Here is a 57,671-nt window from a genome sequence, read left to right on the forward strand (position 1 = left end):
GTTACCCATGTCTCCGGTATGAACCGTAACCTATGTGTCCAGAATGGACCCGAAATTGCTTGGCTGGGGCGCCAGGATTCGAACCTGGGAATGTCGGTACCAAAAACCGATGCCTTACCACTTGGCGACGCCCCAGCAGCCGGGCGGTGCCCGCTGCGCGCGGCCTTATAGGACGAGCCGGTGGAAAGCTCAATGCTTGGACCGCCAGCATCCAAGGTAATCTTGCCGCATGTCTGCGTCGGCGGATTGCCGCCGCGTTTTGGCGTAGTCCAAAGGGGAAGATCAAATCCGGCGGCCGGAATTGCGGGCTATTCGCCCCACACGGCCAGCTCGTTGCCGGCCGGGTCGGTGAAATGAAACCGCCTGCCGCCGGGGAAGGAAAAGATCGGCTTGACGATGCTGCCTCCGGCATTCTCAACCGCTTCAAGCGTCTCCTCCAGATTTTCGGAATAGAGCACGGGCAGCGGTTTGGCCGGCGCCTCGCCGGCATCGGCCTGGAAGCCGCCGTCGAGCCCTTCGGCAAAAGCGGAATAGGTCGGCCCGTAGTCGGTGAACGACCAGGAAAACGCCGCGCTGTAGAAAGACTTGACGCTGTCCAGCGTGCCGCCGGTGGCCGGCAGTTCCAGATAGTCGAGTTTTCCGTTGAGTTTCATCACTCTACTCCAGCTTTGTTCTTGATACGTTCTACATCGCGAGGCCGCCGACCGGCAAGTCCTTTTGACGCAGCTTTTGCTTAATCGATTGTAGTTGCCTGACTTGCTTTCACGACGCCTTGCCTTTCGCACTGCAGCATCCTATCGCTCGGATCGGTAGGGCGGGGAACCGGGCCTTTGTCCGGGTGTTGTCTATCTTCCAAGGACCTGGAGGGCGAGCATGACCAAGTGGGTTTACACCTTCGGCGACGGCGCCGCGGAAGGCCGTGCCGGAGACCGCAACCTTCTCGGCGGCAAGGGCGCCAACCTGGCCGAGATGTGCAGCCTCGGCCTGCCGGTGCCGCCGGGCTTCACCATCACCACCGATGTCTGCAACGCCTACTACGCCAACGGCCGCACCTATCCGGCAGCACTTGAAGCGGATGTCCTGTCCGCGCTCGAGCATATCGGCAGGCTCACCGGCCGCCGTTTCGGCGACCCGTCGAAGCTGCTTTTGGTCTCGGTCCGCTCCGGCGCTCGCGCCTCGATGCCCGGCATGATGGATACCGTCCTCAATCTCGGCCTCAACGACGAGACGGTCGAGGCGCTTGCCGCCGATTCCGGCGATGCCCGCTTTGCCTATGACAGCTACCGCCGCTTCATCCAGATGTATTCCGACGTCGTCATGGGTCTCGACCATGAGGTGTTCGAGGAAATCCTCGAGGACCAGAAGGCGAGCCTCGGCCATGAGCTCGACACCGGGCTTTCGGCCGGGGAATGGCAGGACGTGATCGGGCTCTACAAAGCCAAGGTCGAGGAGGAGCTTGGCGAGCCGTTCCCGCAGGACCCGCGCGAGCAGCTCTGGGGCGCCATCGGCGCGGTGTTTTCGAGCTGGATGAACAACCGCGCCATCACCTATCGGCGCCTGCACGATATCCCGGAAAGCTGGGGCACGGCGGTCAATGTCCAGGCCATGGTGTTCGGCAATATGGGCGACACCTCCGCCACCGGCGTCGCCTTCACCCGCAACCCTTCGACCGGCGAGAAGCAGCTCTACGGCGAATTCCTCGTCAACGCGCAGGGCGAGGACGTGGTGGCCGGCATCCGCACGCCGCAGAACATCACCGAGGCGGCGCGCATCGCCGCCGGCTCCGACAAGCCGTCGCTGCAGAAGCTGATGCCGGAGGCTTTCCAGGCTTTCGTCGACATTTCCGACCGGCTGGAAAAGCACTACCGCGACATGCAGGACCTCGAATTCACCATCGAGCGCGGCAAATTGTGGATGCTGCAGACCCGCTCCGGCAAGCGCACCGCCAAGGCGGCGCTGAAGATCGCGGTCGAGATGGCGAAGGACGGGCTGATCACCAAGGAGGAAGCGGTCGCCCGCATCGATCCCGCCTCGCTCGACCAGCTCCTGCACCCGACCATCGATCCGAAGGCCGCGCGCGATGTCATCGGCATGGGCCTGCCGGCTTCGCCGGGCGCCGCCACAGGCGAGATCGTGTTCTCGTCCGGCGATGCCGAGGACGCCAAGGCGCAAGGGCGCAAGGCGATCCTGGTGCGCATCGAGACCAGCCCCGAGGATATCCACGGCATGCATGCGGCGGAGGGCATCCTCACCACGCGCGGCGGCATGACCAGCCATGCGGCGGTGGTGGCGCGCGGCATGGGCAAGCCCTGCGTCTCGGGCGCCGGCTCGCTGCGGGTCGACTACAAAGCCGGCACGCTGATCTCGATGGGCCAGACCTTCCGCAAGGGCGACATCATCACCATCGACGGCGGCAACGGCCAGGTGCTGAAAGGTGCCGTCGCCATGCTGCAGCCCGAGCTTTCGGGCGACTTCGCCGCCATCATGGAATGGGCCGACGCCGCGCGCCGCATGAAGGTGCGCACCAATGCCGAAACGCCGCTCGACGCGCGCATGGCGCGCTCCTTCGGCGCCGAAGGCATCGGCCTTTGCCGCACCGAGCACATGTTCTTCGACGGCGACCGTATCGTCGCCATGCGCGAGATGATCCTGGCCGACACCGAGAAGGACAGGCGCGCAGCGCTCGCCAAGCTGTTGCCGATGCAGCGCTCGGATTTCCTCGAGCTGTTCGAGATCATGGCCGGGCTGCCGGTGACGATCCGCCTGCTCGATCCGCCGCTGCATGAATTCCTGCCCAAGACCGAGGCTGAGTTGGCCGAGGTCGCGGCTGCGATGAACGTGTCGGCAGACAAGCTCAGGCAGCGCACCGAGGCGCTGCACGAGTTCAACCCGATGCTCGGGCATCGCGGCTGCCGGCTTGCCGTCTCCTATCCGGAGATCGCCGAGATGCAGGCGCGCGCCATCTTCGAGGCGGCGGTCGAGGCAGGCCGCAAGGCCGGCGCCCTGGTGGTGCCCGAAATCATGGTGCCGCTGGTCGGCCTGGTGAAGGAGCTGCAATACGTCAAGGCGCGTATCGATGCGGTTGCGCAAAGCGTCATGCAGGAGACCGGCACCAAGATCGACTATCTGACAGGCACCATGATTGAGCTCCCGCGCGCGGCCATCCGCGCCCATGTCATTGCCGAGGCTGCCGAATTCTTCTCCTTCGGCACCAACGACCTGACCCAGACGACTTTCGGCATCTCGCGCGACGACGCGGCCTCCTTCCTCGAAACCTACCGGCAGAAGGGCATCATCGAGCAGGATCCGTTCGTGTCGCTCGACGTCGACGGCGTCGGCGAGCTGGTGCGCATCGCGGCGGAAAAGGGCAAGGCGACGCGGCCGCAGATCAAGCTCGGCATCTGCGGCGAACATGGCGGCGACCCGGCCTCGATCCGCTTTTGCGAGGAGGTCGGCCTCGACTATGTGTCGTGCTCGCCCTACCGCGTGCCGATCGCACGGCTGGCCGCCGCGCAGGCGGCCGTGCAGGCCGCGAAGGGCAAGGCAAAGCGCGCCTGACGGGCGCGCCGGCACCTTACGGTTTTGTATGGAAACTCACGTGAACGTGCGCGTGACGATTCCGAATCTCGACATCGTTGCCGAGCAGTTTCTGGTTCCGAGTTCCTCGGTGCGAGAAACAGATGCTGCAGATTTCGCCCACCGCTTTCCGATCGATCCTGATCCTGCAGGCCAAGTTCGTCGGCGACATCGTGCTTGCCTCCACATTGGCGAAAAACCTGCAGCTGGAATATCCAGAGGCCAGGATCGTCTTTCTCTGCGAGGCTCGCTTCGGCGGCTTCCTCACCGAGCACGGCATCGCGTCCGAAGTCGTTACCTTCCGCCGTGCCATGATGCGCGGCACGCCGCTGCAGCGCGGACGCGAATTGCTCCAGATGGTGCGCGAGTTGCGGCAACAGCGCTTCGACATGATCATCGACATAACCGACTCGAAGACCTCGCGGATCCTTTCGGGCCTGATCGATGCCCCGATCCGGCTGGGCTATCATCCGACCGAGCGGCCGATGCGCTGGTACGAGCGCCAGCCCGCCAATGTCAGGATGAAGCCCTTCGCCTTCGGCGAACGGCATTATCTCTACCGATATCTTTCTCCGCTCGAGGCGCTTGGGGTGAACCTGCGCGTCAGGGCGCCGGCCATTCGCCCGCTGCCCTTCGAAACGTCGCGGGCCCTCGCCTTGCTGGGCAAATATCGTCTGCGGCCCCACGGCTTCCTGGCGGTGCATGCCGGGGCAAGCTTCCCCGGGCGCCGCTGGCAGCCCGAGCGCTTTACCGCCGCGATCGACCGGATATCGGCCGAAACAGGCCTGGACGTCGTTCTGGTCGGCGGCCCCGAGGAGAGCGAGGCGAGGGACAGGATCATGGCGGCCGCGAAAACACCGGTCGTCAATCTGGTCGGCGCGCTCTCGCTCGAAACACTGCTGGCGCTGCTCAAGGAGGCCAGGCTGTTCGTCGGCAATGAGAGCGGCCCGATGCATATGGCGGCGGCGGCCGGCACGCCCGTCGTCGGGCTGTTCGGCCTGACCAGCCCGACCCAGTGGGGACCTGTCGGCGTACCCAGCATCTCGCTGCGGCCGTCCATGCCTTGCGATTGCGTCGGCGGCGACCTGTGCCGCCGGACCGATCCGAGCAAGGCATGTTGTGTCTGGCGCCTGGAAGTGGATGCCGTGGTCGAGGCGGTGCGGGAACTTCTGGCGCGGACCGTGGTGGCGCTGGATCACGCTGTCTAGAGAGGTTCACCGTTTCACGGAAACGCCGAACCGCTCCATCCCTTTGTTTTTACGCAATTCCGGACGGAAAACCGTTACACACTTTTCCTGGAATTGCTCAGCGCATGACGACATGCACGAGAACAACCGGTCCACGCAAATTGCCGCGCGGCTGCTTTTTCGGATGCGAACCGTCCCGATTTTCGCCTAGATGCGGGTCTTGTTGACGCTGTCTTGCGGTTGAACGGCAGGGCATGCCGGGCTTGGGAAGAATGACGGATTTGCTTCAAAAATCTCTTTACGCGCTCGCGCTGTCGCTCGTGGCGGTCTCGGCCGGCAATGCCGCCACGCTGGTCGAGCCGACATTGCATCTGAAACCGCAGGGCGGCGGCGGGCGCGTAGCGCTCACGCTGGACGCCTGCGGCGGGAAGACCGATGCGCGCATTCTTTCGGCGCTGGTCGAAAACAGGATTCCGGCGACCATCTTCGTCACCGGCATCTGGCTGAAGCGCAACGCCGCCGCTGTCGAGATCATGCGCGCGCATCCGGATCTGTTCGAGCTGGAAAATCACGGCGGCCGCCACATTCCGGCGGTCGACACGCCACGCAAGATCTACGGCATCAGCAGCGCCGGCAGTCCCGATGCCGTTCAGGCCGAGGTCGAATCCGGCGCCGCGGCGCTTGCGAGCGCCGGCGGCCCAGCGCCGAAATGGTTTCGTGGCGCCACTGCCGAGTACAGCCCGTCAGCGATCGCCATGATCCGCAAGCTGGGCTTCAAGATCGCCGGCTTTTCCGTCAACGGCGACGGCGGCTCGCTGCTCGGCGCCAAGCAAACCGCCCGGCGCATCGCCGCTGCCAAGGATGGCGACGTCATCATTGCTCACATCAACCAGCCGACCCATGCGGCGGGCGAGGGCGTCGTCCAGGGCCTGCTGGCCCTGAAGCAGAAGGGCATGACCTTCGTCCGCCTGGAAGATGCCGAGGACTTGGGTAACGACAGCACCACCGACTGATCGCTGCATTCGGGCGTCGGTTCGAAATTTCTCAGTCCGGCTTAGTCTCTACCGTCACCTTGTTCGTGTAGAACGCGCCGTGATCGCGGATCTCGGTCATTTCGTCGAAGGGCTGCTCATAGGCCCACATCGCGTCCTTGCCGCTTTCGCCGGCCGGCAGGACACTCCAATAGCTCGCATCGCCCTTGTAGGGACAATGCGTCGAATGCTCGGTCCTGGCGAGCTGGCTGAAATCGATGTCGTCGAAGGGGATGTAGAAAACCGCCGGGTAGGGCGGCTCCGAGAGCAACCGCGCCCGGTTCGACCTGGCAATGACTGTGTCGCCGGCGCGCACCGTGACGCTGCCGCGATAGGGTTCGACCGTGATCACCTTGTCTGGGTTGCGCTGAAAGCCGGGGGCGGGGTTGGCGAGCTTGTCCATGACGGTTCTCCTTCTCCGCCACAAGGTGTGTCGGGGAGGAGCCTCGCACAAGGTTGCACAGTTGCGCGAGGCCGCGTCAAAGTGGAATTTTCTTCCAACCGATGCTGACGGTCAGGCGGCGGTCTTGAAGGCATCCATGAGGCCGGCATAGGCGGCGGCGATGCCAGCGACCGGGTTGGTGCTTCTTGCCGCTGTCTCGACCTTCAGCGCGCCGCCCGAGGTCGGCAGCGTCAGCAGCAGGAACTGGCGGCTGCCGCCATCGCCGACGCATGCGGCGGCGACATGCTGGCCTTCGCCGTCGTTCTCGACGCACATCTTGAACAGCAACGTTCCGCCGACGGCCTCCAGTGCGCCGCCGACGACTTCGGCAAACTCGTCGTCGGAAACGGTTTTGGAGTCCGGCGTCAGATCGTCCAGACTTTCGGCAAGCGTGCTTTCGAGGACCTTATCGTCGAGCTGCGCGTCCATGCGAATTTCTCCATTCGCCAATCTCACCCAGCCCGTTAATGAAACTTAACGCCGACGATGGCCGGATTATGGCGGGTTTCACGGCTTGTTCGGTCCATCCACCGCCTTGGACTTATGGTGGCTGGACAATCCGCCGGATCATTCCACAATGCGTGAAACAATGACGCGAAAGCGCAAAAAGGGGAGGAGCCGAGATGCTCGGACTGATGCAGGAATGGCCGCTGCTCTGCCACAAGCTGATCGATCACGCCGAACGCCAGCACGGCGGGCGCGAGATCGTATCGCGTTCGATCGAAGGCCCGATCGTGCGCACGACCTTTGCCGACATCCGTCATCGGGCGCTCAAAGTGGCGCAGCGTCTGGAGCGGGACGGCTTCGGGCTCGGCGACCGCATCGCCACGCTTGCCTGGAACACGGCCCGCCACCTCGAGGCCTGGTACGGCATCATGGGCATCGGCGCGATTTACCACACGCTCAATCCGCGTCTCTTCCCCGAACAGATTGCCTGGATCATGAACGACGCCGGGGACAAGGCGATCTTCGTCGACCTGACCTTCGTGCCGCTGCTGGAAAAGATCGCCCACGGGGTCGGCTCGCTCAGACAGGTGATCGTGCTGACCGATCGGGCGCATATGCCGCAAACCTCGTTGCCGAATGCTGTTGCCTATGAGGAATGGCTTGCCGAGGCCGACGGCGCTTTCGCCTGGAAGAGCTTCGACGAGAACACCGCCGCCGGCATGTGCTACACTTCCGGCACGACAGGCGACCCGAAAGGCGTCGTCTACAGCCATCGCTCGAACGTCCTTCACGCCATGATCGCCGCCATGCCGGACGCCATGGGCTTATCGGCGCGGGACGTGATTCTCCCGGTGGTGCCGATGTTCCACGCCAATGCCTGGGGTCTTGGCCAGAGCGCGCCGATGATCGGCGCAAAGCTGGTGATGCCCGGCTGCAGGATGGACGGCTCGTCCATCTACGAACTGCTCGACACAGAAAAGGTCACCTTCAGCGCCGCCGTGCCGACGGTATGGATGATGCTGCTGCAATATCTTGAGGAGACCGGCAAGAAATTGCCTTATCTCAACAAAGTCGTCATCGGCGGGTCGTCCTGTCCGCGCGCCATCACTGCGAAATTCCAGGACAAATACGAGGTTCAGGTCGTGCATGCCTGGGGCATGACCGAAATGTCGCCGCTCGGCACCTTGTGCACTATGAAGCCGGAATATGAAGGGCTGACGGGCGATGCCCGGCTCGACATCCAGGGCAAGCAGGGCCATCCGCCTTTCGGCGTCGAAATGAAGGTGACCGACGACGAGGACAACGTGCTGCCCTGGGACGGCAAGACCTTCGGGCGCCTGAAAGTTCGCGGCCCGGCCGTCGCGCGCGCCTATTATGGCGGCGTCGGCTCCGAGCAGTTCGACGCCGACGGCTGGTTCGACACCGGCGATGTCGCCCATATCGACGCCAGCGGCTATATGCAGATCACCGACCGCGCCAAGGATGTCATCAAATCGGGCGGCGAGTGGATATCCACCATCGATCTCGAAAACCTTGCCGTCGGCCATCCCGATGTGGCGGAGGCGGCGGCAATAGGCGTGCCGCATTCCAAATGGGGCGAGCGGCCGCTGCTGGTGGTCGTGCGCAAGCCGGGCAAGGAACCGAGCAAGGGCGACATCCTCGCCTTCATGAGCGGCAAGGTCGCCAAATGGTGGATGCCCGACGACGTCGCCTTCGTCAGCGAAATTCCCCACACCGCGACGGGCAAGATCCAGAAGACCGCCTTGCGCCAGCAATTCAAGGAGTATCGGCTGCCGACAGACTGAGAAATGTTCAATCAGCGATTCCACCGAACGCCGAACTGCGCTAACTGTCGGCGCGGGTTGGGGTGATGCGGCAAACGATGGCTACAATTCCTGAGCGGCAGACGTCGAGGGCGGCCGCCTGGTCGCGGCGGATCGGGGCATTCTCGCTCGTCCTTCTGCTGACCGCGCTTGCGGGTTATCGGCTCGACCTTGTCGACACGCCGCCCTTCCTGTGGGTGCTGGCGATCGTCGCGCTGCTTGCGGCTCTCGCGCTGCTGCTCGCCGGGCTTGCACTGTCGAGGCTATGGAATTTCGGCGATCGCGGCGGCCGAGACCTCAGCGTCGGCGCACTGCTGGCGGTGCTGGTGCTTGCCCCTTTCGGCATCGCCGCCTACTGGGCCACCGTCTATCCGCCGCTGCGCGACATCTCGACCGACCTCGACGACCCGCCGGTGCTCGACACCAGCGACCGCACAAGCGACATGAACGCGCTGTCGCCGCCGACGCCCGGAGAGCAGAGCCTGCAGGCGCAGGCCTATCCGCTGGTCACCGGGCGCAGCTACAACCTGCCCTTCGAAACCGTGGTCGATGCGGTCGAAACCGTGCTCGACCGGCGGGACTGGCAACTGACCGCACCCTATCCCGACATCAGCGGGCAGAGCGAGGCGACGATCAACGCGGTCGCCCGGGGCTTCGTGCTCGGGCTGCCGGCAGATGTCGCCATCCGCGTCACCGACGACGGCGATTCAGTCATCGTCGACATGCGCTCGGCCTCGCGCTACGGGCGTTATGACTTGGGCGACAATGCCGCCCGCATCACCGATTTCCTCGGCGAGCTCGACCAGGAAGTCGCCGGCCAGGTCGGCGCGGCGCCGGCCGAGTGATCTAACCGGCAGGGCGAAAAACACCGTCGATCGCCGGATCGCCGTCGGTGGCGACGAGACCGCGCGCCACCAGGTCTTCGAGATGGGCAAGCACCGACAGGCCGGCAGCGCCGTGCAGCCGCGGGTCGGTGTCGCGATAGATCGCCGCGACCATGTCTTTGATCGTCCGGTCGCCGCTGCGGATGCGTTCCAGGATCGCCCGTTCGCGCATCTTGCGGTGCGTCTTCAGCCCTTGCATGAAGCTGCGCGGCGCGGTCACCGGCCCGCCATGGCCGGGCAGCAGCAGGCGGTCGCCGCGCTCAATCAGCCTGTCGAGCGATTTCATGTAGTCGGCCATCGCGCCATCGGGCGGTGCGATGATGGACGTCGCCCAGGCCATCACATGGTCGGCCGAAAACAGGATACCGGTCCCTTCGAGCGCAAAGGCCGCGTGGTTGGCGGTATGACCCGGCGTCAGCACGGTTCGTATCGCCCAGCCGTCGCCCTGGGTGAGGCTGCCGTCGGCCAGCGCGACATCGGGCACGAAGCCCAGGTCGGCGCTGGCATCGAGCGGGTTCACCTCGCCGATGCGCAGCGCCCGCGCCGGCCGGTGCGGGCCTTCGGCAAGCACGGGGGCGCCGGTGCGCTCCTTCAGCCGCGCCGCCAGGGGCGAATGGTCGCGGTGGGTATGGCTGACGAAGATGTGGCTGACCGGCCTGCCGCCGATCGCCGCGAGCAGTGTTTCGAGATGCTGATCGTCATCCGGCCCCGGATCGATCACCGCCAGCGTGTCGCGGCCGACGAGGTAGCCGTTGGTGCCGTGGAAGGTGAAAGGGCTTGGGTTTCGGGCGGTGATGCGCCGGACGCCCGGCGCGACCGTGACCGCCTGACCATAGGCAGGATCGAAGCGTGTGTCGAATTCAAGCGTCATGCCGGATCCTGCTGCTCGCGCGGCAAAACGATTGCCGCTTCCCCCGTAAGCCAATATAGGAAAATCAATGCATGTCGCCCAAAAGTGCGCAGCGGTTTTGGGACAACGGCATGCATCAAGACAAAATTTTATAGCGCGTCGCCTGAATTCGTTTCTCCGCGACGCGCTTTACAGCCAGCAAATCAGCCACAACGGGGAAGACCATGGCAACTGCAACCACGATGCGCCCGCTCGTTTCTCTCGCTCTGCCCGACCAGGGCGCGGCCCGGTTCGCGAGCCAGCTCTTTCTGGCGCTTGCCGGAACGCTGCTCCTCACCCTGTCGGCCAAGACGAAGGTGGTGCTCGGCCCCGTCGACATCTCGCTGCAGACGCTCGCCGTGCTGCTGATCGCCTCGGCCTTCGGCATGCGCCTCGCCGTCGCGACGCTCATTCTCTACCTCGCCGAAGGCGCTTTTGGCTTGCCGGTGTTCCAGGGCACGCCGGAAAAGGGCCTCGGCATCGCCTACATGCTGGGCTCTACCGGTGGCTACCTCGCCGGCTTCGTGGTGATGGCGGCGATCGCCGGCTGGGCGGCCGACCGTGGCTGGGATCGCCATCCCTTCAAGCTGTTTGGCGCGATGCTCGTCGCCGAGATCGTGATGATGGCGATGGGCTTCGCCTGGCTGGCGGCGCTGATCGGGCCGGAAAAGTCGTGGCAGTTCGGCGTCGTGCCGTTCATCGCCGGCGACCTGATCAAGGTGGCGCTGGCTGCCAGCCTCGTACCGGCCGTCTGGGCGCTGCTGCCGAAGCGGCCCTGAGATTTCAGCAAGCTGAATGCGGCCGGCGGAGCGATCGCTCCGCCGGCTTTTTTGTGCGACCACCCATGTTGCGCCGAGGCGACGGCGGAATGGGCGGCCGTTGCGTTGAGGTCAGAAGCCCGCCCCTTCAGCGCCGACGGCGGTCGAGGTGATGGTAAAGCTCGGCGTAAGATCTGCCCATCCGGTCGGCAGTGAAAAGACGAGCGTAGCGATCACGCGCGGCCCGGCCCCATTTCGCCACGTCGTCCGGCGAATCGATGAACCGGTTGATGGCTTCGGCAAGCCTTGCCGGGTCCGAAGGCGGAACGACCAGCCCGGTCTTGCCGGCTTCGTTGACGTAGCTTGTTCCCGTTCCGAGTTCGCACGAGATCATCGGCTTGCCGCACATAGCTGCCTCTACCAGCGAAAGCCCGTAGGCTTCAGACCTCTGGTTCGAGGGGAAAACGAAGCCGAGGCAGTTGTGGAGCAGCGCCATCTTGCGCTGCTCGGCGACCTCGCCGAGGAAGATGACATTGTCGCAGCGCAACCTCTTGGCCTGAAGCCTGAGCTGGCCTTCGATAGGCCCGGACCCGGCGATGACGATCTTGCAGCGAACCTGGCCGGCAGCCTGGATCAGCACGTCCAGCCCCTTGTAGTAGCGCAGGACACCCACGAACAGCACGAAGGGTTCTGCAACCGCTGACCGGCACCAGGCGTGGTCGGCTTCGCTCGGCGCGGGATATGCGCCTTCATCGATGCCGATGGGAATGACCTTCGCCTTGGCCTCGAAGGCCTTGAGCACCGGGCTCGATCTCAGATAGTCCGGCGATGTCGCCACGACCGTATCGACATCCTGGAAGAACCGCATCATCAGAGGCCTGTAGAAGGGCACGATCAGCCGCTGCTTGACGATATCGGAGTGGTAGGTGACGACGCTCGGTTTGCCGTGCCGGGCATGAAAATGCACGATGTCCATGAACGGCCAGGGAAAATGGTAGTGGATCAGGTCGGCTTTCCAGGCGAGCGCGCCGAATTGCCGAAAGGCCTCGCGTGAAAAACCGGTCGAGGCCAGCTCGAAATCCAGTCTGGCTTTCCGCGCCATGTGGCCGTCGATGCGTTGGCTGCTTTCTTCCGGCGTGCGGCTCAACGAAAGCACTTCGGTTTCAATGCCATGTCGCGCGGTGCTTTGAGCAATGGCGTGTATCGTCCGCTCCACCCCGCCGAAGGAATCTGGCCAGTACGTCTTGAAGAAGTGCAGGACTTTCAAACGCCGCTCTTTCGTCTTTGCCGGATGGCCTGTTCAAAGATTTGCAGCATGCCTTTGGCATGGTCTTCCCAGGTGAAGCGCTGGGCATTCCGGCGTGCCGCGGCAGCAAGCCTTTCGCGCAATTCGGCATCGGCGCAGAGCCGGTCGAACGCATGGGCGATCGCCGCCGGGTCCCTCGGGTCGACAAGGATCGCGCCGTCTCCGGCGACTTCCGGCATGGATGAGGTTTTCGACGTCAGCACAGCCTTGCCGAACGACTGTGCCTCGACGATTGGAAAGCCGAAACCCTCGTAGAGCGACGGCATGGCGAGAAACAGGCAGTTCGCATAGAGCGTGGCGAGCACGCCGTCGTCGACGAAGCCGGTGAACCTGACATTGGTTTCGAGCCCGCCGTCACGCACCTCGTCGGCCAGTCCCGTCTGCTTCCAGCCCCTGCCGCCGACGATGACCAGGTCGCAGCGCGACCGCGTCTCCGGAGGCAGCAGGCCGTAAGCCTTTATCAGGCTGCGAAGGTTCTTTCTGGGCTCCAGCGTGCCGACGAAGAGCGCGTAGGGCCGGGTGATGCCCAGGGCTTCCAGGCTCGAAAGACCGAGCGGGGCCGGCAGGGCCGTCGTGCCCGGCGCAACCGTCCTGACCGGCGCTTTCAGCCAGGGGAACTCGGCCGCCAGCGCCGCCGCCATGGCCGTCGAATCGGCCACCACGCGATCGGCGGCCTTCAATGCGGGCCTCATCATCAGGCGGTCGCCCATCCATGTGCGGGTTCGCATGGTCTGGGCCGCGTGCAGCCAGACGAGGTCATGGATGGTGACGACCCGTCCGATGCGATTGTCGAGCAGGAAGGGCAGGCGGTGCGATGGCCCCCAGAAAATGTCCAGCCCGTCGCGCCGCGCTTGGCTGGGAAGCACCGTCTGGCCCCAGACCATGCGCGACACCGCGCCATTGAATCCGCCGGTGCGGATAGAAACGCCGTCCGGCATATCGTAGCCCGCCCAGATCCTGCCTGGAGCATAGACAAACACCTTGGTGCCGAGCGCCGTCAGCGCCTTGATCGAATTGTGGACGAACCTGCCGATCCCATCGGTGGCTGATCCCAGATTCCTGCCATCGATTCCGACTTTCAATGGTTTCTCCGGAAATGAGCTGGATGACCGACCAGGAATGCCATAGGGGCTGAAAGATCGAATAGGCTGGCTTGCAGCGCTGGCGCATCACCGGCTCCAAGGCACCTAACCGCTTGGCTTTGCTCATGCAAGGCTACGGTGAATCAAATCAGCGGTTGGCCCGTCTGTGTACGGAACTAGTCTAGCGCCTGAACAGTTCAGACAATCCGTACTTGAAGGTCTCATAGGCAAATTTCTGGGCCGAAAGGTCCTTGGCATCTTTCTGCTGGGCTACCGCTGCGGCACGATCTTCGAGGATCGACATCACTCGGTCCGCAAATCCCTCGCAGTCGCCAACATTAACCAGGCCCAAGGATGCAGAAGCGTCCCCTAATTCCAAAGTAATGAGTGGGATATTCGTTGCGACCACTGGCACGTCCAAGTGTAGTGCCTCAGTTATCTGAGTTGGGAAGTTTCCCTCCATTTCAGATGTGAACAGCAGGCACAGGGAGTTCCTGTACAAATATCCAAGTTCTGCGTCCGTCAGTTCCGAAAGCGAAACCAGATACTCTTCTGCTCCGGCCGCCGATTTGCCCTTTAACTGCGTAGTCAAAAGGCCGACAAGTTGATCCTTACTTCCCGCCCCCTTCAGCCGCTCGTTGACGATCGCAACGGTCTTTGCGAAATCAGCCAGCCGTTTGGAGGGTCGGTCTCTTGTGGGATAAAACACATAGTACTTTGGCAACGCTCCTAGCCGACCAGGCGATACTGCACCTCGGGAGTTGTCATTCAGGAATGGCAAGGGGACGTGGACGATGTCTTCTGCTCGCGCGGCCAACGTGGTCTTAGGTAGATAAGACGCCGTGAACGCGGAGTTTGTCAGAATGCGGCGCGCCTTGGCGACCATCTTTCGGCCGATCACTGCGGATTGCCGCGTGGCGCCCATCTCCACCGATCCTTTGTAAAAATGGGGCATGTAGTCAGGAAGATACAGAACGACGTTCTTGTTTCTTAAGTGAGCAAGCTCGGGGAACATGTAGTAGTGCGAGATGAGAACATGATCGATGTTCGCATCTGCATTTATCAGATCAACGTATTTGGCGCGCGGTATGGTGCCGCTCGCAATTTTTGCATTCTCGAGCTGTTGTTCTGCCTTGCGCAAGGCCTTGAAAGCTGCGACCGCCGCTGTTGACGCCAGTGCGCGCGGCAACCTCTTGAAATTTCTTGTCCGAAAAAGCGTCTTGAGATGATCGATGTTGGCCGAGAACGGGCGCATCGACGCAATCCGGCGAAGGCGCCCGATCGCCTTCATGGCATCGCCACCGTCGAGAACTTCTTCTTCAACCACCATGATCCTCAGAAGCCCGGCGGCTGACTTGAGGAAGCCATGAATGCGACCGACGTCTTCCCTGCGGCTTGTGACGACGATCTTGAAGCCAAGGTCAGCCAGGGCGCGGATGATTTGGCGAATAACCCGCGCGATTCCCTCCGCACAATGGTATTCGCCATTATGCCGAACCACCAGCGGCCCAAAACCATGGAAGGCTACAAGAACGGTTTCGGCTGCTGGCGCCTCTATCTTTACTGTTGGTGTATAAATTAATTCAGGCGCTCGGTTCGCCCCCGCATCGCCAAGCGCTTTTGTTATGGCTTCGTCGAATATGGGCCACACATATTCCGGCTGATACAGTTTCCGGACCTCGGCCTGGCTTTCGATGAGTTCGTGCGAGAGGGCACGGTCACCCTTCCGCAACTGCTCCGACCGCTTCACCAAATCTTCAATGCTATTGGCTCTACCAGGTGCCATCGCGGGGAAATACCGGCAAAGCAAAGACCCCTTTTGAAACAGCACAGGACCGCCAAGCGTCATGAACTCTATCGGCGGCAGATAGCAAACGGTCGGCTCTTCATAATGGTAGGCAAAGCCGCGCATCTGAGCGAATAGTCTGAGGAAGTCGGAGCGCTCGGCTGTGCCTATCACCTGCTCGTCGTCGACGGGTACGTTCTGCGCGCCGAAAATCCTGTAACCCTTAGCGGGAAAATAGTGCTTCAAGTGGCGGTAATTGTTTGTGTAGTAAGGAATGTCTGCAGCCCTCGGGCAGAGCAATCCCAGTTCCGGCACCGACGCCTCGATATCCCACGTATCTCGTAGATCGACGACGTCCTGCGTGAGGCAGTAGGGAACGATCATCATGCGTGATCGCAGCCAATCGTCCTCTATATCGATCACCTTTTCCGAGTGCGGCAAGAACCAAAAGTCGTTCCGCTCTGTCACAAGCGGCAGAGCTCCCAAATTGGTCAGTTCATCCGACAGACTGTAGGGCTGGCCATACGTGCGATAGATGACGCGCCCATGATACGCTTTCAGGAAATGTGTCAGCCAGAGCGTGTTGATCGTGACGATGGCAGCATCGAAGTATGCATTCAGAACGTCCGCTACTTCCAGCGGAATCTCATCATAAAAGAAGTTGGTCCTTGCCAGGATATCCAGAGCCTCTTTCGGCAAACTGGAGTCTGGCGGGACCCAATCGTAGACGGCGGATTGGTCGTAGATATCGCTCAGATAAGGCGGATTGAACACCTCGTAACCGAGGGCCCTCAGGTGAGGAAGTTCGGTCTGCGAGAGCACTTTGTGCATGCCCAGCCAGAAAATTCGCTTCTTCTTGATCATCCGCTACCGACTCTCCGAGAGGTGTCTGGTATTGCAGTGCAATATCGATTGTCAAATGCGAGTTCTCTGCGCTCAGGAGCGATGCATGAACAGAAAAATACAGCACAATCCAGACATCGGGTTCGTCCACGGTGTCGCCCAAAATGGAGAAAGCCGCGGATTCCAGTTCAGCATCGTGCGAATCGCCTAACGGCGCGGATCGAAGCTCGCATCGGCTCGGTGATACGCCACGAGGTTGAAGCATAAATCGCAGCAAGCCGGGCTTCTAGCGCCTGCTTGACGCCTTGTTCCTCTGCTAGACGCAACTCCATCGCGGCTCTTTCGCTTTGCACACGGGACGCGAGGTCGGCTCTTGCGGTTTGCGCTTCGGCGAGGCTCGTTTCCAACCCGGCTCTGACGCCTTGCTCTTCGGCAAGGCGTATTTCCAACGCCGCTCTGGCACTTTGTTCGTCGGCGAGACGGGCTTCTAACGATGCTTTGGCACTGCTCTCCTCCAGAACCTTTTGGCGAAGCGCACTTATTTCGAGGTTAATATTGCGACAAAGCCAAGAAGTTGGACTGATTGCAAAGCCATCGAAATAATTCGGACCGATGTCAAATCTTGACTTTAGTTCTTGATGCGAAACACTTAGATAAAATCGGTTTAGGCCATCGAAATAGACAAATTCGTAACCAAGCGCGAGGATGTCTTGCTCCCAGATCTCATGGTTTTGTTCACGCGAATTTGGTTTCGTGCTCTCAATGACAACGATCCACGGCCGAGCTTCTGACGGAGGCCAGCTTTTTATTACCTGGAGTTCCATACCCTCGACATCGATTTTCATCCAGTGGATATCGCGATCGCCAAGGAGATCCAGAATTGCCGAAAGCGGTCGGGAGGAGACCGATACCTGCCTGACCTTAAATCCTTCGTTCTCGTGCTTTCTGGCGATTCCTTCATCGCCAGTACTCATGCCGGTGTTGGGGATTTCAAAGAAGGTGATTTCGCCCACTTCCCGGGCGATCGCCGTCTGGATCACCTCTTCGTCAGGCCGTGCCGCACGGAGCTTTTCGGCGTAATCGGCACTCGGCTCGACATGAAGGCCCCGCCAGCCTCGCTCATAAAAGGCACGGCTCACGGAATCGACTACCGGATCTTGTGCGCCGATGTCGATGTAGAACCCATGCTCGACATGCCTAAGCGCGCGCCAGAGAATAACGTCTTCAAAATTTTGGGCGTAAGACGTGATTGGCATCGCTTACAACCTCTTCGGGTTTATTCTTGTTTCAAATCATAAGCCGTCAATCGAAGTAGACCAGAAGGACTTTGTCGGCAGACCCGCCCATCCCCACGCGGTCGTGATCTATCCACAGAATGTGGCTGTGATTTTTCTGCAATAGGTCGCGCGAATAGTGGCATCTTTTGAACGTCTCCACGGTTTTTGCGCGTAGCTGATCATTGCGGTTGCAGCGTGTCCGTGCGTTGCTTGGGTCCCATTGAGCTTCTCCCTATTTGACGCGGACCGACGAAGCGCCGTTATCCCGATGAGTTCATTCTCTGTCCTAGGTGAGGTCGTTTGACGGCGAAATCCTCGACCGCAATATGCCGGTATGCCGTTGCTGGCAACCGCCAGCGCGACGATTGCAACGGATGAGCCTCGATCGGAGTCAGATCGGCGTCGTCGTGCAGCGGGACGAGATCACCTAAAAATGGCGTAGGCACTTTGTCGAGGAACTCGGCGACCTGGACAAGGTCGATAAGCTATAGAGTTAATCGTGGCGTCGTGCGATTCGGACCGCCCAGCTGCGGACAGTTCACCGTAGGGAGCCCTGCCGATCCATGATCATCGAACCGCCGCTGACAGTCCTCATCGCCAACATCTATCTGACGGGGCGTTCGGGAACCGAAGTCGTCACCCGGGAAGTCGCTTTTGCCCTCCGGCGCGCCGGGCATAGGCCGATCGTCTATGCCGCCGGATTGGGCCCGATCGCGCAAGAGATTCAGGCCCGTGGCATACCGGTCACCGACGACATCTCGACCATCGCCGCGGATGTCGACATTATCCACGGCAACCACAATCAGGTCACCGCCATTGCCGCGGCCCGCTTTCCGAATGCCCCGGCGCTCTATTTCGCGCATGATTTCACCGCCTGGCACAGCGCGCCGCCGTTTCTCGCCAATATCTGGAAATACGTTGCCGTCGACGACACGGTCGCCGAGCGGCTGCAGTTTGAAGCCGGTATTCCGGCAGACCGTATCGTCACGCTGCTCAATGCCATCGATACCGATCGTTTTGCGCTTGGGCCGCCGCTGCCAGAGCGTCCACGCCGGGCACTGGCTTTCGCCAAGAACGTGCAGCATCTCCATGCCGTGCGCACCGCCTGCGAGCGGCACGACATCACGCTGGACGTGGCGGGAGGCATCGTGGGCGACCTCGTGAACGAGCCCGAGCTTCTGCTGCCGCAATATGACCTTCTCTTCACATCCGCCCTCAGTGCCCTTGAAGCCATGGCATGCGGGCGCGCTGTCGTTGTTTGCGACGGCCGTGGCCTTGCCGGAATGGCTCGCTCCGACAATTGGGATGCGTGGCGGCGACGCAATTTCGGATTGGGGGTGTTGCAACGGCGCCTGTCACCGGACGCGATCTCGGCCGAGATCGATCGCTATGATGCCATCGACGCTGCGGAGGTAACGAGGAAGACGCGCCAGGAGGCGGAGATGGCGCGATGGTTGGACGCTTGCCTGTCGCTGTATGACGAAGCGATCAGGCAACATAGGGCCGCGCCCCCGATCGCGCGCGACCTGAATCTCTCGCTGGCGCGCCATATGCAGACCTGGCTGCCAAAACCTGAACCGATATGGCCCTGGATGACGGAGCGTGAGGAGCTTTTGGCGCGGTTGGCGCAGCCGATCGAACCTATCCCGATCGAGCTAAAGTCAGTGAAGCTGGACGAGCCGGTGTCGTTGGCGCAGGCTGACGATCCGGAAAGCTTCGTGCGCCTGACGGGGTTCTCCGCGATCGAGCAGTGGGGAGTCTGGACCGTCGGCGATCTGGCAACCGTCGAATGCACTTTGCCTGTCGAGGCTGCGCCCACTTCACTCAGGCTGAGCGTGGTACCATTTCTTTACCGGCGTCGCTCGAAAGTCGCCGTGGAGCTTTTCGTGAACGGGATGAAAGCCGAACGACGGCTTTTCCGGCCGACTGTCCGCGGGGCGCCGCTTTTTGTGCCACAAGACTGGCTGATGACGCTGCCGGGCGAAGTTGTGCCTGGCTCGAGCCTCACTATCGGTTTTCGGATCGAGAACCCCGCGAGCCCTGTGCAGCTAGGCCTGTCGAGCGACGACCGGCGGCTTGGTCTGGGGCTGTGCCAGATCGAGCTCAAACAATGACATGCGGGATTAATTAGCCAATTGCCGGGCGATCGGCTCAACATGATCCTTGAAGCGCAGCACGGTCTTGTAATAGCCGCTTTTTACCCGCTCCTCGCCCCAACGCTCATAGGCTGGCGGTTGCTCGCAGCATTTTGAAATATCCAAAAAATAGTTCACCGGCGTGAGGTGCTCCACGCCGAAGCTGACAAGGCCGTGCGCCGCGCGCAGCCGGTCGGCCTCCTCGGTCAATTCCGGATAGTTGTCGACGGCCTTCAACTTGCGCTCGAACGCGCCGGCGTCGAGATCAAGCTTTATTCCTTCTTGCATCGTCGTCTCGCGCCTGAGTTCGACAGCCTCAAGCGGAAATTCGAGATTGGGGAGGTCGCGCCCATTTCGGTCGCGCAACCTTCCCAGCGCCGCGTTGACCAGCAGCCGGCAGACATCGTGTCCTGGATTGAATCCCTCGACCGCGTCGGCGGCGACATAATCGACCTCCTCGCCGGCAAAAATTGCGGTGATTTCGTCGGCAAGCGCCCTAAACGTCTCTATTTCGCCGGCCAGAACGGCCCGGTAAAGCTCGCGGTCCGACATCTTGCCGAAGAAATTCGCAGCTGGGGACGCGCCCGCGTCGGCCACAACCTCAGCGGTGCGGTCAAGCCGGCCGACGCCGAGATGGCCCGAGCCGTCGGTCAGAACCAGAACCAGCGGCCTGGCGTTTTCCATCCAATGATGGACTCGCAATTCATGCCCTGGATGGGCAACGACCAGCGCCGCCTTTTGGCCCTGCCACCAACCTTGCTCGCTGCTAACCATGAATGCACCTCGCACCGGTTAGTGAATGCATCGACAGCCGAACCTCGATCGGGCCGACCTCGATGCTTGCTTTGTTGCGATTCGTTTGTGGCCTTGGAGTCCCAAGGCGTTCCCCCCGTCCAACCTTAGCCGAAATCGTCCGGCGTCAGTCGGAAAATTCTCAACCAAAGTAGGCTGGAAGGACCTCGTTTGTAGGCCCGTCCATCCGCACACGACCGTGCTCCATCCACAAAATACGGTTGCAATTTCGCTGCAGCAATTCACGCGAATGGCTGGCAAGGACCAGTATCTTGGTCGTATCGACGATCTCGCGCAGCCGCTTGTCAGCCTTATGCTTGAAATCCTCATCACCGGTGGAAAGCCATTCGTCCATGACGAGTATTTCCGGCCGGATAGCCGTAGAGGTCGAGAACGCCAGGCGCAACTGCATACCCGACGAATAGGTTCGGAACGGCATATCGAGGAAGTCACCCAGTCCAGTAAACTCGGCGATCCCGTCGAATTGTTCCCGCAATTGTTCTGGCCGCATGCCCATCATAGCCGCACGGAGCTTGATGTTTTCGCGGCCTGTTGCTTCCGGGTCGATGCCCAGCGAGATGTTTATGAGCGAGACGCATTCGCCGTGAATCACCGCGGATCCGCTTGTCGGCCGATATATGCCTGACAGCACGCGCAACAGCGTGGTCTTGCCGGCGCCGTTGTGGCCAACGAGGCCGATCCGGTCCCCTTCCTTCAAGGAAAGGCTGACATTCTCGAGTCCGCGTACGATGACATGCCCGTCCCCCCGACGGTCGATCGCGCCTCCGGTTGCAACACTAAGGACCCGGTTCTTGAGAGAACGGCTTGCCGCGTTGAACACTGGAAATTCGACCGAGACGCCGGTCAAAGTGATTGAAGCCATTGAATTTCAAAGCCAATAGGGAACGCGGTGGCGGTAGCGACTGAACAGGAGTAGCGCGACCACCCAGCCAACGACGGCGAACGCAATGCATGCCACCCAGCTGGTTGTGGACGGCAATTCGCCTAGAAGCGGTTCCCGCACCACGCCGATGAGGTGGTAGAAAGGGTTAAGGTCAAGCAAGAGCCGCGAAATGCCTTCGGGAAGCGTGCGCGGCATCCACATCACTGGAGTCAGGTACATGATAACCTGCAGGAGGTTCTGCATCACTTGCGTCATGTCGCGATAACGGGCGCACAGCACGCCCAGAATGAGCATGATCCAAAGCAAGTTGAGCGACAAAATGACAAAGCCGGGCACCGCCAGTACCACGTACCATGTCGGTATGCGCCCGACAGCCAACAGGACGACTGGGTATATGAGAATATTGTGGCCAAGAATGATTGCGTTGCGATAGAGCGTCCGCAATACGTGGGTGAACAGCGGCATGCGCACCTGGAGGATGATGCCCTCGGCGCCAATAAAGGCGGTGCACCCCTCGTTGATCGAGGACGCGATGAAACTCCAGAAAATCAAGCTGACGCAGATATAGGGAAGAAACTCCTGCATCGGCGAGCGGAAAAGCGTGCCGAAGACGAAACCGAGCGCACCGATCAGGACACCCATATTGATAGTCAGCCAAAACACTCCGACCCGCGAGCGGCGATACCGCTGAGCTACGTCCTGCCAACTGAACGTTGTCGCGAGGTGATGCTTTTCGAGCGCATCGCCTATGTCGGCGAATGCTTCTGCTACAAAGCCTGTTTTAGTCGGCAGCATATTTCCCGATCGTGTGCGTTCTGCCCAGGCCCCGACTGTGCGTGACAGGCGATACATTATTGGCTTGGGGACATCAAGTTTGATGAGCCGTCTTTTCCAGCTGAATTGCGCAAAGCGTGCTACCTACGGCGAATAGCGCTCCGAATTACCAGCGAGACTTTCTCGTGAGATTTGCCGTGGCAGATTGCAAGTATCGCCTGTCTCCAAGATTACCACCAGCGTTGACCGGTAACCGACAGCAGGCAGAACGTGGAAGGAAGAATACGGTGGCGTCTCGCATCGCGCAGTTGAGGAACTGGCTTGAAAAGCGAGCGCCCACACAGGACTGTCCGATCTACTTCCAGCACATCCCCAAAACAGCCGGTGTTTCGGTCAGGACGTGGCTGCACTCCTACTACGGCGACCGCCTCTGTCCCGCCTGGCTCGCGGACGATTTGGTGAGACTAGCGCCGGAACTGCTTCGCGACTACAAGGCTTTCGCTGGACACTTTCACAGCTATCTCGAGCCGTATCTCGGCCGCAATCTCGTGACGGTCACCGTCCTACGAGAGCCGGTGGCCAGGACGCGTTCGCATTGGCATCATGTTCGTCGCGCGCCCGAGCATCCCCATCATCTTAGAGTCACGGGCCAGACGTTTACCGACTTTGTGATGGACGACCTGAATCGGGTAATGATCGAAGATTACCAGGCTCGGTATCTCATGAAGCTACCGCTCAGCCTGGAGGTGGTAGCGCATCGCCACACCCGGACCGACGCCACACTGTCCGCCCTCTCTGAGGCACTGGAGCAAACGTCTCTGCCTCTTTGTAAACCTGAGTTGTTAGAGGGCGCTACATTGGCCCTCAAACGTATGGCTGCCATCGGAGTTACCGAGCGCCTTCATGATTTCCTTGTCCGAGTTGCCAAGGTTGCAAATATCCCCCTACCTGCGGCGAAGGCGGTACCATATACAAACGCCACCGAACAGAACCACGCCGGGGAACTCTCACCGGAATCACTTCGGAGGCTGCGAGATCTCACGCGAATTGACCAGGAACTCTATGAAGCAGCCATTTGATCTCCCATGTCGATCATTATTCACAATGCGGACGCAGCGTTGAGCCGCTGACTCCATCCCAGACCAGCCCTGGAAGCACCCGAGAATTCCTGGCCGGATGGATCAAATCCGCCGCCTTGGTTCCAGTCGAGGAGAAATGCGTGAGCGCCCTTACACCCGAAGAGTTCATCACAGCTTTGTACCGTTGCTGCCTTGGCAGGGAACCGGATCCTGAGGGGCTGGCAAGCTGGTCTGCCCAGATTGCGCAACACGGCGATCCGACTGCGGTGCTCGCGGGCATCATGGCGAGCGATGAGTTCCGCATCAGGACGACCACGAACAGCGGCATCGAGGCGCGTTGCGGTGCAATTGCCAACGATGCGCGGCGCGCTCTTGGCAGACCTCTGCGGATTGTCGATGTCGGCGCTCAACTCCTCGGTCCGGGGTCCAACCCGTACGATCCCTTGGCGTCTTATCCGCCTCTCGACATTATTGGCTTCGACCCGCTCGAGGAACGCCTTGCCGAGCGTGCAGAGGCCGAGGGACAGGAAAGCATCACGCTGCTTCCTTATGCCATTGGCGACGGCGAGAGTCATACCCTTTACATCAATAACGACGATGCAACCTCATCGCTATATCCACTAAACTCGACGTTCAATGCTTCCTTTAATCACCTCTGCGAACTTCACACCGTCGGTACGCAAACCGTGGAAACAAAACGCCTTGATGACGTCCTCCCGCCGGGAGTCGTGGACTTCCTCAAGCTCGATGTGCAGGGTGCGGAACTGATGGTCTTGAAGTCGGCGCGGCAGACTCTGGAGCGGACAGCCGTCGTGCATTGTGAGGCCGAATTCGCTCCGATCTACGCCGGCCAACCGCTATACCCGGAAGTGCAGCAGTTCCTCAACAAATGCGGATTCGAGCTGATCGACCTGCTCGTTTCCGCCCGCTACCGCTACCTGACGGAGAATAATGGGACGGCCCAGGACCGGTTGCTTTGGGCAGATGCCGTGTTCTTTCGCGCGACCGACGACCCCGACACGCTACACGCGCAGTCACTAATCGCCGCCGCAGTGTATGGCAAGCCGACGCTTGCCGCACACCTGCTGCGCTCTTCCGGCTAGTGCTCCTTCCAAAGACGGTAAGTTGCACACCGTCCCGCCGACCGGACAGGTTGAATAGCTATATTATCTCTATCTCCGGGAACGGGAAGATGAACTTTCCGCCGTCTGCCAGATATTCTCGCTCCCGGCGCAGGATGCCGTCCTTGAAATGCCAGGGCAGGACCAGAAAATAATCCGGTTTCATCGCTCTCGCTTCCGCTTCCGAGATGATCGGAATGTGCGTTCCGGGGGTCATGCGTCCGAATTTTTCCTGGTTGACCTCGGCGATGGCGGGGATCTCGGCCGAGGTGAAGTTGCAGAATTGCAGGACGACATTGCCCTTGGTCGAAGCGCCGTAGCCCAGCACCTTCTTGCCATCGGCGACGAGTGTCCGAATGAGGCGCGACAGGTCGTCCTTGTGCCGGAACACGCGCTCCTCGAAGTCACGGAACGGCCGCGGTGTGGACAGCCCCATGCGGTCTTCCTGTTCCAGCAGCCAATTGATGACCGCGTGGTCCGCTTTGAGACTCTTGTTGCCCTTGTGGGCGGCGGTGACCGCGAAACTGCCGCCGTTGATATTATTCATGACGACGTTGACGATCTCGAGGCCGGCCGCCTCCAGGATCTTCGCGACGACTCCGAGAGAATAATATTCGATGTGCTCGTGGCAGATCGTGTCATAGGAGTTGAGGCGAAGCATGGACGGCATGTAGCTCTGCTCGAAATGCCAGATACCATCTTCGGCAAGCACCTCGGCCACCTGGCGCGCAAACGCGATGGGATCTTCAAGATCATAAAACATCGCGATGGATGTCACGATTTTCGCCCGCTTTGCCGAGACGCCACGATAGGCTTCGGCCGAGAAAAAGTCCGGCACCAGCTTCACATCGTCCGGATAATACTCTGCAAACTTCCTGCCGGTCGGATCGATGCCGATTCGCGTCAGTCCTGCGGTCGAATAGGCGTTCAGCGTCGTACAGTCGTTGCTACCAATATCCAGAACGACGTCACCGCCGCGCGGTGAGGCAAGCCTCTCCAGGAAGCGAACCTTGTGCGTCAAATGATCGACCATCGACTGGTTGAGACCCGAGCGATAGCCGTAGTTGTCGCCGTACATTTCGCTCGGCTCATAGGAATGTCTGAGCTGCAAAAGCCCGCTGGACGGGGACCAGACCAATTCGAGCGGCCCTTTGGTAACGGGTTCAGAGGCTGACTTCGGAAACACACCTGTCAGTGCCTGCTCGCCGAGATTGAGCACTGAGACGAGATCCTTGCCCTTGCCGACACGGCAGGCCTCGATCGCGTGATAGCTTACCTCGTTCATGGATTCCGTACTCTCAAGTTGTTGATGGGAGGGTTTAAGCCAGGGCCACCCTTGCGCGGCAATCTTCCAGAACCGCAGCGAGGGTGTCCTCGAAGGGATGCTTGGGCGTCCAGCCAAGTTGCGTACGGGCGCGGGTCGCATCGCCCACAATACGCGGCAGGTCGCTCGGCCGCAGGCGCATGGAGTCCTGTTCGGTGACGATCTTGACGCTGCTTTGCGCCAGGAGCCGTTCCAAAATATCTCCCATCCGCCACGATATGCCGGATGCTACATTGAAAATCGTGTTTGGCTTCAGATCGGCGCTGTTCAATACTACGCGCGCATAGGCGCTGGCGACGTCGCGCGCGTCCAGAAAATCCCGCTCCGCATCGAGATTGCCGACGCGAATGACCGGAGGAGCCAGACCTGCTTCAATCCGTGCGATCTGCATGGCAAAGGCCGGCACAGCGAATGATTCCGTTTGCCCGGGCCCGGTGTGATTGAAGGGGCGCAGCCGAATGCATTTAAGGCCATGACGCGAGAGCGCCCCTAACGCGAGATCGGCCGCCGCCTTGGTGACCGCGTAGTCGTCGACAGGTGCAAGCAACGCGCTCTCGTCCAGCGGCAGGCCCGCCTTTGCACTTTCACCGTATACCAGGCCCGATCCTACGTGGAGCAGCCAACACTCCGGTGCCTTCTCGAGGATGGCGTGGGCCACGTTGAGCGCGCCCTGCACATGGATGCGCCATGTATTTTGAGGGTCGGCCTGGGCGGCGCCAAGGGCTGCGACGGCAGCCAAATGGACTACGTGCGTGGGCCTATGGCGGGCGATTGCCTCCAGGACGGCGACTTTGTCGGTCACGTCCAGCGCATCGATTTGACCGAACACCCGATGCGGCCCGCCATCCTTGGAGGTTGCAACAACGGCAATGTCGCGGCTACAGACACGGTGCAGCGCCTCGGAAACATAGGGGCCGACGAACCCGCTTGCCCCGGTCATCAGGATGCGATGGGTCAACGTATCAGCCATAACGCAATCGCGGCTTTCTGCTCAAGACTGGCGTCCGACGGGATTGCTGTGACGTTCGAGATCGGCATCCACCATTTCATGAATCATCTCTTCCAGCGAGATCGTTGCCTCCCAACCGAGCTTCTTTTTTGCCTTCGCGGGGTTTCCGAGCAGGATTTCGACTTCCGCCGGCCTGAACAATTGCGGATCGATGACAAGGTGGTCGTCGATGTTGAGCCCGACATGGTCGAACGCGATCCGGCACATGTCGCGCACGGTCGTCGTCCTGCCCGTCGCCACCACGTAGTCATCCGGCTCCTCCTGCTGCAGCATCAGCCACATGGCGCGCACATAGTCCTTGGAGTGACCCCAATCGCGCTTGGCATCGATGTTTCCGAGCCGCAATTCGCTGGCCAGCCCTTTCTTGATGCGCGCGACCGCATCGGTGACCTTGCGGGTCACGAATTCAATGCCTCGAAGCGGTGACTCGTGGTTGAACAGGATGCCGCTCGAGGCATGCAGCCCGAAGCTCTCGCGGTAGTTGATGGTTATCCAGTGGCCGTAGAGCTTCGCCACCGCATAAGGGGAACGGGGATGGAAAGGCGTGGTCTCCGATTGCATGGGTTCCTGGATCAGGCCGTACATTTCAGACGACGAGGCCTGGTAGAAACGGGCCTCCGGCGATTCCAGGCGGAGCGCCTCGAGAACATTTGTCACGCCTATGCCGGTGACGTTCCCCGTCAGGATCGGCTGCTGCCAGGATGATTTGACGAAGGACTGGGCGGCAAGGTTGTAGACCTCGGCCGGCCTCACGTCGCGAATGGTTCGGGCGAGACCCGACAAATCCGTCAGATTTCCGTCGACGATCCGGACGTCTTTCTCGATGCCCAGCCACTTCAGGCGCGTGGTGTTCACGTCGGCGGTGCTGGATCGCCTGGCGAGCCCGTGGACCTCGTAGCCCTTGGAGAGCAGGAGTTCTGCCAGGTAGGCGCCGTCTTGCCCGGTGATGCCGGTTATCAAAGCTGTCTTTGTCATCAATGTTCTCGGTGTGTCTGATGCTCCCCCAAGCCCCAGTGTTTAATGGTTGCCCGCCCCAGCCCGCGAGCCTGTGAATCGTCAGGTGCGTCCGTATACGTCGTCGAAGCGCACGATGTCATCCTCGCCGAGATACTCGCCGCTTTGAACTTCGATCATCACCAGGCCGATATTGCCGGGATTCTCGAGCCGATGCTTGTGGCCGCACGGGATATAGGTGGATTGATTGGTGGTCAGTAGCAGCTCCTGGTCCCCGTTCACTATCTTCGCGGTGCCGCTGACCACTACCCAATGCTCCGAGCGATGGTAGTGCATCTGCAGGCTCAACCGCCCGCCGGGCTTCACCTCGATGCGCTTGATCTTGAAGCGTTCGCCTTCCTCCAGCACCGTATAGGTGCCCCACGGCCGGTGCACCGTGCTGTGAAGCAAATGCGCTTCGTGTCCCGAAGCCTTGAGCCCCTCGAAGAGTCTCTTGACGTCCTGGACGCGATCACGGGACGCAACGAGCAGCGCATCGGGGGAATCGACAATCACCAGGTCGCTGACGCCAACCGTGCCGATGACCCGTTTGTCCGAGCTTATGTAGCTGTCGGCGGTATCAATCACATGGACATCGCCGCGGATCCTGTTCCCTCTCTCGTCGGGAGGTATAAGTTCGGCCATTGCGTTCCAGGAACCGATGTCGTTCCACCCCATCTCGCAAGGAACGACGGCGAGATTATGCGCTTTTTCCATCACCGCCCGGTCGAGCGAGACGCGCGGAGCCAGGGCGAAATGCTTGGCCGAGAGCTCGATGTTGGCAAAGCGCTCGCCATCAATGATTGCGGCATTCTCGTAGCTGCCGAGAACGGCATCGACCACCTCCGGGCAATGCAGGCCCATCTCATCGAGCATGATCTGCGCCTTGAAGCAGAAGATGCCGGCGTTCCAGAAGAAACGTTTGGAGGCGACATAGGATTTGGCGGTCTCGACGTCCGGCTTCTCGACGAAACGGAGGACTTTTTCGCCGTCGGCCTCGATATAGCCGAACGCCGTGTCCGGCCTGTCCGGATTTATGCCCAGGGTTGCGATGCGCCCCTGCCGCGCATGTTCGATTGCCCGGCTGATGGCGCTTCGAAAGGCCGGCAAGTCGCCGATCATGTGGTCCGCGGGAAAAATGCACAGGATCGCAGCCGGGCCTTGTGTTGCCTTGGCGTGGATCGTCGCCGCGGCGACAGCGGCGGCCGTGTCACGGCCCTCCGGCTCGAGCAGGAAGGTGCGCGGCAGCACGACGGAATCCAGCTCGTCGAAGTCGTCTTTCGTGAGGAAGAGGTGGTTCTTGGAAGTTACGGTGACGAGCTCGGCGACCCCGTCTATCGAAGCCGCTCTCAACACGGTGTGCTGGATCAGCGAATGCCCGTCAGCCACCTTGAGGAAAGGCTTGGGGTGCGATTGCCTGGAGGCAGGCCACAGCCGCGAGCCAGCGCCGCCGCTGATGATGACAGGAACCACTTTCATCAAATGTCCTCTATCTCGTCTGTGACGCGAATGCCTGCGCCCGTTTCAGCACCGAGGCGACGATCGCCGTGGCTCTGCTCTCGGTCGAAGCTTCCGAGTAGCAGCGCAGTTCCGGGGCATTGCCGGAAGGCCGCAGATGTATGATCTCACCTGCGAGCGTCCGCACCCTGAGGCCGTCGGTTTCGTCGACTTCGGCGACGGTCCCGAACGGGGCGAGAAATTGCTGCAGCGCGTCCCGATCGGCGAGATTGTCCATCAATCTGCTTGAACTTTCCGCGGGGAAGTCCTGCAGCCGGTCACTCGCGCATACCGGAAGCTTCCAGAGCTCGCGCAGTTGCGACAGCTTCGTTTTTGTCGACGCCACCGTGCCGAGGACAGCCAGGATCGGGAGAAGCGAGTCCCGCGTCGGCAGTGCGGCCAATGTCTTTCCGTTCACCGTACAATCCGAGCCCACCAGAACGCCGCCATTGGCCTCAAAGCCGAGGACAACGCCGCCGGCGGTGTACGATGCCTCCATGCCTTCGATGACAAATGGAGATCCGACCTTCGTCCTCCGAACCTCGAAACCAAAGGCTTTCGAAATGCCCGAGTTTGACGTTACCGGAGTCACGACCGTATCCGCCTTCAGGAACAGAGCCGTGGCAAGCCCGATCAGGTCGCCGCGGAAAACATCGCCATTCTCGTCTGCCACAAGAGGGCGATCGGCGTCCGCATCGGTCGACACGATGGCGTCGAGGTCGAATTCGCGGACCCAGCCTTTCAACCTTGCAATCGTGTCGGGGTCCACCGCTTCGGTATCGACAGGCACGAAGGTTCCGGTTTTCCCAACGGCAACCACGCTGGCGCCGAACGATTGAAGAACTTCCAGCAAAAGTTCTGCTGCAACCGAACTGTGCTGGTAGACGCCAAGTCTCATGCCGGAAAGAGAGTTCGCCTCAAGCAAATTATTGGCGCGCTCCCGATAAGCGGCAACGGCTTGGTTATGGCGAATGGGCCAGTTCGTTCCTAGAGGGATCGGCGGCGAGCCACGCACATTTAGCCTTTCGGTGACATATTGCGTTATCGCGGCCTCGTCCGCCTTGTTGATTTCACCGTCACGGCCGTAAAACTTGATGCCGTTGCGGTCAGCAGGAATATGCGACCCCGTCACCATGAGAGCCGCTGCGCCGTGGTTCCGGGCGTAGAGGGCGAGGGCGGGCGTCGGAATGACGCCGCAGTCGATCGGCTGAAATCCACTTGCGGCCAGTGCCGTCATGCAGCCGTTGGCGATAGTGGGGCTGCTCTCGCGCAAGTCACGACCGACGAAGATCGGACTATTCGGCTGAACCCCGCTGGAAACCAAGCGCCAGGCAAAGGCTTCAGTGTAAAGTTCGCTGGCTCTGCCGACCAATTCCGAAGCCAAACCTCGAACGCCGCTTGACCCGAATCTCATCATTCCGCTTCTGCTGGTGGAAAGGAAGGCCGGTAATATTGCAGTGGGTTTCGCTGTCAACCTCAAAAATTGCGCAATCTTCGTCCTTCCTCTTTCACGCGAACTACCATTTCGTTGCTTGCTTTGCTGAACGAGGGCGCTCGCCCGACGGGAATTCCCGACGCCTTGCCGATTGCGGCCCGAGTACCATGAGAATTTTAGAAGCCTCTTATGAAATTCGGTCAAAATCTTTCCCAAAAAACCTCTGGCGGTCCTCCAACTCCGCGCTAATGCGATGACCGGGTGACGGGGTTGGGGATTTGCAATCCAGAGTAGTGTCAGACGATGGTCGATCCGGCGCCGTTCTGGTAGTAATATTCCTGCGCCTGGAGTTCAGTACTACCCAATGACCGCATACGTAGAAGCCGTATCGGGGATCCGACCGAAGATGCGGCGCGCCGTTCATGAAAGCGACTGTCCGAGGTTCTGTCCGTGAACCTGCCTATCGTCCCGTGGTGCAGCATCCGTTCCCGGATGGCAACGCATATTGTCCATCGAGGATGTCGCCAACGGCAGCCTGGAAACTGGGACCAGCAGACTAGGCACCTTCGAGCGATATTTTTTTCCGATGCATGGAGCTTGTGATGAAAGCGGTGATACTCGCCGGCGGACTCGGCACCCGATTGGCGGAAGAGACGTCCATTCGCCCGAAGCCGCTTGTTGAAATCGGCGGCCGGCCGATCCTTTGGCATATTATGAAGTGCTATTCGGCGCACGGAATAAATGAGTTCATAGTTTGCTGCGGCTACAAGGGGTATATGATCAAGGAGTATTTCGCCAATTACTTCCTTCATATGTGCGACGTGACATTTGACATCCCTAACAATCAAATGACTACGCATCAGAGTCGCGCGGAGGATTGGAAGGTCACGCTTATCGACACCGGCGATGAAACCATGACCGGGGGGCGCCTTCGGCGCGTGCGGCAATTCATAGGCGAAGAGACGTTCTGTTTCACCTATGGCGACGGCGTTGGCGACGTCGACATCACCGCAACTGTCGAGTTTCATCGTCGTCACGGCAAGCTGGCGACGCTTACCGCGGCGGCGCCGCCTGGCCGATTTGGGGCGCTGAATCTGGATGGCCACGACGTGCGGTCATTTCAGGAAAAGCCGAAGGCAGATGGTGGGGTGATCAACGCCGGTTTCTTTGTGTTGGAGCCGCAAGTCATCGATCGTATCTCCGGCGATGCCACGGTTTGGGAGCGGGAGCCGCTTGAGACCCTTGCTTCGGACGGCCAGCTGGCTGCCTGGCGCCACGAAGGCTTCTGGCAACCCATGGACACCTTGCGTGATCGCAATCAGCTCGAGGCTTTGTGGGCGAGCGGGAAAGCGCCATGGCGGGTGTGGTAATGACCGCCGACGCAAAACCCAGCGCCGACTTCTGGTTCGGCAAGCGTGTCCTTGTAACAGGCCATACCGGTTTCAAGGGCGGTTGGATTTGCATGTGGCTTTCGGCAATGGGCGCGAAGGTCACGGGCCTTTCGTTGGACCCATCCGGCGATCCGTCGCTCTACGGCGTCGCTGGAGTGAGCAGGTTTCTTGAAGCAGACCTGCGCTGCGACATCCGCGACGCTGCCAAGCTGCGTGAGGCTGTTTTGTCCGCGGCGCCCGAGATCGTGCTGCACCTGGCGGCTCAACCGCTTGTGCGCCTCTCCTATGCCGATCCGCTTGCAACCTATGCAACGAACGTGATGGGCACGGCGCATCTCCTGGAGGCTGTGCGACACGCATCGTCGGTCAGGGTGGTCGTCAATGTCACGACAGACAAATGCTACGAGAACCGCGAATGGGTTTGGGCTTATCGCGAGGACGAAGCGATGGGGGGCCATGACCCGTATTCGAGCAGCAAGGGCTGTTCCGAACTCGTGACCGCAGCATATCGCCGTTCGTTCCTCGCGGCCGCGGGCGTGGGCGTCGCGTCTGCCCGCGCGGGCAACGTCATAGGCGGCGGCGATTGGTCGGCCGACAGATTGGTGCCGGACTTCCTGCGGGCCATCGACCGAAATGAAAAGCTCGTCATCCGTTCGCCGGAAGCAACGCGGCCATGGCAACACGTGCTCGAACCGTTGTCGGGCTATCTGTTGATCGCCGAAGCGTTGTGGCGCGACGGCGTCGGCTTCGCGGAAGGCTGGAATTTCGGGCCTGACGAGGATGATGCCAAGCCGGTGCGGTGGATCGTCGAGACGCTGCAGGCTTTGCGCCCGCAGATACGCTGGGAGATTTTCGACGGCGAGCGTCCGCATGAGGCGAATATGCTGGCATTGTCGAGTTCGAAGGCACGCGCCAGATTGAACTGGCGGCCGCGCTGGAGGCTCCGTCGCGCGCTGGAAGAAACGGTTCGATGGCACGAGTCCTGGGCGCGCGGCGAGGACATGGCTGAATTGTGCCGGGAGCAGATCCGCGGCTATCTGGATACCACAGTTTCATGAGCGCGCGGCTGTCGGTTGAGCAAACGCCCCTTGCCGGGCTCCTGGTGATCAGGCGCAATGTGCTAAGCGACCACCGCGGCTACCTGGAACGCTTGTTCTGCAGCTCGGAACTCGCCCCATTCCTCGACGGCCGCAAGATTGCCCAGATCAATCACACGCTGACAAGGAACGCCGGCGCAGCCCGCGGCATGCACTTTCAGCGCCAGCCCTTTCAAGAGACCAAGATTGTGTCTTGCTTGCGCGGAGAGGTCTTTGATGTTGCCGTTGATCTTCGTAAGGGCTCCGCCACGTTTGGCAAATGGTATGGCACTGCTTTAAGCGCCGACAATCACAGCAGCCTTTACATCCCTGAAGGCTTCGCTCATGGCTTCCAGACGCTCTGCAGTGATTGCGAGATGCTTTATTTTCACACGGCTTCCTATTCCGCCGAGGCGGAGGGCGCCGTCAACATGCTCGATCCGGCGTTCGGGATCGAATGGCCGATGGCCATCACCGAGCGATCTGCTCGAGACGAATCCCATCCTTTCATCACAAGCGCATTCGAAGGCCTGGAAATATGATTTGTAGACACTGCCGAGCGCCGGTAACGGAGAGCTTCGTTGACCTGGGCAGCGCGCCCCCTTCGAATGCATATCTGACGGCAGAGGCGATGCGCGGTCCTGAAAAATGGTTTCCGCTTCGCGTTCTCGTCTGCACCCAGTGCTGGCTGGTTCAGACGGAGGATTTTGCCAGGTTTGACGAATTGTTTGACCATGAGTATGCGTATTTTTCCAGCTTTTCGGCCTCATGGCTCAGGCATTCCAAACGCTATTGCGAGGCGATGACCGAGCGGTTCGGCCTCGATGCCGCCAGCCACGTGGTAGAAGTGGCGGCCAATGACGGCTATCTGCTGCAATATTTCAAAGCAGCCGGAATTCCGTGCCTGGGCATCGAACCGACCGAAAGCACCGCCAGGGCAGCCCGCGAAAAGGGGATTGAGATCGTCCAGTCGTTTTTCGGTGAGGCGCTTGGCGAGAAACTGATGACCGAGGGCCGGGGCGCTGACCTCACGGCTGCGAACAACGTGCTCGCCCATGTGCCGGACATCAATGATTTCGTGAAGGGGTTTGCAAGCATTCTGAAGCCGGATGGCGTTTCCACCTTCGAATTTCCTTCCCTGCTCAATCTGCGTGATCTGGTCCAGTTCGACACGATCTACCATGAGCATTTCTCTTATCTGTCCTTGACCGCCGTGAACCAGATATTCGATGCGAACGGTCTGTCGGTCTTCGACGTCGAGGAATTGCCGACCCACGGCGGCAGTCTTCGTGTGTTCGCGCAGAGGAAAGACACCGGGTCGCGCGAGAAAAATGCCTCCGTTGCAGCGATGCTGGAACGTGAGGCATCGGCAGGCCTGTCTTCCCGTGAAGGCTATGCGGGCTTCCAGCGAAGAACCGATGAGGCAAAGAATGCGCTCGTTTCGTTTTTGCTGGCGGCGCGCAACGACGGTAAAAAGGTGGTTGCCTACGGTGCCGCCGCGAAGGGCAACACGTTCCTCAACTATGCCGGTGTCCGCCCGGATCTGATAAGCGTTGTGGTGGACCTCAATCCTGCCAAACAGGGGAAGTTCATGCCTGGAAGCCGAATTCCGATAGCCGGCGAGGAAAAGATCCGCGACGAGAAGCCGGACTATATCATTATCCTTCCATGGAACCTGTCTGAAGAGATTGCCGCCCAACTCGCATACGCTCGCGAATGGGGCGCCAGCTTTGTGACGTCCATACCCGAACTCAAGGTATTCTGATGCGCGTAGCGGTGACGGGCGCGACGGGCTTCATTGGACGCCATGTCCTGGCCGAACTGCGCCGGCGGGGTCATGAAACGACAGTCTGCGTGCGCAACGCGTCACGTCTGCCGGATCAATTCCTGCATATGGGAACGGATGTCCGGGAGATCGCCATAGGCGACGGCGACGAGCCGGACTGGCCGGACCTCGGTTCGCCGGATGTACTTATCCACCTCGCATGGGGCGGATTGCCGAACTATCATTCGCTTCACCATTTTGAGAAAGAGCTCCCTGCGCAATATTCATTCCTTGCTCGACTTTTAAAAACTGGATTGCCTACGCTGGCTGTAACAGGCACGTGCTTTGAGTATGGTATGCAATCCGGAGCTCTCGGCGAGGATCACGTATGCCTGCCAAGCAATTGCTATGGATTTTCCAAGAACGCCTTGCATAAGCAGTTGCAATTTCTTTCTAAGAAACATGAATTCAATCTTGTTTGGGCAAGGCTGTTTTACTTGTATGGCGACGGGCAGTCCTCCAACTCGCTTCTTTCTCATTTGCGTCAAGCGGTAACGGAAGGAAGAGAAGTCTTCGACATGTCGGGAGGAGAGCAGTTGCGCGACTATCTGCCGGTAACGAGTGTTGCGGAGTTTCTTACTACACTTGCCACTCTGGGGCAGGATATTGGCGCAATCAACATCTGCTCGGGAAAACCTGTCTCGGTGCGTAGGCTGGTCGAGACTTGGATTCGTGAAAATGGCTGGAAGATAGAACTCAACCTTGGCCATTATCCGTACCCGGACTACGAGCCGCTGGCCTTCTGGGGGAAGACGGACAAGCTCTCGGCGATCATTTCCACAGTCGGAGGGCCGCCAGGTGACGCGCGGGCGCCCCACTCCAGTCTTTAACGACATCACGCGCCAAAAAACCTCTGGCGATGTCCCCAACTCCGCGCTAATGCGATAACGGGTGACGGGGTTGGGGATTGCAATCTGGAGTGGCGGTGGACGACGATGGTCGATCCGGCGTCGTTCTGGTAGTCATATTCCCACGCCTGGAGTTCAGTACTACCCAATGACCGCGTACGCAGAAGCCGTATCGGGTATCCGACCGAAGATGCGGCGGGCCATCATCATGGTCCAGGACCTTGTCATGGTCCTGGTCTCGGTGGCGCTCAGTCTCACCCTGTCGCAGTCGCGGCTTTCCTTCGACGCGTTCTCTTCTGGCGGGCTTGCCTGCTGGGCGGCCATCGTGCTCGCCGCCCATGTGCTGTTTCGCTATAGCGGCCTCTACAACACCGTATGGCGCTTTGCCTCCACGCCCGACTTCTTCAACATCCTCAAGGGCTGCGGCAGCCTGACGGTGGTCCTCTATTTGGCCGCGGTTGCCTTCCGCTCCTTTTTTCAGCCGGTCGCCGGCCTCAACGAACGCCAGTTCATCGTCTTCTTTCTGGTTTCCTTCACCATCATTTCGGCGCCCAGGCTTTACTACCGCTTCCTCCGCGACGGCGCGTCCTGGCGCATCCTGCGCCGCGCGTCCAGCGACGAGCCGATCAAGCAGGCGCTGTTCATCGGCCGGCTGAGCGAGGCCGACGTGATCGTCCGCTTCACCCGCACGGCCGTGCCGGCCGAATATGCCATCGCCGGCATCATGGCGACCGAGAGCGACGCGCCGCTCGGCACCCAGATCCAGGGCGTTCCGGTCGTGGCGCTCAGGCCGCGCCTGGTCGAGGTGCTGGAAGAATATGTCAACGGCACGGAAAACCTCGATCTCCTGATCTTCGGCAAGGGGGTCGAGCGCGAGATCGAGGATTATGCCGAGCTGGTGCGCGTCGCCCGCCACAGCGGCATCGCCGTCGTCCAGTTTTCCGGCCTTTCGGAACTGGGGCAGGGCGGCAAGCTGGTTCTCGATGCCGTCGAGATGGAAACCATCATGCGCCGTTCGGCAGTCGCCACCGACACGGCGCGCATCGCCGCCTTCGTCGGCGGCAAGCGCGTGCTGGTCACCGGCGGCGCCGGCTCCATCGGCCGTGTCCTGGTCAAGCGCGCGCTGGAGCTCGGCGCCGAAGCGGTGCTGGTGGCCGACAATTCCGAGTTCGGCATTTTCCAGCTCGATCAGCTGATCGACGAAAAAGACCGCGACCGGCTGACCAGCCGCATCGTCGACGTCACCGACCGGCCGCACATGATGCGCCTCGTCGGCGAGTTCAAACCCGCGATCATCTTTCACGCCGCGGCGCTGAAGCACGTGCCGCTCTTGGAAGAGAACTGGGAAGCGGCGATCGAGACGAATGTCTTCGGCACGCTCGCCTGTGCCGAGGTCGCCGCCGAATGCGGGGTGCCGCAGTTCCTGCTGATTTCCAGCGACAAGGCCGTCGACCCGACTTCGGTGCTCGGCGTCACCAAGCGGGCGGCCGAGCAGATCGTCTCCTCGCTGCATGAAACAAACGCCGCGCCGTCGCTTATCCATGCCGGCGGACTGAACGGCCATCAGGCCGGCGCCCCAGGCGTGCATCGTCCCGGCACCAAATTCATCGCCGTGCGGTTCGGCAATGTCTTCGGCTCCAATGGCTCGGTGGCAACCGTCTTCCAGGCGCAGATCGAGGCCGGCGGGCCGGTCACCATCACCGACCGGCGCATGACCCGCTATTTCATGACGGTGGCCGAAGCGGTCGACCTCGTCATCATGTCGGCCGCCGATGCCGAGCAGCGCCAGGGCAGCGACGACTACGCCATCTACATGCTCGATATGGGCAAGCCCGTGCCGATCCTCGAAGTCGCCGAAACCATGATCCGCATGGCCGGCAAAAGCCCCTATACCGACATTCCGATCCGCTTCACCGGCATCAGACCGGGCGAAAAGTTGCACGAGACGCTGCATGGCGAGAATGAAGAGGTCGTCAAGCTCGACATCGCCAAGCTCTTCGGCCTCAGGAGCGATGTCGTGGAATGGCCGAGGATCGAGGCCGCGCTGCCGGCGCTGGCGGCCGCGATGCACGATCGGGACAAGGCAGCCGCGCTTGCCATCCTGGCGGGGCTCTACCGGGCGGAGCAAAGCACTGGCGGCGCGCCCGAGCAGACGGCGCCGAAAACGGTCGGACAGATCGGCTAACACATGTTACCCAAAGTCCGCAACGTTGGCGCCGGATCTGAGCCGTGACGGCAAAGCGGGCTTTCGACCTGACTATCGCGGCCGTGACGCTGGCGGTGACGTCGCCTATTGTGCTCACCGCCATGCTGGCGATCCGGGCGACGTCGCCCGGGCCGGCCATCTTTTCGCAGCCGCGCGTCGGGCGGGGCGGCGCTGTCTTTGCCTGCCACAAGCTGCGCACGATGCATCGCAACACTCCATCCTTGCCCACGCACGAGGCGCCGGCCGGTTCGGTCACCGCGGTCGGCAAGGTGCTGCGCCGGACCAAGGTCGACGAACTGCCGCAGCTCTGGAACGTGCTGAAAGGCGAGATGAGCCTTGTCGGGCCCCGTCCATGCCTGCCGACACAGACAGAGCTGATCGGGCACCGCCATCGGCTGGGCGTGCTGGCAGCGCTTCCGGGCATCACCGGGCTCGCGCAGATCAAGGGCATCGACATGTCCGACCCAAGTCTCTGCGCCGAGACCGATGCTACCTACCTCAAGGTTGCCTCCATCGGCCTCGACGTCAAAATCCTTATTGGCACATTTTACCGGGCCTGACCGGCCTTCCGCGCCAGGCCGCGAAGCCGGTCGAACGTGTCGGCCTCCGGCGCCCAGCCTTCCGATGCCAGCAGCGACGGATCGCAGATCTGGGTCGCGCTCAAGGCCTGCCAGGCCGCCTGCTTGCCAAGCAACGTCGCCGCCAGGCGGAGCGGTATCGCCGGCACGGGCAAAAGGCGCCGCGGACGGCCGAAGCCCTGCCGGAACGCGGTGATGATTTCGGACATGGCAAGAGGAGTGGCGTTGCCCGCGACATAGGCCGGGCGAAGTGGTCCGGGACGACTAAGAAGGTGCAGCACCGCGTCCGCTGCCGTCTCGGACGCGATCAAGGAACGCACGCCCACAAGCGCGCCGGCCGGCAGCGGCAGGGCTGTGTCGGCAAGCCGCATCAGCGACGCCAAGTTGCCCTTCATGCCCTCGCCAAAGACGGGCGGCAGGCGCAGCGCCGTGGCGTCCGCACGCCCGGTGGACGCATAGGCCTCGAGCGTCCCAATCTCGCCTTCACGCTTGGAGCGGCCATAGGCGCATTGCGGGGCGGGGGGCGTCTCCTCATTGATCGTGCCGCTGAAGCCGGGACCGGCTACGGCCCGGATCGAGGAAAGATAGATGAAGCGCCCGCCGGTACATGCCGCCGCAGCCTTGGCCAGCCGCCCGGTCAACGCCGCATTGGCAGCCCGGTAGTCGGCTTCGCTGGCGTTTCGGTCGTTGTTGAGCGCGGCGCAGTGGACGACATGCGTCACATCGCGCATCAGTGCCGGGAAGGCCTCGTCGGGCGCATCGACGCCAGGCAGCAGAACGGCATCGTCCGCGGCCGACAGTCTTTCCAGTCGGCGTGAGGCGACCCGTACGTCGAATCCGGCCCCTTGCAACCGGCCGACGACCTTGCGCCCGATGAAGCCTGTCGCGCCGGTGACCAGAACCTTCATGAATGGTGGGTGGCGTTCGGCGCCATGGCGGTGCCCTTGGCGATCGGCGACACCGTTCGCCCGCAAGCCAGATAGGTTCCGGAAACCAGGAACACCATCAGCGTCGAATCGAGAAGGTCCTGGCCGACCAGGATGCCGGTCAGCCCGCCGATGAGATAGGTGATGACCGTGACGATGATCATTGTTGCGCCGAACCGTTCCACCGGGTCGGCGCTGAGGCGCAGCGCCCTTTCCGCATTCCGGGCCGCGACCACGAATATGGCGGCAAGCGCCAGCGCCCCCAACAAACCGGCTTGCACCGCCGCGGTGAGAAAGCCGTTGTGATAATGGTTGTAACCTGCGTCCATGCCGAATTGATCGTGAAAACCCTGTTTCATCAGCGCGCGGCTGGCCGAGATGCCATGGCCGAAAATCGGCATCTCGCGAAAGGCTCCGACGCCGATTTCCCACATTGCCACGCGCAGGCCGAGCGGCGTCGAGTGATCGCCCTTGGTGGTAAGTGCATCCCAGTCGCTGAACAGGAAGTCGGTGCGGTCCATGATGACGGGGAGGCCGATGGCCGCAACCAGCAGGCAGGCCGCACCGGCGATCAGCGCCAGACGCATCAGATTGGCGCCGGCGAACCGGCGGCGGTTGATCAGCAGGACGGCGATGGCGGCGATCGGCAGGGCAAGCCAGATGATGCGCGATCCAGAAAGAAGGATCGCCACCACCCCAGCGAGTGCGGCGCCGGCCAGCGGCTTCCAGCCCTTCACGATCCCCGAGAGCGCGCCGGCAAAGCACATCATGGTGGCAAGGCAGGTGACCGTCGCGAACACGATCGCATTTCCGGCGCCGCCCTCGGCCCGCATGCCGACCCAGTGATACTGAATGATGGCGATGGCCAGCGCGCCGCAACATGCCGCGGCACTTGCAAGCACGACGATGCGCGCAAGGGTGATCTTGTCCGTGATGCTCCAGGTCGAATAGGAAAACGGGAAGAACACCAAGGTGATCAGCGCCAGGAAATATTTCAAATCCGCCCCAAGCGCACCGTTGACGATCGAGGCAAGAACCATGGCCACGCAATAGGCATAGATCGCCACCGTCATGGTGAGCATCGGCCCGTCGATGTTGAATCGCCGCCGCCTGAAGGCGAGCAGGAAAACGGACCACAGCCCGCCGCCGTTGAAAACGAAGCTCACCACCGATCCCAGCACAGGCGGCGAGAAGAAGCAGATGATCGAGAAGTAGATGTTGATCTGTGTCGGCGTGAGGTGGCGCCGGAGCGATGTAAACGGGTTCAATGCCTTGCTTCGCAATCTTCCAGGTTGTGCGCAGACCCGCGGCGGTGGCAGTTGCCCTCGACCCCGTTCTGTCGCGCCTCGCCCCGTTTCCCGCGCCGGTATAGCGTCTGGCTCCGATCTCCGATAGGGCGGCCGAAGGATGTTCAGTCAAAAATCGCCGATGTGGTCGAAAGCCGTTGGAAAAGTCAATCTAGCCGATCGAGGCAATAGGTTTGTTCGGCGCCTCTCTATTGCTCAGCTTGTCTGGGAGGATTTTCCGTCTTATCTGGCTTACTTGGAAAATTCATTCCCAAACCGCAGTGCTCGGCGCGCGTCTTGCATTGTTATGGATAATGACGATCTGCTAGAACGCCCGCCAGAATGTCCAGGGCTTGACGGGCTGTTTGAGGGAAACCGCGCCAATCGCCTGCAGCAAGGTTCTGGCCGGCACGAAAGAACGCTCAACAGTCCATGAACATCGCGCTCACCCATCTGCAGCGGCTTGAGGCCGAATCCATCCACATCTTCCGTGAGGTTGCGGCCTCTTTCTCCAAGCCGGTGATGCTCTATTCGGTCGGCAAGGATTCCTCCGTGCTGATGCATCTGGCGATGAAGGCCTTCTATCCCGCCAAGCCGCCTTTTCCCTTCCTGCATGTCGACACGACCTGGAAGTTCCGCGAGATGATCGCCTTTCGCGATCAGATGGCGCAGAAGCTTGGCTTCGACCTGCTCGTCCATGTCAACGAGGACGGCGTGCGCGACAACATCAACCCGTTCGATCACGGCTCCAACACCCACACCCATGTGATGAAGACGGTGGCCCTGCGCCAGGCGCTCGACAAATACGGCTTCGACGCGGCCTTCGGCGGCGCCCGCCGTGACGAGGAGAAGTCGCGCGCCAAGGAGCGTATCTTTTCCTTCCGCAACGCGCAGCATGCCTGGGACCCGAAGAACCAGCGGCCGGAAATGTGGAAGATCTTCAACACCCGCATCGCGCCGGGCGAATCGATCCGCGTCTTCCCGCTGTCGAACTGGACCGAACTCGACATCTGGCAGTATATCTTACAGGAGAATATCCCGATCGTGCCGCTTTATTTCGCCAAAGAGCGGCCGGTTGTCGAACGCGACGGCATGCTCATCATGAAGGATGACGATCGCATGCAACTGCGCCCGGGCGAGACGGTCGAGAACCGTCTCGTACGCTTCCGCACGCTGGGCTGCTATCCGCTGACGGGCGCCATCGAATCGGATGCCGATACGCTGGAAGCCATCGTCGGCGAGATGCTGACTGCCCGCACCTCCGAACGCCAGGGCCGCCTCATCGACCGCGACGAGGCAGGTTCCATGGAAAAGAAGAAGCGCGAAGGGTATTTCTGAGCATGCGCCACATCATGGCCAAGAGCCTCGCCCCGACCGACTCGATCCGCGACTACATGGCCGCGCAGGAGAAGAAGTCGCTGCTGCGCTTCCTCACCTGCGGCTCGGTCGACGACGGCAAGTCGACGCTGATCGGCCGGCTGCTTTCCGACACCAAGCAGATTTTCGAGGATCAGCTCGCTGCGCTGGAGAGCGATTCTCGCAAGCACGGCACCACCGGCGACGACATCGACTTCGCGCTGCTCGTGGACGGGCTGGAGGCCGAGCGCGAGCAGGGCATCACCATCGACGTCGCCTACCGCTTCTTCGCCACGCCGAAGCGCAAGTTCATCGTCGCCGACACGCCCGGCCACGAGCAGTACACGCGCAACATGGCGACGGGAGCATCGACCGCCGACCTCGCCATCGTGCTGATCGATGCGCGCCAGGGCGTGCTGCGCCAGACCCGGCGCCATTCCATCATCGCCTCGCTGCTCGGCATCCGTCACATCGTGCTTGCCGTCAACAAGATCGACCTCGTCGGTTTCGACAAAACCGTCTTCGACAGCATCGTGGCGGACTACAGCGACTTCGCGAAAGGACTGGGTTTCGCCAGTGTCGTGCCGATCCCGATGTCGGCGCGCTTCGGCGACAACGTCACCAGCCAGTCGGAGCGCACGGCCTGGTATTTCGGGCCGTCGCTGATCGAGCATCTGGAAACCGTGTCGGTCGACGAGGCCGCGGTCGAGCTGCCGTTCCGCTTTCCCGTCCAGTATGTGAACCGGCCGAACCTCGACTTCCGCGGTTTTGCCGGCACTATCGCCTCGGGCATGGTCTCGCAGGGCGACGAGGTCGTGGTCGCCAAGTCCGGCAGGGCTTCCCGGGTCAAGCGCATCGTCGCGCATGGCGGAGATCTTGAGCAGGCGATTGCCGGCCAGGCCATCACGCTCGTTCTTGAGGATGAGGTCGAGGTTTCGCGCGGCAACATGCTGGTGTCGCCGGCAGCACGCCCGCAGGTCGCCGACCAGTTCGCCGCCAACATTGTCTGGTTCGACGACCAGGCGCTGCTGCCCGGCCGCTCCTATATCCTGCGCACCGAAACCGACCAGGTGAGCGCGACCGTCACCGATTTGAAATACCGGGTCAACGTCAACGATTTCGCGCATGAGGCGGCGAAGTCGCTCGACCTCAACGAGGTCGGCGTCTGCAATCTGTCGACGCGGGCGCCGATCGCCTTCGATCCCTTCGCCGAAAACCGCACGACCGGCGCCTTCATCCTGATCGACCGCATCAGCAACGCCACCGTCGGCGCCGGCATGATCCTGCATTCGCTGCGCCGCGCCGAAAACATCCACTGGCAATCGCTCGATGTCGGCAAGCGCGGCCGCTCCGACCTGAAGAACCAGCGCCCGGCGGTGTTCTGGTTCACCGGCCTGTCCGGCTCGGGCAAGTCGACCATCGCAAATCTCTTCGAGAGGAAGTTGTTCGCGTCCGGCCGCCACACCTACATCCTCGACGGCGACAATGTCCGCCACGGCCTCAATCGCGATCTCGGCTTCACCGACGCGGATCGCGTCGAAAACATCCGCCGCGTCGCCGAAGTGGCCAAGCTGATGGCCGATGCCGGCCTGATCGTCATCGTCTCCTTCATCTCGCCCTTCAGCGCCGAACGGCGCATGGCGCGCGAGCTGATGGGCGAGGGCGAATTCGTCGAGGTGTTCGTCGACACGCCCTTCGAGGAATGCGCCCGCCGCGACCCGAAGGGCCTTTACGCGCGCGCACTGAGCGGCGAGATCAAGAATTTCACCGGCGTCGATTCTCCCTATGAGGCGCCGGAGAATGCCGAAATCCACCTCGAGACTCTCGGCAGGAGCCCGCAGGAGATGGCGGAAGCCCTGGAACACTGGCTGAACGAGCGCGACATTGCCGAAGAGCAGTATGACAATGGCGGCGGTATCTGACGACGAAGCGATGCTCTGCGTCTTCGAGCGTCTGGCGCTCGATGCCGGCCGTGAGGTGATGCGCGTCTTCCACGAAGGCTGCGCGGTCGACAAGAAGTCCGACTCCTCGCCGGTGACGGAGGCTGACCGCGAAAGCGAGAAGATCATCCTCGCCGGCCTTCGCTCCGCTTATCCGGACATTCCTTGCGTGGCCGAGGAGGAGGTTGCGGCGGGCATCGCCGCGCCCGACCTCGACGGCGCCTTCTTCCTCATCGATCCGCTCGACGGCACCAAGGAATTCGTCAACCGCCGCACCGATTTCACTGTCAACATCGCGCTGGTGCGCCATGGCGTGCCGGAAGTCGGCGTCGTCTTTGCGCCCTGCACCGGGCGTTTTTTCTCCGGCCGGCCGGGCAAGGCGGAATCCATCGAAGTGGATAACGACTATCGCATTGTCGGCCGCCGGCCGATTTCCGTACGGGCAGGGGGCACGCCGCTTGCGGTCGTCGCCAGCCGCTCGCACAACACGCCTGAAACCGAGGCTTTCATCCGCGATCTCGGCGCCGCCGAGATCGTCTCGATCGGCTCGTCGCTGAAATTCTGCCTGCTCGCCGCGGCCGAGGCGGACATCTACCCGCGCTTCGGCCGCACCATGGAATGGGACACGGCGGCCGGCGATGCGGTGCTGCGCGCCGCCGGCGGCATGACCCGCACGCTGGACGGCCAGCCGCTCGTCTACGGCAAGCGCAACCAGTTAAGCGACACGGATTTTGCCAACCCGCATTTCATTGCGACGGGGAAGAGCGCGCGCGCGTGATCACGCGTCGCAGATTAGAGAACCTTTGAGGCGCTGGCGGGAAGGATCACAGACCTCTCCCCGATCTCAGTAGGTCCTACGCCGCCGCTACATGCGCCGAGTTCGAGCCGATATAGTTGCGGATCGTCTCGATGATCCGGTCCTGGTCGGCTTCGCTCAGATAGGCGTGCATGGGCAGGCAAAGGATCTGCTTCGGCAGCTTTTCCGAAACGGCGAGGCCGGTCGGCGTGCGCGGATAGTCGCGATAGGCGACCTGTTCGTGCAGCGGCTTCACATAATAGATGACCGACGGGATGCCTTTTTCGCCGAGATGGGCCTTCAGCCCGTCGCGCTTCGGCGTCTCGATGGCATATTGCGCCCAGGCCGAGCGGCCGTGGCCCAGATTGCGCGATGCCTTGACGATGTCGCCGAGCCCTTTGGCATAGCGGTCGGCGACCGCTTGTCTGGCCACCATCTCTTCCTCGAGGATGGCAAGCTTCTCGATCAGGATCGCGGCCTGCAGCGTGTCGAGACGCGAATTGATGCCGACGCGGATGTTGTCGTACTGGGTCCCGCCCTTGCCGTGGAAAGCGAAGGAGCGCAGCTTGTCGGCCAGCGCAGCGTCATTGGTGAACATCGCGCCGCCGTCACCATAGCAGCCGAGCGGCTTGGCCGGATAGAAGCTGGTCGAGCCGACATGGCCGAAGCCGCCGCACATCGTGCCGTCGGCGGAGCCGCCCATCGACTGGGCGGCATCCTCGATCACCAGAAGGTTCTCGCGCTTGGCGATCGCCATGATAGCCTGATAATCGGCGGCAAGCCCGAACAGGTCGACCGGGATGATCGCCTTCGGCTTCAGCCGGCCTTCCTTCTTGATCATGTCGATCGCCGCTTCGAGGCTGGCGATGTCGATATTGTAGGTGTCGGGATCGACGTCGACGAAGACGGGCTCGGCCTTGGCGAGCGCCACCACTTCGGCCGTCGCGGCGAAGGTGAAGCTCGGCACGAACACGGCGTCGCCCGGGCCGATGCCGGCCGCAAACAGCGGCAGAAGCAGCGCATCGGTGCCGTTGGCACAGGCCACCACATGCTTGACGCCGACGTAAGCCGCGAGCTTGTTCTCGAATTCGGTGACCTGGGGCCCGAGGATGTAACGGCCGTCTTCGACCACCTTGTCGATCGCGGCCTTGAGCCGGTCGCGGATTCGTTCGCGCTGCGCGCCAAGATCGATGAACTGCATGTCGGCCTCAATGCTGCCAGTAAACCGGCCCGCTGGTACCAGACTTGGCACGGCTGAAAAAGCCGGCCACGGCCGAAGCGAATTGCGCAAGTGTCGCAGCCTGTTACCGTCTTTTGCCGGCGTATTGCCCGAGGAAGCCGGAAATCCAGGCTTCCGGGCGCATTCTCAGCGCCTTTTGTCGCGCTGTTCCGGTCTTTGGAAACATAAAGTGATCGCTCGGGCAGGGGTCGTCGGCCGGCTCGGGCAGCCGATCAGGCGATTTCGTGCCGCCACGGTGGGTTGGCGCCGGCCCGCGACACGGTCACCGCGGCTGCTTTGGCGCCAAGCTCCAGCGCCCCGCGGATCGCGTCTTGCGAGAGGCCGCCGATCGCCGCCTTGGTGAGCAGGCCCTGCTCGTGCAGCGAGGCGAGGATGCCGGCATTGAAGGTGTCGCCCGCGCCGACCGTGTCGACCACCTTCACCTTCTGCGGCACGACCGTGATCTTGTGCTCCTTGCTGTAGCCGACGGCGCCCTCGCTGCCATGGGTGACGACGATCAGCCTGGGGCCGCGGTCCAGCCAGTTGCGCACGACGTCCTCATGCGAGCCCGCTTCGTCGAACCAGTTGAGGTCTTCGTCCGACAGTTTGACGATGTCGGCCATCGCCATCATCTCGCGGATGCGCCTCAGATGCTTGGCCTTGTCCGGGATGAAGTTCGGCCGGATGTTGGGATCAAGCATCATCACCCGGCTCTCGTGCTCGCGCCGCATGAATTCCTCGTAAGCGGATCCGGCGGGCTCCGAGATCAGGCTGATAGCGCCGAACAGCATGGCTTGGATCTCGGCGCCCAGCCTCGGCAGGTCCTCCACGGCGAGCATGCGCCCGGCGGTGTTCTCGTCATAGAAGGTGTAGGTCGCCTGGCCGTTGGTAAGCCGCACGAAGGCAAGCGTCGTCGGTTTCGGCGAGGTGTGCGCATAGGTCGAGCTCACCTTGCTCGCCCCCAGTGCCTCCCGGAGCTGGCCGCCGAACAGGTCGGAGGAGAGGCCGGAGAAGAAGCCTGCCGGGGCACCCAGGCGACCGAGCGCGATCGCCGTGTTGAACACCGCGCCGCCGACATAAGGCGCGAAGGCCGCTTCGCCTTCCGTCGTCGTGCGCGGCAGCATGTCGATCAGGGCTTCACCACAGCAGAGGATCATTGTGTCTTGGTCTCCGGCGGATGGATCACGCCCTTGCGGATGATGATGTTGGCATAAAGCCTGGGTTCGCTGGTCGCCACGATCGCGTGCGCGGCCTTGACGCGTGCATAGAAGTCGGCCCCGGCCAGCGCAATCACCTTGTGGCCCGGCGCGCGTTTTGCACAGACAGCTTCCATCTCGTGATGCACGGGATCGGCGAGCGCCGGATCGCCGTCGACCGAGGCGCGGAACAAAGCCTCGGGCACCGCCTCGTCCACCGGCAGCACGCTCAAAACGGCGTCGAGCACCGGAATGATGGGATGGCCGTCGACGCGGATCAGCCTGCGCGCCTGTTCCTCGGCCGGATAATTGCCGTCGACGATGGCGATCTCGTCGCCATGGCCCATGGCCCTGAGCGTCGCCAGAAGCTGCGGTCCGAGCAGCGGCGGGATGCCGATCAGCATGATCAGGCGCTCCTGGAAATCGTGGTCGGTCCGATCAGGAAGCGCTCCGACAGCGGCAGGCTCGCGCCGCCCAGCGCCCGCGCATGGATGCCCACGGTTCCTTCGCGCACGATGGGCAGTTTCAGTCCCTCGGCGTCGATGCCGACGATGGCATCCGTGACCGCATCGACGAGTCGCCGCCGCACTTCGAGAGGCATCCAGCCGTCGATAACCGCCGCTTCGAAATCGATAACGGACGACGCCGCGACGATCGCATAGGCCAGCGCCTGCGAGGCGCTGGTGATCCAGTCGTCGAGCTCGGCGCCGATCTCGCCCCATTCCTGCGGCGAGGTCCAAAGATAGGAGCCGTCGATGCCCTTGGCGCTCAGCGCCTTTTCCAGTATGGCGATCGAGGCGACGTCGATCAGCTGCGTCGGCTTTCCGTCCGCCCCGGGCACGGGCATCGAACCCAGCGCGCCGGCGTTGCCGGTCGGCCCGCCGAACAGCCGGCCGTTGAGCACGATGCCGCCGCCGGCAAAGGCGCCGATGTAGAAATAGACGAAGTCGCGCGCCGCTCCCGCCTGGCCGAAGACGAGCTCGGCGCCGCAGGCCGAGGTGGCGTCGTTCTGCAGATAGACCGGAAAGTCGCACTGCGCCTGGATGTCGGCGCGGATGTCGCGATGGCGCCATTCGTCCATGATCTCGCGCGGCGCGCCGGCCGTGTCGGCCCAACTCCAGAGTTCGAACGGCATGGCGATGCCTAGGCCGGCTATGCGCTTGTCTTGCGCCGGCGTCAGTTCGCCGCGCATTTTCTTGATGCCGGCGCTGACGAATTCCACCGTCTCGCGCGGCGCCGGATAGCGATAGGAGTTCTGCAGCATCGCGCGCACATTGCCGAGGAAGTCGATCAGCACCAGCTCGGCGCTGCGGCGGCCGATCTTGAGGCCGATGAAGAAGGCGCCCTCCGGGTTGAGCGCCATCGGGATCGACGGCTGGCCGATCTTGCCGCGCAACGGCGCCTGGCGGACGAGCAGCTTGTCTTCCTCCAGTTCGCGCATGATGACGGACACCGTCTGGGCGGACAGCCCTGTCATGCGCGCAATGTCGGACTTGGCTAGGCTGCCATGCTGGCGCACCAGGGACAGCACGAGCCGCTCATTGTGGTCGCGCATGCCGCTCTGGTTTGTGCCGCGATGCAACCGGCTCTCCCGAGCCTCGGGCGAACCGCGCCTCGCAATGCCGGTCTCCACCCTGTTCCTCCCGTCAGTTTCCCCGCACTGCTTTTCGTTCAGAATGAGTGAACGGCGCAAGTCTGTCAATAATAAATAAGAGTGATTTAATTATTGACAGATGTCTCGGACTGGTGTCTTTTGAGGTGGCGTCCACGCTGGGAGAATGGTTGGATGCGCTTGAGGCGCCGGGTTGGCCGGCGTCCGGAATGGTTCCATTGGGAGGAAATCGTGACCAAGAAATCGCTGCTGAAGTCCACCGTGTTCGCGGCGGCCGGGCTGGGCCTGCTCGCATTCGCCTCGTCCGCGTCGGCCGCCGGCGTCGGCGCCTGCCTGATCACCAAGACCGACACCAATCCCTTCTTCGTCAAGATGAAGGAGGGCGCGACCGCCAAAGCCAAGGAGCTCGGCGTCGACCTCAAGACCTATGCCGGCAAGATCGATGGCGATAGCGAAAGCCAGGTCGCGGCAATCGAAAGCTGCATCGCCGATGGCGCCAAGGGCATTCTGATCACCGCCTCCGACACCAAGGGCATCGTGCCGACGGTGAAGAAGGCGCGCGACGCCGGCCTGCTGGTGATCGCGCTCGACACGCCGCTCGATCCGATCGACGCTGCCGATGCGACCTTCGCCACCGACAATCTGGAAGCCGGCAAGCTGATCGGCGCCTGGGCGGCTGCCACGCTCGGCGACAAGGCCAAGGACGCCAAGATCGGCTTCCTTGATCTGACCCCCTCGCAGCCGACCGTCGACGTGCTGCGCGACCAGGGCTTCATGATGGGCTATGGCATCGACGTGAAGGACCCGAACAAGATCGGCGACGAAGACGATCCGCGCATCGTCGGCCATGACGTCACCAACGGCAACGAGGAAGGCGGCCGCAAGGCGATGGAGAACCTCCTGCAGAAGGACAACACCATCAACGTCATTCACACCATCAACGAGCCCGCTGCCGTCGGCGCCTACCAGGCCCTCAAGGCCGTCGGCCTCGAAAAGCAGGTGCTGATCGTCTCCGTCGACGGCGGCTGCCCGGGTGTGAAGTCGGTGACCGAAGGCGTGATCGGCGCCACCTCGCAGCAGTACCCGCTGCAGATGGCAGCGCTCGGCATCGAGGCGATCGCCGCCTATGCCAAGGACGGCACCAAGCCGAAGCCGACCGAAGGCAAGAACTTCTTCGACACCGGCGTCAATCTGGTCACCGACAAGCCGGCTAACGGCGTGAAGTCAATCGACACCAAGGAAGGCCTGGCCAAGTGCTGGGGCTGATGGTTGCCTGACAGGCACACAAACCTTGCGGCTGGGGGCTTGATCCCCGGCCGCATCGGGTGGACGATGCATTTTCGTAAGCGCTGAAAAGCCCGGCAACAGACCGGAAATGCGTAAACGCGGCACGGAGCCGTGACAAAGCTTCGTGAGACGGGAGGAGACATGTCGCAGATTCAGGAATTCGAGAAGGTTCTCTCGGGCAGCGATACCAGCGTCGCCGCCTTCGACGAGCACGGCAAGTCGTTCGTCAAGCGCGCGCAGCATTTCCTGCATTCCACGCCGGCGGCGGTGCCGCTGATCGTGCTGGTGCTGTCGATCATCATCTTCGGCATCGCCATCGGGGGACGTTTCTTCTCGTCCTACACGCTGACGCTGATCCTGCAGCAGATCGCCATTGTCGGCATTCTGGGCGCCGCCCAGACGCTGGTCATCCTGACCGCCGGCATCGATCTGTCGATCGGCGTGATCATGGTGATTTCGGCCGTGATCATGGGCAACTGCGCCATCACCTACGGGATGCCGACCCTTCTTGCGGTAGTCGTAGGCCTTGCCGCCGGCGGCGCCTGTGGCCTGCTCAACGGTCTGCTCGTCGCTTACATGAAGCTGCCGCCCTTCATCGTGACGCTCGGCACTTGGAACATCGTCATGGCTACGAATTTCATCTATTCGGCCAACGAGACGATCCGCGATGCCGACGTCGACGCCCAAGCGCCGCTGTTGCACCTGTTCGCTATGAGCTTCAGGGTCGGCTCTGCGGTGCTGACGGCCGGTGTCATCGCCACCGTCGTGCTGGTGGCGATACTCTGGTACGTGCTCAATCACACCGCCTGGGGCCGCCATGTCTATGCCGTGGGCGACGATCCCGAAGCGGCGAAGCTGTCGGGCATTCAGACCAAGAAGGTGCTGATAGCTGTCTATACGCTCGCCGGCCTGATCGCCGCCTTCGCGGCCTGGGTCTCGATCGGCCGCAACGGCTCGATTTCGCCGTCGGCCGCCGTCACCGACTACAATCTGCAGGCGATCACCGCGACGGTGATCGGCGGCATCTCGCTCTTTGGCGGCCGCGGCTCGATCCTCGGCACGCTGTTCGGCGCCATGATCGTCGGCGTCGTCTCGATGGGCCTCAACATGCTGGGCGCAGACCCGCAATGGAAAGTGCTGCTCACCGGCGTGCTGATCATCGGCGCCGTGGCGATCGACCAGTGGATCAGAAAGGTTTCGGTGTAACCATGACCCAGCAGGCTGTTCTCACCGCGCGCGGCCTCACCAAGCGCTACGGCCGGGTGACCGCGCTCAACAACTGCGACTTCGATCTCTATCCGGGCGAAATCCTGGCGGTGATCGGCGACAACGGTGCCGGCAAGTCGACGCTGATCAAGGCGATCTCCGGCGCCGTGCATCCCGACGAGGGAACCATCGAGCTCGACGGCAAGCAGGTGCTGTTCAAGTCGCCCATCGAAGCCCGCGAAGCCGGCATAGAGACGGTTTACCAGAACTTGGCGCTGTCGCCGGCGCTGTCGATCGCCGACAACATGTTCCTCGGCCGTGAAATCCGCAAGCCCGGACCGCTCGGCAGCTGGTTCCGCATGCTCGATCGGCCGGCGATGGAAAAGCGCGCCCGCGACAAGCTCACCGAACTCGGCCTGATGACCATTCAGAACATCAGCCAGGCGGTGGAAACGCTCTCGGGCGGCCAGCGCCAGGGCGTCGCGGTGGCGCGCGCCGCAGCCTTCGGCTCCAAGGTGGTGATCATGGACGAGCCGACGGCCGCGCTCGGCGTCAAGGAGAGCCGACGCGTGCTCGAGCTGATCCTCGACGTCAAGAAGCGCGGCCTGCCGATCGTGCTTATCTCGCACAACATGCCGCATGTCTTCGAGGTGGCCGACCGTATCCACATCCACCGGCTTGGACGGCGTCTGTGCGTCGTCGATCCGAAGCAGATCTCCATGTCGGATGCCGTCGCGCTGATGACCGGCGCCAAGAAGCCGCCGGAGGACGCGCTGGCAGCCTGATCTCCATCCACCACGGGTGAATTGCCGCAGAGGTAACCAGATGACATCGCGACCTAAATCGATTGAATATATGCTGCGATGCAACACCATGGGGTAGGAGAAACAGTGAAAGCCGGTATGATCGTGGCACCAACACGAGAGGCAGCATGACACCCGCCATGACGATCGAAGCCCCCGCTCTCGACAATCCCGATCCCAAGACGCTTGCCGAAGAAGTCTTGCGGTCGCTCAAGTACCGGGTCGGCAAGGACACGACCGTCGCCACGCCCTATGACTGGCTGACCGCCTCGATAAAGGTGGTGCGCGACCGCATCCTCGATCACTGGATCCAGGCGACCAAGGAAGCCTACGATCAGCAGGAAAAGCGTGTCTATTATCTCTCGCTCGAATTCCTGATCGGGCGCCTGATGCGCGACGCCTTCTCCAATCTCGGCCTGATGGAGAACATGCGCGAGGCGCTGGCCTCGCTCGGCGTCGATCTCGACCTCATCGCCGGCCTCGAGCCCGACGCAGCCCTCGGCAACGGCGGCCTCGGCCGGCTTGCCGCCTGCTTCATGGAAAGCATGGCGACCGTCGACATTCCCGCGCATGGCTACGGCATCCGCTACGCCAACGGCATGTTCCGCCAGGAGATCCACGACGGCTGGCAGGTGGAGCTGCCCGAGACCTGGCTCGACCACGGCAACCCGTGGGAGTTCGAGCGGCGCGAACGTTCCTTTGAGGTCGGCTTCGGCGGCTCGGTGGAATCGATCACCTCCAAGGACGGGCGGCTCGAGCGCCATGTCTGGAAGCCGACCGAGCATGTGCTGGCGGTTGCCTATGACACGCCGGTCGCCGGCTGGCGCGCCAGGCGCGTCAACACGCTGCGGCTATGGTCCGGCATGCCGATCGACCCGATCCTGCTCGACAAGTTCAACGCCGGCGACCACATCGGCGCTCTCGCCGAGAGCAACAAGGCCGACGCGCTGTCGCGCGTGCTCTATCCCGCCGATTCCCACATGGCCGGGCAGGAGCTCAGGCTGCGGCAGGAATATTTCTTCTCCACCGCCTCCCTGCAGGACATCGTCCAACGCCATCTCAGCCAATATGGCGACCTGAAGTCGCTGCCCGACAAGGCCGCGATCCACCTGAACGACACCCATCCCGCGGTCGCCGTGGCTGAGCTGATGCGACTGTTGATGGACGTCCACGGCATGGATTTCGACCTCGCCTGGGATATCACCAGGCGCACCTTCGCCTACACCAACCACACGCTGCTGCCGGAGGCGCTGGAAAGCTGGCCGGTGCCGCTATTCGAGCGCCTGCTGCCGCGCCATATGCAGATCGTCTACGCCATCAATGCGCAGGTGCTGCTCGAGGCGCGCGCCACCGGAAAATTCTCCGGCGAGCAGATCGCCCGCATCTCGCTGATCCAGGAAAATGGCGACCGCCGCGTGCGCATGGGCAATCTCGCCTTCGTCGGCTCGCATTCGATCAACGGCGTCTCGGCGCTGCACACCGAGCTGATGAAGGAGACGGTGTTCGCCGACCTCCACAAGCTCTATCCGGACCGTATCAACAACAAGACCAACGGCATCACGCCCAGGCGCTGGCTGATCCAGTGCAATCCCGGCCTGACCGCGCTGGCGCGCGAGGCGATCGGTGACCGCTTCATGGACGACATCGAGGCGATCAAGGATCTCGATCCCCTTGCCGACGATGCCGCCTTCCGCGAGAAGTTCGCCGCCGTGAAGCGCCAGAACAAGGCGAGGCTCGCCAACCTCGTCGCCGACCGTCTCGGCATCAGGCTCGATCCTTCGGCGCTGTTCGACATCCAGGTCAAGCGCATCCACGAATACAAGCGCCAGCTGCTCAACATCCTGGAGGCGATCGCGCTCTACGACCAGATCCGCTCGCATCCGGAGCGGGACTGGATGCCGCGGGTGAAATTCTTCGGCGGCAAGGCGGCGCCCAGCTACCACAACGCCAAGCTCATCATCAAACTGGCCAACGATGTCGCCAGGGTCATCAACGGCGATCCGTCGGTGCGCGGCCTGCTGAAGGTCGTCTTCGTGCCGAACTACAATGTCAGCCTGGCCGAGGTGCTGATGCCCGCGGCCGATCTCTCCGAGCAGATCTCGACCGCCGGCATGGAGGCTTCCGGTACCGGCAACATGAAGTTCGCCCTCAACGGCGCCTTGACCATCGGCACGCTCGACGGCGCCAATGTCGAGATCAAGGAACGCGTCGGCGACGACAACATCTTCATCTTCGGCCTGACCACGGCGGAAGTCGCCGAACGGCGCAACAACGGCTACAACCCGCGTGGCGTGATCGAGTCCTCGCCCGAATTGTCGCAGGCGGTGTCGGCGATCTCGTCCGGTGTCTTCTCGCCCGACGATCCCAACCGCTACCGAGACCTGATGAACGGTCTCTACCAGAGCGACTGGTTCATGGTGGCGGCCGATTTCGACTCCTACGCCGCCTGCCAGCGCGAGGTCGACGACGTGTGGCGCAACAGTCCCGACTGGTACGCGCGCGCCATCCGCAATGTCGCCCGCGTCGGCTGGTTCTCGTCCGATCGCACCATCCGCCAATATGCGAAAGAAATCTGGAACGTGCCCGTCTGATGTGATTGCATGAGGTCACGAACGATGTGGCCCCGGTGCATGCCGCCCAAAAGTGCACGGCGGTTTTGGGATTACGGCATGCACCTAAACAAAGATCAGTGCATGCCGCCCAAAAGTGCATAGCGGTTTTGGGACTACGGCATGCACCAAAACAGAAGGTTCCCAGGGAGGGACGCTGCCTGATGAGGAAGCCGCGCGCGACCGCTGCGACAAGCGGGCCGGACGGACTGGCGCCAGCCGGCGATGTCGCGGCGATTGTCGCCGGAACGCATGGCGATCCCTTTGCGGTTCTGGGCCTGCATGAAGCCGGCAAAGGCTTCGTCGCCCGCTGCTTCGTGCCCAATGCCGAAGTCGTCACCGCCTATACGCTGACCGGCAAGGAGGTCGGCGAACTCGTCCGCAGCAATGATGCCGGCTTCTTCGAGGGCAGGCTCTCGATCCGCAAGCGCCAGCCGCTGCGCTATCACGCGAAAAATGCCGGCGGCGATTGGTGGCTGACCGACCCTTACTCCTTCGGCCCGGTGCTCGGACCGATGGACGACTACTACATGGCCGAGGGCTCGCATCTGAGGCTCTTCGATAAGCTCGGCGCCCACATCATCGAGCATGAGGGCGCCACCGGCGTGCATTTCGCGGTTTGGGCGCCCAATGCCCGGCGTGTCTCGGTGGTTGGCGCCTTCAACGACTGGGACGGTCGCAGGCACACCATGCGCGACCGCAAAGACACCGGCATCTGGGAGCTGTTCATTCCGGATCTCGGCGCCAGCCAGCCTTACAAGTTCGAGATCATCGGCCCCGACGATGTGCGGCTGCCGCTCAAGGCCGATCCCTTCGCCTTCGAATCCGAGCTGCGTCCGGCGACCGCTTCCGTGACGGCGCCGCCGATGGCGCATCAATGGGGCGACGAGGCGCACCGCAGTTTCTGGCAGAAGGCCGATCCGCGGCGCGAAGCGATCTCGATCTACGAAGTCCATGCCGGCTCGTGGCAGCGCCGCGACGACGGCACGTTCCTCACCTGGGACGAGCTCGCCGCGCGGCTGATCCCGTACGCGGTCGACACCGGCTTCACCCATATCGAGTTCCTGCCGATCTCCGAGCATCCCTACGACCCGTCCTGGGGCTACCAGACGACCGGCCTCTATGCGCCGACTGCGCGCTTCGGCGATCCCGACGGCTTCGCCCGCTTCGTCGACGGCGCGCATCGCGCCGGCGTCGGCGTCATCCTCGACTGGGTGCCGGCGCATTTCCCCGTCGACGAGCATGGGCTGGTGAAGTTCGACGGCACCGCGCTCTATGAGCATGCCGATCCGCGCCAAGGTTTTCACCCGGACTGGAACACCGCGATCTACAATTTCGGCCGCCGCGAGGTGGTGTCCTTCCTCGTCAACAACGCGCTGTTTTGGGCCGAAAAATATCATGTCGACGGCCTGCGCGTCGACGCGGTCGCCTCGATGCTCTACCTCGATTACTCGCGCAAGGCGGGCGAGTGGATCCCCAACGAGAAGGGCGGGCGCGAGAACCTTGAGGCTGTCAGCTTCCTGCAAAAGATGAACAAGGAGCTTTACGGCCACCATCCTGGCGTGATGACGATCGCCGAGGAATCGACCTCATGGCCGAAGGTCTCGCGGCCGGTGCACGAAGGCGGGCTCGGCTTCGGCTTCAAGTGGAACATGGGCTTCATGCACGACACGCTGGAGTATTTCTCCAAGGAGCCGATCTATCGCAAGCACCACCACAACGACATCACCTTCGGCCTCGTCTACGCCTTCTCCGAGAATTTCGTCCTGCCGCTCTCCCATGACGAGGTCGTGCACGGCAAGGGCACATTGCTCAACAAGATGGCCGGCGACGACTGGCAGAAATTCGCCACGCTGCGCGCCTACTACGCCTTCATGTGGGGTTATCCGGGCAAGAAGCTCCTGTTCATGGGGCAGGAATTCGCCCAGCGCCGCGAATGGAGCGAGGAACGCGCGCTCGACTGGAACCTCTTGGACTACGCCCCGCATCGCGGCGTCTGGCAGGTGGTGCGCGACTTGAACTACCTCTACCGCTCGCGCCCGGCGCTGCATGCGCGCGACTGCGAGCCGGAAGGCTTCTCCTGGCTGATTGTCGACGATCGCGACAACTCCGTCTTTGCCTGGCTGCGCAGCGCACCCGACGGCAACCCGATCGCCGTTATCTCCAATTTCACGCCGGTGCCGCGCGAGAACTATCGTGTGCCGCTGCCGAAGGCGGGAGAATGGCGCGAGATCATCAACACCGACGCCGCCGATTATGGCGGCTCAGGCATGGGCAATGTCGGCATGGTCGTGGCGAGCGAGGAAGGGGGCGGCATATCGGCGACGATGCTGTTGCCGCCGCTGTCCACAATCATGTTGGAATTCGTCGCGGGCGAAAGCAGATGATATCTCATCTTGCTGAAGCAATGTCCCGGACAGATTACTTGGGAGGGTAACAATGGCAGAGATCAAGAGAACCCAGCCGCTGGCGCGCGATGCCATGGCCTATGTGCTTGCCGGCGGCCGCGGCAGCCGCCTCAAGGAGCTGACAGACCGGCGCGCCAAGCCCGCTGTCTATTTCGGCGGCAAGACGCGCATCATCGATTTCGCGCTGTCCAATGCGTTGAACTCCGGCATTCGCCGTCTCGGCGTCGCCACCCAGTACAAGGCGCACTCGCTGATCCGCCACCTGCAGCGTGGCTGGAACTTCCTGCGGCCTGAGCGAAACGAAAGCTTCGACATCCTGCCGGCCTCGCAGCGCGTCTCGGAGACGCAGTGGTATGAGGGCACGGCGGACGCGGTCTACCAGAACATCGACATCATCGAGGCCTACGGGCCTGAATACATGGTGATCCTCGCCGGCGACCACATCTACAAGATGGACTACGAGCTGATGCTGCGCCAGCATGTCGATGCCGGCGCCGACGTCACCGTCGGCTGCCTGGAAGTGCCGCGCATGGAGGCGACCGGCTTCGGCGTTATGCATGTCGATGCCAAGGACAACATCATCGCTTTCGTCGAAAAGCCGGCCGATCCGCCCGGCATCCCCGACAAGCCTGAGTTCGCCCTGGCATCGATGGGCATCTATGTCTTCAAGACCAAGTTCCTGATGGAGCAGCTGCGCCGCGACGCCGCC

The 57,671-nt window shown here is 61.9% G+C and carries 47 protein-coding genes and 1 tRNA gene (1 of these 48 running past the window's edge); 25 read left to right on the forward strand and 23 right to left on the reverse strand.

All coding sequences use genetic code 11. The features are described from left to right. Nucleotides 1–60: 60 nt before the first annotated feature. Together AU465_RS03370 and AU465_RS03375 are read right to left on the reverse strand one after the other, a co-directional pair. Nucleotides 61–135 (reverse strand) — tRNA-Gln (locus tag AU465_RS03370). Between the two features lie 173 nt (nucleotides 136–308). Next, nucleotides 309–653, reverse strand: a complete 345-nt coding sequence (locus tag AU465_RS03375; RefSeq protein WP_192244025.1) for a VOC family protein — start codon at nucleotides 651–653, stop codon at nucleotides 309–311. A 220-nt stretch (nucleotides 654–873) separates the two neighbouring features. Between AU465_RS03375 and ppdK the strand changes: the two genes are divergently transcribed. From ppdK to AU465_RS03390, 3 genes are all read left to right on the forward strand, one after another. Beyond that, a complete protein-coding gene (ppdK, locus tag AU465_RS03380) occupies nucleotides 874–3,558 on the forward strand; it encodes a pyruvate, phosphate dikinase (RefSeq protein ID WP_192244027.1) in 2,685 nt (894 codons plus the stop codon). Nucleotides 3,559–3,680: 122 nt separating this feature from the next. Then, on the forward strand, nucleotides 3,681–4,784 hold the full coding sequence (locus AU465_RS03385; protein WP_192244029.1) for a glycosyltransferase family 9 protein: 1,104 nt from the start codon (nucleotides 3,681–3,683) through the stop codon (nucleotides 4,782–4,784). Between the two features lie 251 nt (nucleotides 4,785–5,035). Continuing rightward, entirely contained in the window at nucleotides 5,036–5,776 is a 741-nt protein-coding gene (locus AU465_RS03390; RefSeq protein WP_192244031.1) for a polysaccharide deacetylase family protein, read from the forward strand. A gap of 31 nt (nucleotides 5,777–5,807) precedes the next feature. Here the strand turns inward: AU465_RS03390 and AU465_RS03395 are convergent, their stop codons facing one another. Together AU465_RS03395 and AU465_RS03400 are read right to left on the reverse strand one after the other, a co-directional pair. After that, the gene (locus AU465_RS03395) at nucleotides 5,808–6,197 is read right to left on the reverse strand and encodes a DUF427 domain-containing protein (protein WP_192244033.1); all 390 of its coding nucleotides are present in this window, start codon (nucleotides 6,195–6,197) and stop codon (nucleotides 5,808–5,810) included. A 111-nt stretch (nucleotides 6,198–6,308) separates the two neighbouring features. Next, a complete protein-coding gene (locus tag AU465_RS03400) occupies nucleotides 6,309–6,665 on the reverse strand; it encodes a hypothetical protein (RefSeq protein ID WP_192244035.1) in 357 nt (118 codons plus the stop codon). Between the two features lie 194 nt (nucleotides 6,666–6,859). Between AU465_RS03400 and AU465_RS03405 the strand changes: the two genes are divergently transcribed. After that, the gene (locus tag AU465_RS03405; RefSeq protein WP_192244037.1) at nucleotides 6,860–8,488 is read left to right on the forward strand and encodes a fatty-acid--CoA ligase; all 1,629 of its coding nucleotides are present in this window, start codon (nucleotides 6,860–6,862) and stop codon (nucleotides 8,486–8,488) included. Nucleotides 8,489–8,565: 77 nt separating this feature from the next. Next, the gene (locus AU465_RS03410) at nucleotides 8,566–9,351 is read left to right on the forward strand and encodes a DUF1499 domain-containing protein (protein ID WP_192244039.1); all 786 of its coding nucleotides are present in this window, start codon (nucleotides 8,566–8,568) and stop codon (nucleotides 9,349–9,351) included. Between the two features lies 1 nt (nucleotide 9,352). Here the strand turns inward: AU465_RS03410 and AU465_RS03415 are convergent, their stop codons facing one another. After that, a complete protein-coding gene (locus tag AU465_RS03415) occupies nucleotides 9,353–10,261 on the reverse strand; it encodes an MBL fold metallo-hydrolase (RefSeq protein ID WP_192244041.1) in 909 nt (302 codons plus the stop codon). A 203-nt stretch (nucleotides 10,262–10,464) separates the two neighbouring features. Between AU465_RS03415 and AU465_RS03420 the strand changes: the two genes are divergently transcribed. Continuing rightward, a complete protein-coding gene (locus tag AU465_RS03420; protein ID WP_192244043.1) occupies nucleotides 10,465–11,058 on the forward strand; it encodes a biotin transporter BioY in 594 nt (197 codons plus the stop codon). A 127-nt stretch (nucleotides 11,059–11,185) separates the two neighbouring features. On the opposite strand, the gene AU465_RS03425 is transcribed toward AU465_RS03420, so the two are convergent. The 4 genes from AU465_RS03425 to AU465_RS03440 all read right to left on the reverse strand — a co-directional run bounded on the left by AU465_RS03425 (nucleotide 11,186) and on the right by AU465_RS03440 (nucleotide 17,310). Beyond that, nucleotides 11,186–12,304 carry a glycosyltransferase gene (locus AU465_RS03425; protein WP_192244045.1) on the reverse strand — a complete coding sequence of 373 codons (1,119 nt, stop codon included), beginning with the start codon at nucleotides 12,302–12,304 and terminating at the stop codon, nucleotides 11,186–11,188. After that, on the reverse strand, nucleotides 12,301–13,425 hold the full coding sequence (locus AU465_RS03430) for a glycosyltransferase family 4 protein (RefSeq protein ID WP_192244047.1): 1,125 nt from the start codon (nucleotides 13,423–13,425) through the stop codon (nucleotides 12,301–12,303). The genes AU465_RS03425 and AU465_RS03430 overlap by 4 nt, the downstream gene beginning before the upstream one ends. Before the next feature lie 181 nt (nucleotides 13,426–13,606). Further along, a complete protein-coding gene (locus AU465_RS03435; RefSeq protein ID WP_192244049.1) occupies nucleotides 13,607–16,075 on the reverse strand; it encodes a glycosyltransferase in 2,469 nt (822 codons plus the stop codon). Nucleotides 16,076–16,242: 167 nt separating this feature from the next. Continuing rightward, a complete protein-coding gene (locus AU465_RS03440) occupies nucleotides 16,243–17,310 on the reverse strand; it encodes an FkbM family methyltransferase (RefSeq protein WP_192244051.1) in 1,068 nt (355 codons plus the stop codon). A 584-nt stretch (nucleotides 17,311–17,894) separates the two neighbouring features. On the opposite strand from AU465_RS03440, the gene AU465_RS03445 reads away from it, so the two are divergent. Then, nucleotides 17,895–19,445 (forward strand): glycosyltransferase, encoded by a 1,551-nt coding sequence (locus AU465_RS03445; protein ID WP_192244054.1) that lies wholly within the window; start codon nucleotides 17,895–17,897, stop codon nucleotides 19,443–19,445. A gap of 9 nt (nucleotides 19,446–19,454) precedes the next feature. Here AU465_RS03445 and AU465_RS03450 read toward each other — a convergent pair whose 3' ends face one another. The 3 genes from AU465_RS03450 to AU465_RS03460 form a co-directional block, all read right to left on the reverse strand. Further along, complete coding sequence (locus AU465_RS03450) at nucleotides 19,455–20,063, reverse strand: hypothetical protein (protein WP_192244055.1); 609 nt, start codon at nucleotides 20,061–20,063, stop codon at nucleotides 19,455–19,457. Nucleotides 20,064–20,400: 337 nt separating this feature from the next. Beyond that, on the reverse strand, nucleotides 20,401–21,141 hold the full coding sequence (locus tag AU465_RS03455) for an ABC transporter ATP-binding protein (RefSeq protein WP_192244057.1): 741 nt from the start codon (nucleotides 21,139–21,141) through the stop codon (nucleotides 20,401–20,403). Nucleotides 21,142–21,147: 6 nt separating this feature from the next. Beyond that, nucleotides 21,148–21,957: an ABC transporter permease gene (locus tag AU465_RS03460; protein ID WP_192244059.1), complete on the reverse strand. Its 810-nt coding sequence runs from the start codon at nucleotides 21,955–21,957 to the stop codon at nucleotides 21,148–21,150. A 266-nt stretch (nucleotides 21,958–22,223) separates the two neighbouring features. Here AU465_RS03460 and AU465_RS03465 point away from each other — a divergent pair, with 266 nt between their 5' ends. Then, nucleotides 22,224–23,015 (forward strand): sulfotransferase family 2 domain-containing protein, encoded by a 792-nt coding sequence (locus AU465_RS03465; RefSeq protein ID WP_192244061.1) that lies wholly within the window; start codon nucleotides 22,224–22,226, stop codon nucleotides 23,013–23,015. A 140-nt stretch (nucleotides 23,016–23,155) separates the two neighbouring features. Further along, complete coding sequence (locus AU465_RS03470) at nucleotides 23,156–24,118, forward strand: FkbM family methyltransferase (protein ID WP_192244063.1); 963 nt, start codon at nucleotides 23,156–23,158, stop codon at nucleotides 24,116–24,118. A gap of 58 nt (nucleotides 24,119–24,176) precedes the next feature. Here the strand turns inward: AU465_RS03470 and AU465_RS03475 are convergent, their stop codons facing one another. From AU465_RS03475 to AU465_RS03495, 5 genes are all read right to left on the reverse strand, one after another. Next, nucleotides 24,177–25,562: a class I SAM-dependent methyltransferase gene (locus tag AU465_RS03475; protein ID WP_246505836.1), complete on the reverse strand. Its 1,386-nt coding sequence runs from the start codon at nucleotides 25,560–25,562 to the stop codon at nucleotides 24,177–24,179. Next, the gene (locus AU465_RS03480) at nucleotides 25,456–26,430 is read right to left on the reverse strand and encodes an NAD-dependent epimerase/dehydratase family protein (RefSeq protein ID WP_246505837.1); all 975 of its coding nucleotides are present in this window, start codon (nucleotides 26,428–26,430) and stop codon (nucleotides 25,456–25,458) included. The genes AU465_RS03475 and AU465_RS03480 overlap by 107 nt, the downstream gene beginning before the upstream one ends. 21 nt (nucleotides 26,431–26,451) lie before the next feature. Further along, nucleotides 26,452–27,444, reverse strand: a complete 993-nt coding sequence (gene gmd, locus AU465_RS03485; RefSeq protein WP_192244066.1) for a GDP-mannose 4,6-dehydratase — start codon at nucleotides 27,442–27,444, stop codon at nucleotides 26,452–26,454. 81 nt (nucleotides 27,445–27,525) lie between these two features. Then, nucleotides 27,526–28,941: a mannose-1-phosphate guanylyltransferase/mannose-6-phosphate isomerase gene (locus tag AU465_RS03490; protein WP_192244068.1), complete on the reverse strand. Its 1,416-nt coding sequence runs from the start codon at nucleotides 28,939–28,941 to the stop codon at nucleotides 27,526–27,528. A gap of 10 nt (nucleotides 28,942–28,951) precedes the next feature. Beyond that, nucleotides 28,952–30,373, reverse strand: a complete 1,422-nt coding sequence (locus AU465_RS03495; RefSeq protein ID WP_192244170.1) for a phosphomannomutase — start codon at nucleotides 30,371–30,373, stop codon at nucleotides 28,952–28,954. A gap of 623 nt (nucleotides 30,374–30,996) precedes the next feature. Between AU465_RS03495 and rfbF the strand changes: the two genes are divergently transcribed. From rfbF to AU465_RS03530, 7 genes are all read left to right on the forward strand, one after another. Next, nucleotides 30,997–31,764: a glucose-1-phosphate cytidylyltransferase gene (rfbF, locus tag AU465_RS03500; RefSeq protein ID WP_192244070.1), complete on the forward strand. Its 768-nt coding sequence runs from the start codon at nucleotides 30,997–30,999 to the stop codon at nucleotides 31,762–31,764. Further along, nucleotides 31,764–32,843, forward strand: coding sequence for a CDP-glucose 4,6-dehydratase (gene rfbG, locus AU465_RS03505; RefSeq protein WP_192244072.1), 1,080 nt, complete (start codon nucleotides 31,764–31,766; stop codon nucleotides 32,841–32,843). Before rfbF ends, rfbG begins: the two co-directional genes overlap by 1 nt. Next, nucleotides 32,840–33,403: a dTDP-4-dehydrorhamnose 3,5-epimerase family protein gene (locus tag AU465_RS03510; RefSeq protein ID WP_192244074.1), complete on the forward strand. Its 564-nt coding sequence runs from the start codon at nucleotides 32,840–32,842 to the stop codon at nucleotides 33,401–33,403. The genes rfbG and AU465_RS03510 overlap by 4 nt, the downstream gene beginning before the upstream one ends. After that, nucleotides 33,400–34,626, forward strand: coding sequence for a class I SAM-dependent methyltransferase (locus AU465_RS03515; protein WP_192244076.1), 1,227 nt, complete (start codon nucleotides 33,400–33,402; stop codon nucleotides 34,624–34,626). The genes AU465_RS03510 and AU465_RS03515 overlap by 4 nt, the downstream gene beginning before the upstream one ends. Further along, on the forward strand, nucleotides 34,626–35,516 hold the full coding sequence (locus AU465_RS03520; protein ID WP_192244078.1) for an NAD-dependent epimerase/dehydratase family protein: 891 nt from the start codon (nucleotides 34,626–34,628) through the stop codon (nucleotides 35,514–35,516). Before AU465_RS03515 ends, AU465_RS03520 begins: the two co-directional genes overlap by 1 nt. 166 nt (nucleotides 35,517–35,682) lie before the next feature. Next, on the forward strand, nucleotides 35,683–37,719 hold the full coding sequence (locus tag AU465_RS03525) for a UDP-N-acetylglucosamine 4,6-dehydratase (RefSeq protein ID WP_192244080.1): 2,037 nt from the start codon (nucleotides 35,683–35,685) through the stop codon (nucleotides 37,717–37,719). Between the two features lie 44 nt (nucleotides 37,720–37,763). Beyond that, a complete protein-coding gene (locus tag AU465_RS03530; RefSeq protein ID WP_192244082.1) occupies nucleotides 37,764–38,300 on the forward strand; it encodes a sugar transferase in 537 nt (178 codons plus the stop codon). Here AU465_RS03530 and AU465_RS03535 read toward each other — a convergent pair. Together AU465_RS03535 and AU465_RS03540 are read right to left on the reverse strand one after the other, a co-directional pair. Next, complete coding sequence (locus AU465_RS03535) at nucleotides 38,288–39,226, reverse strand: NAD-dependent epimerase/dehydratase family protein (protein ID WP_192244084.1); 939 nt, start codon at nucleotides 39,224–39,226, stop codon at nucleotides 38,288–38,290. The two genes, AU465_RS03530 and AU465_RS03535, sit on opposite strands and share 13 nt — an antisense overlap. Further along, nucleotides 39,223–40,512, reverse strand: a complete 1,290-nt coding sequence (locus tag AU465_RS03540; protein ID WP_192244086.1) for an O-antigen ligase family protein — start codon at nucleotides 40,510–40,512, stop codon at nucleotides 39,223–39,225. Before AU465_RS03540 ends, AU465_RS03535 begins: the two co-directional genes overlap by 4 nt. 450 nt (nucleotides 40,513–40,962) lie before the next feature. Here AU465_RS03540 and cysD point away from each other — a divergent pair, with 450 nt between their 5' ends. From cysD to cysQ, 3 genes are read left to right on the forward strand one after another with little or no spacing between them, the layout of a single operon-like run. Further along, complete coding sequence (cysD, locus tag AU465_RS03545) at nucleotides 40,963–41,868, forward strand: sulfate adenylyltransferase subunit CysD (RefSeq protein WP_126101397.1); 906 nt, start codon at nucleotides 40,963–40,965, stop codon at nucleotides 41,866–41,868. Nucleotides 41,869–41,870: 2 nt separating this feature from the next. Further along, nucleotides 41,871–43,808, forward strand: coding sequence for a sulfate adenylyltransferase subunit CysN (gene cysN / locus AU465_RS03550; RefSeq protein ID WP_192244088.1), 1,938 nt, complete (start codon nucleotides 41,871–41,873; stop codon nucleotides 43,806–43,808). Between the two features lie 10 nt (nucleotides 43,809–43,818). Further along, the gene (cysQ, locus tag AU465_RS03555) at nucleotides 43,819–44,604 is read left to right on the forward strand and encodes a 3'(2'),5'-bisphosphate nucleotidase CysQ (protein WP_192244172.1); all 786 of its coding nucleotides are present in this window, start codon (nucleotides 43,819–43,821) and stop codon (nucleotides 44,602–44,604) included. A 76-nt stretch (nucleotides 44,605–44,680) separates the two neighbouring features. Here cysQ and AU465_RS03560 read toward each other — a convergent pair whose 3' ends face one another. The 4 genes from AU465_RS03560 to AU465_RS03575 all read right to left on the reverse strand — a co-directional run bounded on the left by AU465_RS03560 (nucleotide 44,681) and on the right by AU465_RS03575 (nucleotide 48,670). Continuing rightward, nucleotides 44,681–45,823: a DegT/DnrJ/EryC1/StrS family aminotransferase gene (locus AU465_RS03560; protein WP_192244090.1), complete on the reverse strand. Its 1,143-nt coding sequence runs from the start codon at nucleotides 45,821–45,823 to the stop codon at nucleotides 44,681–44,683. A 251-nt stretch (nucleotides 45,824–46,074) separates the two neighbouring features. After that, nucleotides 46,075–46,998, reverse strand: coding sequence for a carbohydrate kinase family protein (locus AU465_RS03565; protein WP_192244092.1), 924 nt, complete (start codon nucleotides 46,996–46,998; stop codon nucleotides 46,075–46,077). Then, nucleotides 46,995–47,441 carry an RbsD/FucU family protein gene (locus tag AU465_RS03570; protein WP_192244094.1) on the reverse strand — a complete coding sequence of 149 codons (447 nt, stop codon included), beginning with the start codon at nucleotides 47,439–47,441 and terminating at the stop codon, nucleotides 46,995–46,997. Before AU465_RS03570 ends, AU465_RS03565 begins: the two co-directional genes overlap by 4 nt. A 2-nt stretch (nucleotides 47,442–47,443) precedes the next feature. Continuing rightward, a complete protein-coding gene (locus AU465_RS03575) occupies nucleotides 47,444–48,670 on the reverse strand; it encodes an ROK family transcriptional regulator (RefSeq protein ID WP_192244096.1) in 1,227 nt (408 codons plus the stop codon). A gap of 210 nt (nucleotides 48,671–48,880) precedes the next feature. Here AU465_RS03575 and AU465_RS03580 point away from each other — a divergent pair, with 210 nt between their 5' ends. The 6 genes from AU465_RS03580 to glgC all read left to right on the forward strand — a co-directional run. Beyond that, nucleotides 48,881–49,915 carry a sugar ABC transporter substrate-binding protein gene (locus AU465_RS03580; RefSeq protein ID WP_127220826.1) on the forward strand — a complete coding sequence of 345 codons (1,035 nt, stop codon included), beginning with the start codon at nucleotides 48,881–48,883 and terminating at the stop codon, nucleotides 49,913–49,915. A gap of 162 nt (nucleotides 49,916–50,077) precedes the next feature. Beyond that, entirely contained in the window at nucleotides 50,078–51,142 is a 1,065-nt protein-coding gene (locus AU465_RS03585; RefSeq protein ID WP_192244098.1) for an ABC transporter permease, read from the forward strand. Nucleotides 51,143–51,144: 2 nt separating this feature from the next. Beyond that, a complete protein-coding gene (locus tag AU465_RS03590; RefSeq protein ID WP_192244100.1) occupies nucleotides 51,145–51,927 on the forward strand; it encodes an ATP-binding cassette domain-containing protein in 783 nt (260 codons plus the stop codon). Nucleotides 51,928–52,073: 146 nt separating this feature from the next. Then, entirely contained in the window at nucleotides 52,074–54,536 is a 2,463-nt protein-coding gene (locus AU465_RS03595) for a glycogen/starch/alpha-glucan phosphorylase (protein ID WP_192244102.1), read from the forward strand. 182 nt (nucleotides 54,537–54,718) lie between these two features. Beyond that, nucleotides 54,719–56,941, forward strand: a complete 2,223-nt coding sequence (gene glgB, locus AU465_RS03600) for a 1,4-alpha-glucan branching protein GlgB (protein WP_192244104.1) — start codon at nucleotides 54,719–54,721, stop codon at nucleotides 56,939–56,941. 52 nt (nucleotides 56,942–56,993) lie between these two features. After that, nucleotides 56,994–57,671, forward strand: partial view of a glucose-1-phosphate adenylyltransferase gene (glgC, locus tag AU465_RS03605; protein ID WP_192244106.1) — the 5' portion only. 588 nt of this gene lie beyond the right edge of the window; 678 of the gene's 1,266 nt are visible here — the first part of the coding sequence; the start codon lies at nucleotides 56,994–56,996; its stop codon lies beyond the right edge, outside the window.

The organism is Mesorhizobium silamurunense, from assembly GCF_014843905.1.
GTDB classification, from domain to species: domain Bacteria; phylum Pseudomonadota; class Alphaproteobacteria; order Rhizobiales; family Rhizobiaceae; genus Mesorhizobium; species Mesorhizobium silamurunense.

What these genes read in the sequence shown, in the direction of transcription:
- AU465_RS03375 (WP_192244025.1), bottom strand. Translation starts at nt 653, where the DNA reads ATGAAACTCAACGGAAAACTCGACTATCTGGAACTGCCGGCCACCGGC.
- ppdK (WP_192244027.1), top strand. Translation starts at nt 874, where the DNA reads ATGACCAAGTGGGTTTACACCTTCGGCGACGGCGCCGCGGAAGGCCGT.
- AU465_RS03385 (WP_192244029.1), top strand. Translation starts at nt 3,681, where the DNA reads ATGCTGCAGATTTCGCCCACCGCTTTCCGATCGATCCTGATCCTGCAG.
- AU465_RS03390 (WP_192244031.1), top strand. Translation starts at nt 5,036, where the DNA reads ATGACGGATTTGCTTCAAAAATCTCTTTACGCGCTCGCGCTGTCGCTC.
- AU465_RS03395 (WP_192244033.1), bottom strand. Translation starts at nt 6,197, where the DNA reads ATGGACAAGCTCGCCAACCCCGCCCCCGGCTTTCAGCGCAACCCAGAC.
- AU465_RS03400 (WP_192244035.1), bottom strand. Translation starts at nt 6,665, where the DNA reads ATGGACGCGCAGCTCGACGATAAGGTCCTCGAAAGCACGCTTGCCGAA.
- AU465_RS03405 (WP_192244037.1), top strand. Translation starts at nt 6,860, where the DNA reads ATGCTCGGACTGATGCAGGAATGGCCGCTGCTCTGCCACAAGCTGATC.
- AU465_RS03410 (WP_192244039.1), top strand. Translation starts at nt 8,566, where the DNA reads ATGGCTACAATTCCTGAGCGGCAGACGTCGAGGGCGGCCGCCTGGTCG.
- AU465_RS03415 (WP_192244041.1), bottom strand. Translation starts at nt 10,261, where the DNA reads ATGACGCTTGAATTCGACACACGCTTCGATCCTGCCTATGGTCAGGCG.
- AU465_RS03420 (WP_192244043.1), top strand. Translation starts at nt 10,465, where the DNA reads ATGGCAACTGCAACCACGATGCGCCCGCTCGTTTCTCTCGCTCTGCCC.
- AU465_RS03435 (WP_192244049.1), bottom strand. Translation starts at nt 16,075, where the DNA reads ATGATCAAGAAGAAGCGAATTTTCTGGCTGGGCATGCACAAAGTGCTC.
- AU465_RS03440 (WP_192244051.1), bottom strand. Translation starts at nt 17,310, where the DNA reads ATGCCAATCACGTCTTACGCCCAAAATTTTGAAGACGTTATTCTCTGG.
- AU465_RS03445 (WP_192244054.1), top strand. Translation starts at nt 17,895, where the DNA reads ATGATCATCGAACCGCCGCTGACAGTCCTCATCGCCAACATCTATCTG.
- AU465_RS03455 (WP_192244057.1), bottom strand. Translation starts at nt 21,141, where the DNA reads ATGGCTTCAATCACTTTGACCGGCGTCTCGGTCGAATTTCCAGTGTTC.
- AU465_RS03460 (WP_192244059.1), bottom strand. Translation starts at nt 21,957, where the DNA reads ATGCTGCCGACTAAAACAGGCTTTGTAGCAGAAGCATTCGCCGACATA.
- AU465_RS03475 (WP_246505836.1), bottom strand. Translation starts at nt 25,562, where the DNA reads ATGCGACCCGCGCCCGTACGCAACTTGGCTGGACGCCCAAGCATCCCT.
- AU465_RS03480 (WP_246505837.1), bottom strand. Translation starts at nt 26,430, where the DNA reads ATGGCTGATACGTTGACCCATCGCATCCTGATGACCGGGGCAAGCGGG.
- gmd (WP_192244066.1), bottom strand. Translation starts at nt 27,444, where the DNA reads ATGACAAAGACAGCTTTGATAACCGGCATCACCGGGCAAGACGGCGCC.
- AU465_RS03490 (WP_192244068.1), bottom strand. Translation starts at nt 28,941, where the DNA reads ATGAAAGTGGTTCCTGTCATCATCAGCGGCGGCGCTGGCTCGCGGCTG.
- AU465_RS03495 (WP_192244170.1), bottom strand. Translation starts at nt 30,373, where the DNA reads ATGAGATTCGGGTCAAGCGGCGTTCGAGGTTTGGCTTCGGAATTGGTC.
- rfbF (WP_192244070.1), top strand. Translation starts at nt 30,997, where the DNA reads ATGAAAGCGGTGATACTCGCCGGCGGACTCGGCACCCGATTGGCGGAA.
- rfbG (WP_192244072.1), top strand. Translation starts at nt 31,764, where the DNA reads ATGACCGCCGACGCAAAACCCAGCGCCGACTTCTGGTTCGGCAAGCGT.
- AU465_RS03510 (WP_192244074.1), top strand. Translation starts at nt 32,840, where the DNA reads ATGAGCGCGCGGCTGTCGGTTGAGCAAACGCCCCTTGCCGGGCTCCTG.
- AU465_RS03515 (WP_192244076.1), top strand. Translation starts at nt 33,400, where the DNA reads ATGATTTGTAGACACTGCCGAGCGCCGGTAACGGAGAGCTTCGTTGAC.
- AU465_RS03520 (WP_192244078.1), top strand. Translation starts at nt 34,626, where the DNA reads ATGCGCGTAGCGGTGACGGGCGCGACGGGCTTCATTGGACGCCATGTC.
- AU465_RS03525 (WP_192244080.1), top strand. Translation starts at nt 35,683, where the DNA reads ATGACCGCGTACGCAGAAGCCGTATCGGGTATCCGACCGAAGATGCGG.
- AU465_RS03535 (WP_192244084.1), bottom strand. Translation starts at nt 39,226, where the DNA reads ATGAAGGTTCTGGTCACCGGCGCGACAGGCTTCATCGGGCGCAAGGTC.
- cysD (WP_126101397.1), top strand. Translation starts at nt 40,963, where the DNA reads ATGAACATCGCGCTCACCCATCTGCAGCGGCTTGAGGCCGAATCCATC.
- cysN (WP_192244088.1), top strand. Translation starts at nt 41,871, where the DNA reads ATGCGCCACATCATGGCCAAGAGCCTCGCCCCGACCGACTCGATCCGC.
- cysQ (WP_192244172.1), top strand. Translation starts at nt 43,819, where the DNA reads ATGCTCTGCGTCTTCGAGCGTCTGGCGCTCGATGCCGGCCGTGAGGTG.
- AU465_RS03560 (WP_192244090.1), bottom strand. Translation starts at nt 45,823, where the DNA reads ATGCAGTTCATCGATCTTGGCGCGCAGCGCGAACGAATCCGCGACCGG.
- AU465_RS03565 (WP_192244092.1), bottom strand. Translation starts at nt 46,998, where the DNA reads ATGATCCTCTGCTGTGGTGAAGCCCTGATCGACATGCTGCCGCGCACG.
- AU465_RS03570 (WP_192244094.1), bottom strand. Translation starts at nt 47,441, where the DNA reads ATGCTGATCGGCATCCCGCCGCTGCTCGGACCGCAGCTTCTGGCGACG.
- AU465_RS03585 (WP_192244098.1), top strand. Translation starts at nt 50,078, where the DNA reads ATGTCGCAGATTCAGGAATTCGAGAAGGTTCTCTCGGGCAGCGATACC.
- AU465_RS03590 (WP_192244100.1), top strand. Translation starts at nt 51,145, where the DNA reads ATGACCCAGCAGGCTGTTCTCACCGCGCGCGGCCTCACCAAGCGCTAC.
- AU465_RS03595 (WP_192244102.1), top strand. Translation starts at nt 52,074, where the DNA reads ATGACACCCGCCATGACGATCGAAGCCCCCGCTCTCGACAATCCCGAT.
- glgB (WP_192244104.1), top strand. Translation starts at nt 54,719, where the DNA reads ATGAGGAAGCCGCGCGCGACCGCTGCGACAAGCGGGCCGGACGGACTG.